This window comes from Agathobaculum butyriciproducens, assembly GCA_003096535.1.
Classification (GTDB): domain Bacteria; phylum Bacillota; class Clostridia; order Oscillospirales; family Butyricicoccaceae; genus Agathobaculum; species Agathobaculum butyriciproducens.
This window is the reverse complement of sequence record QEKJ01000001.1, coordinates 403,700-460,084: the sequence shown is the minus strand read 5'-3', so window position 1 is coordinate 460,084 and position 56,385 is coordinate 403,700. Positions and strand designations below refer to the sequence as shown.

Below are 56,385 nucleotides of genomic sequence, written 5' to 3'. Positions count from 1 at the left end.
CTACATTCACTTTATCATGCGTCCGGAGGACCTGATGCGGCTGCGCTACTCGACCGAAGCGAAAACGCCGTTTGCAGACTTCATGGACCGCTGGCTGACCCAGATGAAAACGCAGGTGCGCGAGAACACGATGGACGGCTACCGCTACGCATTTGAAAAGCACATCAAGCCGTTTTTCACCGCACGAGGAACAACGCTTGCTACGGCACGGCCGATGGATTTTCAGGATTTTGTCAACCTGAAATTCGATCAGGGGCTTTCACCGACTTCGATCGTCAAGTTCCATTCCATCATGCACAAGTGCCTGAAATACGCGGTAGCACTGCAGATTATCCCGACGAATCCGTCGGATAATGTCATGCTGCCCAAGCGGACGCGCTTTCGAGGACAGGTGTACGACCGGACGCAGATCAACATTTTTCTGGCAGCGGCGCTGCAGTCACCGGCAGAGGCAGCGTTTGTGCTGGCGGCAACCTATGGTCTGCGCCGCAGCGAGTGCGCCGGTCTGCGCTGGTGTGCCGTGGATTTTCGGGCACGGAGCATGGTCATCAATCATACGGCGGTGCTGTCCTCCGGGCGCGTGATCTACGCGGACAGCGTAAAGACCAAATCCAGCTATCGGACGCTGCCGCTGTCCGACTCGCTCCGGCGGTATCTGACCGATCTGCGCCGCAGACAGAACGCCAACCGCAAAAAGTATGGCAAAGCCTACTGCCAGAGCGATTACGTCTGCTGCCGTGAGGACGGTTCGCCGCTCCGGCCGGATTACATTTCGCGTGAGTTCGAGCGGGTGTGCCGCCGCGCGTGCCTGCCGCGTATCCGGTTTCATGATTTACGGCATTCGGTTGCAACGATTTTGCTGCAGCAGGGCTTTTCGCTCAAGCAGATTCAGGACTGGCTGGGGCATTCCGACATCTCCACCACAGCCAACGTTTACGCGCATGTGCCGTATGTGGAAAAGGTATCCATCGCCAAGAGCGCAACACCGATTATCGGAAACTGATGTGCATTCTGGGAATGTAACATAATCGTAACATTCCGGCGGGTTGTTTCACCATTGTTACACTTTGCCGCCTGACCTTGTATGAGCGTGCGTGATTGCTTATAATGTATATTGTATAAGAATAACAAGGATAGAGAACTTTACACAATATACAGGTGAAGCATATGTTCAAAAAAACACTTTCCGCGCTGGCGGTTGCGTGTGTGATGCTGGTGAGTGCGGCGGCGGCCGGCACCATTTTTCCGGCAGAGTACACCGACATTGACGGCGTGACACGCGCAGGCTATCTGGATGAGGACGGCATGACCGTGCTTCCGTTTGCTTACGCACAGGCAGGCGATTTCGCGGACTGCGGACTCGCTGCCGTAGAAAACGAGCAGTGGCAGACGGCGGTGATCGACCGCACGGGCAAGCTCGTCATTGCATACACGGATTCGCCGGTTTCGGTGGATTTTTCGGATACGATGGTTGCGTATCGTTACACTGACTACAGCGTGTATTATGCGACTGACGGCAAGCGCATTGGCTCATATCCGGGCGCGGTCGGCTTCTTTGAGGACGGACTGCTGCTGTGCAGAAATGCGGATACCGGGCTGTATTCCTATGTCAAGCAGGATGGTTCGACTGCCTTTTCGGGCAGCTACCGTAAGGCCGGTGCCTTCTCAAACGGCAGAACGCTTGTGCAGACGCAGGACGGCGATTATCAGGCGATCGACACCAAGGGCACGGTGCTGTACACTCTGCCGAATGACGTAACGCCTTCCTACATGACGATTTACGGCGAGAGCACGGTGGTCGTCACCAACGGCACCAATCAGGCACTGTATTCGCTCTCGGAGGGCAAACTGCTGACCGAGTTTCTGTACAACACCATTTCGGAGTTCCATGACGGCGAAGCAATGGTTCGTCAGATCAACCGCTGGGGCATTATGGATACCACCGGCAAGCTGCTGACGGCACCGACGTATTACTATCTGTCCTACATGGGCGAGGGTCTGTACGCGGCCCGCAGTGAGGACGGTTCGGTTTCCGCGGTGGATGCGGGCGGCAGCCTGTCTTACCGCACACTGAGCTACATCAGCGGCTTCTCCGAGCTGCGCTACGGTCTGTCGTGGCACAACACCGCAGACGGCACACTGATTTTCTTCCGCAAGAACGGCGGCTTTGCAGCATCCGTTAAAGAGGCGGAGAACCCGACCATTCTGACCGAAAACGTGGTCTGCGTCACGCAGGACGACACCCGTAAGTATATTGATCTGCGCAGCGGCAAAACGCTGTTCGAGCAGCCGAAGTCGTTCGACCTTGGCGGCGGCATCACTGCAAAGACCGTGCATTACGAAAAGTTCATGGGCTATCAGCAGGACGGCACGGAGCATGGATGGGATGTCGATTTTCCGGAGATCAGCGGCCTGAGCGACAAAAAGGTGCAGAACACCATCAACAGCGAAATCCGCTCGTTTTTCCTCAAGGGACCGTCCGTTACCGCCGAGTATGATGCGCTCGAGGGCAGCTACGGTGCGTCCGTGGAAGGCTCGGTGCTCGTTGTCTGGGCCAACTGCGAGAGCGGCAAAGGCGCCGGTTCGTCGGTATGGAATAACTGTCTGGCGTTTGATCTGCACACCGGCACGCAGTACACACTGAACGACCTGCTGACCGGTGACTACATCGAGACGGTCAAGAAGCTGCTGCCGGACGATCATGCGATTTATCTGTACAGCTATCCGCGCATCAGCACGAAAGGCGTAACCTATTTTTACAACGAATACGAGAGCGCTTCCCGCCGAGCTTATACAGAGGAATATCTGCTGACGTTTGAGCAGCTTTCCGATGTACTGAACCGGAACAGCGCGTGCTATAAGGCGTTGATGACGTCGTATTCGCCCAAAGTTTCGGCTGCTGCGACCGGCTACAGCGATGTAAGCAGTACCTGCTGGGCACTGCAGTATATCAATACAGTGACCGAACGCAAGCTGATGACCGGCGCGAACGGTAAATTCCGTCCGAACGATAAGATCACGGCGGCCGAAGTCTGCACGACCATCGCGCGTCAGCGCGGTCTGTCTGGCAGCGGCGCACTGCCCGCAGGCGTTCGCGCAGGCGAGTGGTACTCGGATGCGGTCAGCGCGGTGTATGCAAACGGTCTGCTCGAGGGCCTGAGCGATAACTTCCGGCCGACGGCTGCCATGACTCGCGAGGATGCGATGCAGCTTTTTGCAAATCTGCTGCAGGCGGACGGCACTGCGGCCATGAGTGATGCCGAAACCGCACAGACGCTGGCGTCTGTCAAGGACGCAGGCTCTATCTCGGCGGACCGCCGAAATGCGGTTGCACTGTGTATGCAGAAGGGTTTGGTGCAGGGCTTCAGCGACGGCACGATCAAGCCGCAGGGTACGTTCACCCGTGCGGAGTTCGCAAAGCTGCTGACGACGATCTGAAGATAAGAGAAAGACCGATGAACCTTGGTTCATCGGTCTTTTTACTTTACGGTGCATTTTGTCGAATCTTGTCGAATAAACGGCGGTATGGTATAATAAACTTGTTGCTTTACCGAGTCCCGGCAACGGGAAGGAGGTGCAGCCTGTGGATAACAATACGTTATCGTTTATCTACTCAATCTTGGCAAGTGTAGTCGCACACTACATCTGCAAGTGGTTCGATGAGTGGAGGTAAAGTGACTCCCAGAACCCCGGTTTAAGCCGCCGTATAATGGAATAGAAAACCCCGGAGGATGCACCCTCCGGGGTTTTCCACGCCTATGGATAATGTGTTATCGTTTAAATATAGTATAACACCGATCTTGCGATAATGCAAGCACTCCGCCGATTATTTTACCGGAATCGTAGTATCACCGATGGTGACGGACGCCACTTCATCAAGCGGGAGAATGGTATCGAACGTGCCCTGGCGGGTGCAGACGGTCTTGCCGTCATGCGGGTCCATGCTGCTGCCGTTGCCTGGCACGTCGATTACAGTGCCGTCCTTCTTATTGATAAGCAGTTTTGCGGAAAATGCGTCCCATGTATCGCGGTGGCTGGCGGGTTCCTGACCGCTTTCGGCATTCTCAAACGGTGCTTTGCCATCAACCGTGTAGACAAAGTTATAGCCGATAGGCGAGAGCAGGACTTTATTGATCGTTGCGGTTTTGCCACCTACTTGAATAGACTGACCGGCAGGCAGTTCAACCGCGCTGTTATCGGCCTCCAGCTTGAACTTGAGATGCCAGGTACCGTCGGCGATGGTTTTGGTTTCAGCGCCGTTATCAGTTACTGCTGTCAGGTCGCCGAGCATAATCTTTGCTGTACCACCGGTCGTAACTGCGTCAGTGTACGACATGGTTTCAACATACTGAATGGCATTATCATTCGGATTTTCGTCATAGAAATAGCTACTGCCGATTGCGCCTTGCGCATTCAGGCCGATATTGCTGTCTGCACGATTCCAGTACACATTCAGCAGACCGGTATCCGGGTTTTTCGTGCAGTCGAACGCCGAACCGTCCTCCTTTTCGAGCGTGTAGGAGATAAGGTAGTTGTAGCCATCAAACAGAATCGCATCCGCGGTGACGGTCACGCCGCCCGCCGTATCGCTCGCGCCGATTGGGCGGCCGATCTGGTCGATGATTTCGGTGTCTGCTGTTGGACCGAATACGCCGGCAAATGCGTCGCTCGCGGACTTGAATACGCCTGTTGCACCCGCACCGATGCTCAGCACCAGAGCGGCAGCCACGCCGACCGCCGCGATGCGCGGAAAACGGCGTACACGATGAATGGCAACCGGCTGCTCCGGCTGCTCGGCGGCGGCCATCAGGCGATCGACCATGCGGCTTTTCGCTTCTTCGGAGAAGCGCAGCTCGTCCAGTGCAGAATTATACATTTTGTTATCGTTATACTCTCTGTTCATAAAGATCCCCTCCCAAGGTGGTGCGCAGGCTTTTGCGCCCGCGGCTCAGGTGTGCGGAAACGGCAGACTCGCTCTGACCGAGCAGAGACGCGATTTCGCGCACGGAATAGCCCTCGTAGTAGTGCAGATAGACTGCTTCACGGTATTTGCGCGGCAGCGCCATCACCGCATCGAGCACATCGGAATCCGGTGCGGCAGGCGCGGGTGTCGCGGCAGCGGCTTCCAGACCGACATTGCGCCGGTGCGCGGCGCGCAGGCTGTCCTTGCAGGCGTTGGCGGTCGCGCGGATGATCCACGCTTTTTCGTGCGCCGGACTGTCAAAGGTTTGACCGCCGGTCAGCAGCTTGAGGAAGATATTCTGGCAGATGTCCTCAGCATCGTGGGTTGACTTCAAATAGGTGTAAGCCAGCCGCAGGATCAGGTCGGAGTACGTCTGCACCAGACGTTCGGCGTCTGCCCTGTCAAATTGTTTCATTGGTTTCAGCTCCTTTGGAAAGCAACGTTGCTTCACCTATAATACGATTGCGGACTGCGTATCCTGACAGAGAGGATAAATTTATTATAACATAAATGTGTTAGTGGGCACCGTTCCCGCGCGCCGCAGAGCGTACTTCTCGCTTTTCGTCAAGCGTAAAACCTTCGATTTTGCAAGGGATAGAAAGACACCTGTCCGTCTGCGCGTTGTTTTTCAACAGAATGCCCAAAAAACACAGGTAAAATTGTAACAAAGTAATTGTTAAAAAATCTACAAATACCCTTTGCAGAAAGCCCTGTTTATGGTATCCTGTTATAAGAACTCGTGCGCTCTGCCGGGAGCGCTCACAAGATAGTATGACAGGGACGACCCGATTTTCCGGGTCGATATGGATTAGGAGGATAAAACAAACTATGGCTATGAGAGGTGTAGAAACCCGTATTCAGGAGATCCGCCACCGCATTTTCACCGAGGTTGCCCGTATGGCGTACCATACGGAGTGGCCGACCGACCGCCGCATCGAAGCACTGCCGTTCGACATCATGCCGGGCGAAGTGGGCAATATCCGCAACGATATTTTCCTCGAGCGCGCTATCGTCGGCGAACGTCTGCGTCTGGCGATGGGTCTGCCGTGCCGCAGTGCTGCCGAGCACGCGCCGCTGTCCGACAACATCGAGGCTGCCACCCGCGAGGAAACCTACTACACGCCGCCGCTCATCAACGTCATCAAGTTCGCATGCCACGCCTGCAAGGAAAATGAGGTCATGGTTACGGACGCATGTCAGGGCTGCATGGCGCATCCGTGCGTTGAGGTATGTCCCAAGGGCGCAGTATCGCTCGACCGCTTCAACGGCCGTTCTGTTATCGATCAGGAGAAGTGCATCAAGTGCGGCCGCTGCATGGATGTCTGTCAGTATCACGCCATCATCCGTCAGGAGCGCCCGTGCGCGGCAGCCTGCGGCATGGATGCCATCCACAGCGACTGCAATGGCAGAGCCGATATTGATTATGAGAAGTGCGTTTCCTGCGGCCAGTGCCTTGTAAACTGCCCGTTCGGCGCGATTGCCGATAAATCGCAGATTTTCCAGATGATCCGCGCCATTCAGGCGGGCGAGCGTGTCTACGCCGCTGTCGCACCGGCGTTTGTCGGCCAGTTCGGCCCGAAGATGACACCGGGCAAGCTGCGTGCCGCGATGAAGCGCCTCGGCTTTGCCGATATTATCGAGGTTGCCATCGGCGCTGACCTGTGCGCCGCACAGGAGGCCGAGGACTTCGTAGAGGAAGTACCGGAGAAGCTGCCGTTCATGGCGACTTCCTGCTGTCCGGCGTGGTCGATGATGGCAAAGAAGCTGTTCCCGGAACAGGCCAACTGCATCTCGATGGCCCTCACGCCGATGACGCTGACCGCTCGACTGGTCAAGCACCATCAGCCGGGCGCAAAGGTTGCGTTTATCGGCCCGTGCGCGGCAAAGAAGCTCGAAGCAATGCGTTCGGATGTACGAAGCGAGGTCGATTTCGTGCTGACGTTCGAGGAGATGGCAGGCATTTTCGCCGCACGCCATATCGACGTGGAAACTCTCAAGGAGGACCCGCACGGCATCAACGATGCATCCACGGACGGCCGTAACTTTGCGGTATCCGGCGGCGTAGCCAAGGCCGTTGTCAACGTCATCAACGAGAAATACCCGGACCGCGAGATCAAGGTCGCCAACGCCGAGGGTCTGCGCGACTGCCGCAAGCTGCTGATGGCCGCCAAGGCCGGCAAGTACAACGGTTATCTGCTCGAAGGCATGGCATGCCCGGGCGGCTGTGTAGCCGGTGCAGGCACGATGCAGTCCATCAAGAAGTCCGCGACCGTGGTCGGTCTGTACGCCAAGCAGGCGGAGCACCAGACCGCGACCGGCACGCATCATGTTGCCGAGCTGGATAAGCTGGTTGATTAAAAATAATGCTATAAAAGCCACCGTATCGGATGATACGGTGGCTTTTCTGCTGTATTGGTGCGGAATGGAGAATGGTAAACCATGTGGCCCATTCTCCATTTTCAATCCTCAATTATTTTTCCGGCGGCGTAATTGCCACCTTCATGACCCCGTCGCGGCGCTTCTCAAACAGATCGTACGCCGCTTCGATCTCATTCAGCGGGAAAATATGCGTGATGAGCGGTGTGGTATCCAGCTGACCGCACTCGATCAGCCGCAGGATTTCTGCGGTGTCGCAGCCATCCACGCCGCCGGTCTTGAACGTGAGGTTCTTGCCGTACATATCGGGCAGCGGAAGCGTCTGCGGCTTGTCGTACAGTGCAACAATCGAGACGATCGCATTCGGTCGGGCGCACTCCCACGCGAGACGGAAGCTGTCGTCCGAGCCTGCCACTTCGCAGACCACATCCGCGCCACCGTGCGGGCTGTTGAGCTGCACAAACTCCTGCGCGTGCTCGGGCGTGATGGTCAGCACATCCGGATAGTGCTCGCGCACAAAGCGCAGCCGCGCCGGATCGGGGTCACAGATGATGATCCTGTGCGGGTGATGCAGCATGGCGCACAGCATGGTGCAGATGCCGGTGGGTCCGGCACCGAGGATAAGCACGGTGTCGCCCTGCCGGATCTCGGAAATCCTGGCTGCCCAGTAGCCGGTGGCGAGTACATCGCCGGCAAACAGCGCCTGCCGGTCGGAAACCCGGTCGGGAATGACAGTCAGACCCTGATCGGCATACGGCACGCGGACGTACTCCGCCTGACCGCCGTCAATCCGGCAGCCGAGTGCCCAGCCGCCGTTGGGATCAGTGCAGTTGTTGACAAAGCCGTGCTGACAGAAAAAGCAGTGTCCGCAGAACGTCTCCACGTTGACGGCTACACGGTCGCCGGGCTTGACGGTTTTGACTGCCGAACCGACCTGCTCGACTACGCCGACCATCTCATGGCCGACCGTAATACCGGGGACGGCACGCGGCACCGAGCCGTGCTTGATGTGCAGATCGCTCGTGCAGATGCTCGACATGGTAACGCGCACCACCGCGTCTCCTGCATGCGTGAGAACGGGTTCCGGCTTGTTCTGCAGGGCAAACTCACCCTGTTTTCGATAAGTGTAAGCGAGCATAGTTTACGGCTCCGTTTCGTTAAATGTTATATCCATTATACGGGAGGGCGAAAAGAAAGTCAAACTGTGTCGATTTTATAAGGTGCCGAGAGTCGGGAAAAACTGCGCCAGAAAGAAAAACAGCACCGGCAGGAAGATCGCAGGCAGCAGATTGCCGACGCGCAGCTTGCTGTTGAAGATGAGATTCAAGCTAATGGCAAAAATCAGCACGGAGCCGACACACGACATTTGACCGATCAAGACATCGGTCAGCCAGGGACGGATGAATCGTGCCATCAATGTAATGCCGCCTTGATAGAAGAAAATCGGCACAATAGACAGGTATACGCCCTTGCCGAGAGATGCGGCGAAGAGAATCGAGGCAACACCATCCAGAATAGCCTTGGCAATCAGCATGGTTGGGTCACCATTCAGACCATCGTTTAATGCACCGACAATTGACATTGCACCGACACAAAACAGAAGAGATGCGGTAACGAAGCCTTCAACAAATCGGCTGTCCCCTTTGGCAGCAAAGTGTGATTGACAGAATGCACCGAAATCCTCCAGTCGCTGCTCGATATTCAGCGCTTCACCGATGACAGCGCCGAGTGCCAGACAGAGTATAATCAGCATGGTATGCTGGGTGCCGATTTCGCCATCCTGTATGGTCAATACTTCGCTGAGTGTTCCGCCTATACCGATAAAGCAGGTGCTTAGTCCCAGTCCCTGCATGACCGTTTTTTCAAAGCGTTTCGGCAGACCGTTTTTTAACAGTATACCGATCGTAGTGCCTATAAGCACCGTGCCAACATTTACAATGGTTCCAAGACCAATCATAAAATCCCCTCGTTTCACTTTACAACGCTAAAGTTTATTGTAAAGCAAAATGAGAGGATTGTCAATTCAGCGCAGACAAAACGGCGTTTTGCGGAAATGTCCGCCGCCGATTCTCCGTTCGGGATCAGGAAGTGCAAGCGCAAACAGATCATCCGCGAACGTGTCGCGGCGCAAAGCGGGCTGTAGAGCGTCGGAAAGCCGTTTTTCCGTTGCCGGCTTGACGATAACGGGCAGGGCAGCCTGCTTGAGCGCCGCCCGTCCGCGCACACCGAGCGCCAGTACGCGCAGATAAGCCGGGGAGACAGGTGCGTCCGTCTCCACACCGAGCACAGACCGCAGGAGCGCACGGCGCACACGAGCCGCCGGAAACCGCCGCGTTCGAGCCTTTTCTACAGCATCCGAGAACGAATGTGCCGTATAGACCGCCTTGCACAGCCGCTCGTCAAAGCCGTCTGCCGAGCCGGTCCGCAGTCTGCCCTGATAGAGTGCCGTCCGCAGCAGCGCGAGCAGTGTGTCCTCCGGCAGAGCGACCGGCGCTTCACCGCAATCTGCGGCCTTCTTCCACACGGCGCGAGCCGCAGGCGGCAGGAACGGTGCGCAGAACGCGAAATCGCCATCTCGCAAATGCGCTCTCAGCAGACTCGCTGAGGCAAAGCCGCTGTGCGGCGCACGCGCATCGTGGGCCGCGCCCTGCCGGAGCACCGCAAGCGGGCGCATCCCGAGCGGGAGCAGGAAGCGGCAGTATTCCACGGCGAGCGTGTTGTTCGGGTTATCCAAAAGAACGGCAGCCTGTTTGTTGACTTTGCTGAGTTCTTCCTGCCGTCTGGCGGCGTAGGACAGGTGCGGAGAGCCGGATTCTCCCTTCATCGGCAGGCTGTTCAAGAGTTCTGCTGCCTGTAAAAGCAAATCCGTATCCGCAGTCTCCGCGCCGAACGACACCGTGCCGCACCCGAGTGCATGCAGCGTCTGCACCGCACCCTTGGCGAAGCCCTCCGCCGAGGACAGCGCCGCCGCAAGCGGCAGTTCAACCACGAGGTCAGCGCCGCAGCGCACGGCCATTTCGGCACGCGCATACTTATCCAGCACGGCAAAATCGCCGCGCTGGACGAAATTGCCGCTCATCACGCATACGATCACGGCGTTTTCGCCGAGGCTGCGCCGGGTTTCGGCAATGTGGTGCAGATGCCCCGTGTGAAACGGATTATACTCGGCGGTGATGCCGCATACGGTCATGACGGTGCTCCTTTCAGTGAGATGACAGCGGTCTGCAAGGTAAAAACCTCGAAAAAGGGGTTGTACATTTGCAAAGAATCGTGTAGAATAAAAATATAGCATTATTATATAGGCTTCCGCGGCTTTATGCAAGCCGCCAAATACGGCATAAGGGAGTTTTCGCAAATGAAAGTATTGGTAATCAACGCTGGCAGTTCTTCGCTGAAGTACCAGCTGCTCGACACCGAGTCGGGCGAGGTAATGGCGAAGGGCCTGTGCGAGCGCATCGGCATCGACGGTGTGCTGACCCACACCGGCAACAAGTCCGATGAGAAGTTCAAGTTTGACATCGCAATGCCCACCCACAAGGAAGCGATCCAGTCTGTTATCAACATTCTGCTCGATCCGGAAAAGGGTGTCATCTCCTCTATGAGCGAGATCGACGCAGTAGGTCACCGCGTTGTACACGGCGGCGAGTTCTTCTCGGACAGCGTTATCATCACCGAGAAGGTCATCAAGGCTATCGAGGACTGCGTACCGCTGGCACCGCTTCACAATCCGCCTAACCTGACCGGCATCGAGGCTTGCCGCGAGGTTATGGGCCCGGATGTTCCGATGGTTGCAGTATTCGATACCGCATTCCATCAGACCATGCCGCAGTCCCACTATATGTACGCAGTACCGTATGAGTATTACGAGAAGTACAAGATCCGCCGCTACGGCTTCCACGGCACCAGCCACAAGTACGTTTCTCAGCAGGCTGCTGAGATGCTCGGTCGTCCGCTCGAGGAGCTGCGCCTGATCACCTGCCACCTCGGCAATGGTTCTTCTATCTGCGCAATCAATGGCGGCAAGAGCTTCGATACCTCCATGGGCTTTACTCCGCTGGACGGTCTGCCGATGGGCACCCGTGCCGGCAACATCGACCCGGCTATCATCGAGTTCCTGGCTGAGCACGAGCACATGGACGCACACGAGGTCATCAATATCCTGAACAAGAAGTCCGGTATGCTGGGTATCTCCGGCGTATCCTCCGACTTCCGCGATCTGGATGCTGCTGTTGCTGACGGCAACGCGCGTGCTGCTCTGGCGAAGGATATGTTCAACCTGTCCGTTAAGAAGATCATCGGTTCCTACGTTGCTGAGATGGGCGGCGTAGACGCTATCATCTTCACCGCAGGCGTAGGCGAGAACGACCGTTCGGTTCGCTGGGATGTCTGCGAGCACCTCGAGTACCTCGGCATCAAGATCGACCCGGAGAAGAACAAGTACCGCGGCAAGCAGATGGATATCTCCATCGACTGGGCACGCGTTCGCGTTCTGGTTATTCCGACCAACGAGGAGCTTATGATCGCCAAGGATACCGAGCGTCTGGTAAACGAGGCCAAGGCTCAGTAAGTCTTTCGTCAATTAGACAAATATGGGGGCGGAGCATAGGCTCCGCCTCTGTTTTTGCCCGGAGAGGAAACTTTTATGGAGCAAATTGATATCCCGCAGGAGCGCCGCTACTGCTCGAAGCTGGGATTTTCCGTGCTGGCGATCATGCTGTGGTCGATCCTCTGGCAGTTCGGCCTGTACTGGCTGGACGGCTGGATCCTGCCGTTCCGCATGCCGGAAACGCTGTATTACCTGCTGCTGCTCGTCGGACATTATGCGGTATCGCTGCCGATCGTGTTCTGTATATGGCGCAAAACACCGCCGATGCCGTTCTGCAGGGAGCGGGCAGGCGCAAAGCGTATGGGCCGGTGGTTTGTCATCGGCTGTGCGCTGATGTGGCTCGGTTCGCTCATCGGCACGAATATCAACGACATGGTCTACGCTCTGACCGGACGTGATCCGGTCGGCATGGTGGACGAGAGCTTTTCGCAGATGCCGATGGCGGCCATCGTTCTCGGTGCCTGCATCATCGGTCCGCTGTGTGAGGAGCTGGTGTTCCGCGGTCTGCTGGCCGGCCGTCTTGCGCGGTACGGGCAGAAGCCGGGCGCCTTCATTTCTGCACTGCTGTTCGGCCTGTATCACGCCAATCTGGAGCAGTTTTTCTACGCCTTTGCGCTCGGTCTGCTGCTGTCCTACGCGTACTACCGCACCGGACTGCTGCGCACCTCGGTGTTGCTGCACATGCTGTTCAACATCATCGGCTCGGTGGTGCCCATGCTGCTGCCGGATACCATAGCCGCGCAGTCGGCGCTCGGCCTGTTCTGGATGGCGATGCTGGTGATCGGCATGATCCTGCTCGTTCGCGGCAGAAAACAGCAGGTCTGGCTGCACGGACCCTGTGCGCCGTCGCTTAAAGCCGTTTTGCAGAATGCAGGCATGTTTCTACTGATCGTCGCCTGCTTTGTACAGACCGTGTTCAATTATCTATAAGGAGGAACGTCCATGCGGGTAGACCTGCATATGCACACCGAATATTCGGCTGACGCCCAGTATCCGCAGTCCATCGACGATAAAATTCAGGCCTGCGAGCAGGCCGGACTGGATATCATCGGCATTACCGATCATCTGGATTTTCTGCGTTCGGGCGGCACGCGCGACAACCGTGACCCGGAAGCCTGTGCGCGCGAGGTATGGGAAAAGCGCCGTCCGGCAGGGAACGGCGGTATTGAGGTTCTGGCGGGTATGGAGATAGGCCAGATGCACGCCACACCGGACGCGGACGATTTTGTCCGCACGCATCCGTTCGATATGGTCATCGGCTCGCTGCATGCTATGCCGAACGATCTGGATATCTACTTTCACGACTTTCCGAATATGGACTGCGACAAGTTCCTGCACGAGTATTTCGATCAGCTGCTGCTGCTCGAGGAGCACGGCGGCTTTGATGTGCTGGCACATATTGACTATCCGCTGCGCGTGATGAAGCACGGCGACTATATCCCGTCGTTTGACAATTATATGGACCGCGTCCAGCAGGTGCTGCGCTCGTGCATCGACCATGGCTATGCGCTTGAGCTGAATGCTGCCGGCATTGCGGGCTGGCAGAAAAAAGTCGGTCCACCGCAGAATATTCTGTACGAATACAAGCGCATGGGCGGCGAGCGCATCTCGATCGGCTCGGATTCGCACACGCTGGACACCGTGGCGCGCGGCGTAGACGACTGCGTGAAGAATGCACTCGACGCAGGCTTTACCCACGTTACCGTGTTCCGAGAGCGCAAACCGGTGCAGATCGCACTGAAATAAATGTAGAGGCTGAAATAACATGTTTTTTGGAAGAAAGCAGGAAATTACACACGCGGATACGACCGTTCGTGCCCGTGCAAAGATCAACTTGACGCTCGACGTCACCGGACGGCGGGAGGACGGCTACCACACGGTGGAGATGGTCATGCAGTCGATCGCGCTGCACGATACCGTGCGCGTTACCACCATCCACGGCGAGAAAAAGCCGCGCGGCATCGTGCTGAGCTGCAGCCTGCCGTTTCTGCCGACCGATGAGCGCAATCTGGCGTACCGTGCGGCGGAGCTGTTCTACAAGGAGACCGGCGCACTACTCGAAACCTGCGAGATTCATATCGAAAAGCGCATTCCGGTTGCGGCAGGTCTGGCAGGCGGCTCGACGGACGCGGCGGCTGTACTGCGTGCGCTCAACGCATTGCATACAGCCGGTCTGACCGACGACGAGCTGTGCGAGATGGGACTTAAACTGGGTGCCGATGTGCCGTTCTGCTTGCGCGGCGGCACCATGCTGGCGCAGGGCATCGGCGAGGAGTTGAGCCTGCTGCCCGATATGCCGCACTGCTGGGTCGTGCTGTGCAAGCCGCCGTTTGCGGTGCCGACCAAGGAGGTCTATCAGGAGATCGACAGCGTGGATATCCTCGAGCATCCGGACAACAAGGGCATGATGGCTGCACTCGATCAGGGAGATTACGAGGGCGTGTGCGCGTACCTGTCCAACGTGATGGAGACCGTTACGGCGGCAAAACGCCGCCAGATCGGTGAAATCAAGTCGTTTCTCGCAGAAAACGGTGCGGACGGTACGCTGATGAGCGGCTCCGGCCCGACCGTGTACGGCCTGTTCTCGGATGAGAGCCGCGCCAAAACGGCAGCGAAAATGCTGCGTCGCCGTTTCGCAGATACATTCCTGACGGAAACCTGCAATTAAACGGGTATAGAAAGCCGCCTTTCGGGCATACTGGGTACACCGGATGCAGAAAGGCGGTTTTGTTATGCAGAAACAGGATAGAAAGGCACTCGCGGCAGTGCTGACAGCGGTTCTTGTGCTGTTCTGGTCGGCGTTTGCGCCGCAGAGTCCTCGTGCGGCATGGTGGTGTACGGCGTTTTCCATCACCTGCGAGGAGGCGGCAGGAAAGGATGCGGGAAACAGCGAGAAAATCGAGTTCCGCTCTTTCCTTGTTGATTTGTTTCGCCACAAAGATAACACTTAACTTTTAACGCTCTCTATGGTATAATGACACAGTGAAACACGAAATTCATTTGCCAACGGAGGAAATTTATGAAGATCATTAACGAAAAGGGCAAGCTGTTCGGCATCATCAATGTTGTCGATCTGCTGGTGCTGGTCGCTGCGATCGCTGTCGTAGCGGGTGTCGGCTACAAGCTGTTTGCTAAGCAGATCAAGGAGGTTGCGTCTCCGCAAGTCTCCCTGACGATGACCGTCCGCGTACGCGGTGCAACGCCGTTCCTGGTAAACGAGGTGCAGCGCAACAGTCAGGTAGGCAAGTCGCTGGTAAACGGCAACAGCTATGTCAATGCGCAGATCACTGATATGAAGATCGAGGATTACAATCAGCAGGTTACCACCGCTGACGGCCGCATTGTAACGGCAACCGATCCGGAGAAGAAGGATCTGGTATTCACCATCACGACCAAGGTTTCCAAGGGTACGCCTGCACCGGCCATCGGTACGCAGGAGGTGCGTGCAGGCCGTACATTCATTGTAAAGACCAACGATTTTGAGACGACCGGCAACATTGATTCGGTCGATATTGCGGATAATTAAAGCCTATGAAAGCGTTATTTGAAAACAGTCTGTTCGTGCGGCTGCTGATGTGTCTGCGCGCATGGTACCACGAGGGCGCTATCGCGGGATTCTTTAACCGTATCCGACAGGCGTACCCAGGCTCGGTATTCTGCCGTCTGTGGAATAAATTCTGCGCGGCACCGATATGTACAGCGGCGAACAGCACCTATGCGCGGATTCTGGCAGCGCTGCGCCGGTTTGTCGAAAAACTGGGCGGAATTGCGGCAAACAGCCTGATCTACCGCATCTGCCTTGCCGTCTGGCGGCCGATTGAGCGTGTCGCAGGCGGCGGCCTGATCGGCAGAGCCTGCAGGTTCGTCGGCATGCGCGGTCTGCTGCTGATTTGTCTGGCGATGTATCTGCCGCTCGATTCCGCTGTCCGCTGGGTGTCGGACGCCGGTTATCTGCCGTCGTTTGTGGCATCTGTGTGGGATGAGTGTCTGATGCTTGCTGCATTTGCGTACATCCTGTGGCACATGGCGATGAAGCGTGCGCCGCTCGGCTCGCGTGCTACGCCGGTGGATGCCTATCTGCTGCTGTTCATCGCGGTCGGCTTTTTCCTGATGTGTGCGGTTTCTCCGAATACGCATATCGCGGTAGCGGGCTACCGTGCGGTTGTGGAGTACCTGTTCTGGTTCTTCCTCGTCACCCGCCTGATTGAGAACGACCGTGATTTCGCGGTATTCTACGGTGCGCTCGTCGTGATGGCGCTTTGCATTGCGGCGCACGGTATTTATCAGTATATCGTAGCCGCGCCGATCCCGTCGAGCTGGGTCTCCCAGACTGAGGCCAGCGTGCGTACGCGTGTGTACTCGCTCACCGGCAGCCCGAATATCATGGGCAGTCTGCTGGTGCTGTTTGCCCCGATGGTGGCAGGCCTTGCATATTACAGCAGTAAAATGTGGGTCAAGGTGCTGGCTATCTGCGCGACCGGCATGATGTGCCTGAGCTGCATTTTCACCTTTTCCAAGGGTGCCTGGGGCGGTCTGGCAGTAGCTGTTGTAATCTTCGCCATCTTTCTGGACCGTCGTTTGATCGCTTTGATGGGCGTGGCCGGTGTCGGTGCACTGCTGGCAATCCCGTCTATTGCGAACCGCATCACCTATCTGTTTACCGCGGATTACCTTGCGGCAAGCCGCCGTGCAGGTCGTGTTATTCGCTGGTCCAAGGGTCTTAAGCTGCTGCAGGAGAGCAATCCGGTGCTCGGCTTCGGCCTCGGCCGCTTCGGCGGCGCGGTTGCCATGCAGAACAAGGTCATCGAGGAGACCAAGGATTTCTCCTACTTCTACATGGATAACTATTATCTGAAAACGCTGGTCGAGATGGGTTATCTCGGTCTGGCATTCTTTATCCTGCTGCTGTTCGGTCTGGTGCTGTGGAGCCTGCGCTCGATCGGTCGTACCGGCTACACCAAGGGCGACCGCACGCGCGTGCTGGCGGTTTCCATGTTCGCAGGCATGTGCGGCGTGCTGGTGCACTGCTACTTCGAGAATATCTTCGAGGTGCCGTATATGATGGCGTATTTCTGGAGCATGGCGGCAGCGGTTATGTACCTCGGGTACTTTCGAAAGCGAAAAAACTGATTTTTTAGAGAACCTTCGTGAGAGGGTTCTCTTTTTTTCTCGGCACTGACTCGGCGGGGCATACGAACTGCGTTAGCGTGTTCGCCCCTGACGGGCGGCTCCTTTTCTGCACCGACCCAGCGGGGTACTTGAACCGCACGGGCGGTTCACCCTGTCCGGGCGGCAGTCTTTTTTGCTGAACCTCAGCGGAGAGTTGCGCTCTGCGGAGCGCGGGGATTCGCCGCCCCCGCGGCGGGAGCGTGCCGCGCCCCGCGGCGGGGCAAGAGGGTAGACACCAAGGTTTCTACCCTCTTAACTCCCACTTCCTTTGGGGAGAGTCTGGCGCAGATTGCCGATATGTGACCGCTCAGAAATAGGGGAACGGCAGTCGGGATACTCTTGCGTTTGTTTCGTAAAATATTCGCAGTTCACAGATAGCGTACTGCTACACATACGGGCTACTCTGCGCAAGGCGCGGCATGACAGTGCCGCGCAATTTTTTTGCGCGTTATACCGGAAGGCACCTGCGAATTTAGGCGTTTGGTATAATTTATCTTCGTAGGTGCTGTCTATCATAACGCGCTAACGAATTGCGCGGCACTGCTATCCCCCAGGGGACCCTCTCTTGCCCTTCGGGCAATTCACCTTGTGCCGCGCCTGCTTAGATGAAATCACATGTGTAGCAGTAATGTATCTGACACTGCGAACAGGTTACGAAAAACACGGTAGAAAAAATCCGCTCCCGTTCCCCTATTTCAGAGCGGTCACATGTCGGCAATCTGCGCCAGACTATCCAAGGGAAAGGCAGGAGTTCAAAGAGGAAGGGAAAACGCAGGTGTCCCTTCCTTTTTGCCCCTGCGGCGGGCGCCGCACGTTCCTGCGCTCCGCAGAGCGCAACTCCCGCTGAATCGCAGGCGAAAATCCGTATTTAACAAAGATTTTACCAGAAAAAACACACTTTACTTAAACTTAACGAACTCTCGCTTTTGCATTTTACAAAACTTCCGTAAGATAATCTTGTAACAAAAAACGAAGACGAATGTAAAAGGAGAACTAATTATGAAAAAGAGCATTTCCATGCTTCTGGCAGCAATGATGCTGACCGGTGCACTGAGCGGCTGCGGCGGCAGCTCCTCTTCCGCTTCCTCGGATTCCCAGGCAAGCGGCAATGGCAGCGGCGTTTCCGGCGCGATCACCGTTATCTCCCGTGAGGATGGTTCCGGTACGCGCGGCGCGTTCATCGAGCTGACCGGCGTTGAGGAGAAGAACGACGCAGGCGAGAAGATCGACAATACCACCGCGGATGCCGAGATCGCCAACAAGACCGATGTTGTACTGACCAGCGTAGCAGGCAACGAGAAGGCTATCGGCTACATTTCCCTCGGTGCGCTGAATGACACCGTTAAGGCTGTCAAGGTAGACGGCGCAGAAGCTACCGTAGATAACGTAAAGGCAGGCACTTACAAGCTGTCCCGTCCGTTCAACATTGCAACCAAGGGCGAGCCGACCGGCGTAGCCAAGGATTTCATCAACTTCATCCTCTCCAAGGAAGGTCAGGCTGTTGTAACCGATAACAAGTACATCGCTGTTGACGACAATGCAGCAGCCTTTACTTCCGACGGTTCCTCCGGCCAGATCGCAGTTGGCGGTTCCTCCTCGGTATCCCCGGTTATGGAGAAGCTGATCGAGGCGTACAAGGCTGTAAACCCGAACGCAAGCATTGACCTGCAGACCTCTGACTCTACCTCCGGCATGACCGGCACGATGGACGGCACCTTTGCTATCGGCATGGCATCCCGCGAGCTGAAGGACGACGAGGCTGCACAGCTGACCGGCACCGCCATCGCGCTTGACGGCATCGCAGTAGTCGTAAACCCGGCGAACACCATTGACGACCTGTCTATGGATCAGATTAAGGGTATCTATGTCGGCGACATCACCGACTGGGGCGACCTCGCGTAAGCGAATTCACAGACTGATAAAACAGGGCGAAGTGATTCGCCCTGTGCCTGTATAGGAGAAAGATTTATGAAAAACTTTCGGGAAAACCTGATGCACATGGTATTTTTCCTCTGTGCACTGACCTCCATCTTCGCGGTGGTGCTCATCTGTATTTTCCTGTTTGCGAACGGTGTGCCTGCCATGAAGGAGATTGGCCTGCTGGACTTCCTCACCGGCGCAAAGTGGAAGCCGGGCAACGACATTTACGGCATCCTGCCGATGATCCTCGGCAGCCTGTACATCACCGCCGGTGCGATCGTTATCGGCGTGCCGATCGGTCTGCTGACGGCGGTATTCATGGCATTCTACTGTCCGAAAAAGCTGTACGGTCTGCTCAAGCCGTGCACCGAACTGCTGGCCGGTATTCCGTCCATCGTATACGGCTTCTTCGGCATGGTCATTATCGTACCGGCAGTTCGTGCGGTGGCAGGTGTGTTCGGAGCGGATATTTCCGGCTCGTCCATCCTGGCGGCGTCCATCCTGCTCGGCATTATGATTTTGCCGACCATTATCGGCGTGTCCGAAGCGGCGCTGCGTGCGGTTCCGATGAGCTACTACGAGGGCGCCGTCGCCATGGGCGCACGGCATGAGCGCGCGATATTCACGGTTATGGTACCGGCTGCCAAGTCCGGCGTGCTGGCCGGCATCGTGCTCGGCATCGGCCGCGCCATCGGCGAGACCATGGCGGTTATCATGGTAGCGGGCAACCAGCCGCGGCTGACCGGCAGCATGCTCAAGGGCATCCGCACCATGACGGCAAACATCGTGCTTGAGATGGGCTACGCCACCGGCCTGCACCGTGAGGCGCTTATTGCGACCGGCGTTGTGCTGTTCGTATTCATTCTGCTCATCAATCTGGCATTCTCGGTTCTCAAAAGGAGGAAGGAAGCATGACAAGAGAAGCTGTCTCTGCTGCAAAACCGGCAGTGCGCGTACAGGCAAAGACCGGAAAGGTGCACGGCGCCGCATCTGCGGCTGTGCTCAAGGGTCTGGTGTACGGCGCGGCTATGCTGACTTTTGCGGTACTGCTGTTCCTGCTCGGCTATATTCTGGTGACGGGCATTCCGCATCTCAAGCCGTCGCTGTTTCAGTGGAATTATACCTCTGAGAACGTCTCGATGATGCCTGCCATCCTCACTACGGTTGAAACGACCGCGCTGGCACTGTTGCTGGCTGTGCCGCTCGGCCTGTTCACCGCCGTGTACCTGAATGAGTACGCCAAGCGCGGCAACAAGCTGGTAAACGTCATCCGCATCACGACCGAGACGCTTTCCGGCATTCCATCCATTGTGTACGGCCTGTTCGGCATGCTGTTCTTCGTCACCAGGCTGCACTGGGGATACTCGCTGCTGGCCGGTGCGATGACGCTGGCGATCATGATCCTGCCGCTCATCATGCGTACCGCTGAGGAAGCGCTGATGGCGGTTCCGGATTCCTACCGCGAAGGCTCGTTCGGTCTGGGCGCTGGACGTCTGCGCACGATATTCCGCATCGTGCTGCCTGCTGCGGGTCCCGGCATTCTGTCCGGTGTTATCCTTGGTATCGGCCGCATCGTCGGTGAGACCGCGGCGCTCATCTTTACCGCAGGCACTATGGCCCAGATTCCCGGTCTGTTCCAGTCCGGCCGTACGCTGGCCATCCACATGTATGTGCTCTCGGGTGAGGCGCTGCACATGAACGAGGCAAATGCTACTGCAGTCGTTCTGCTGCTGGTGGTCCTGCTGATGAATACGCTTTCCGCTCTGGCAGCGAAAAAGCTGACCAAGAAGTAAATGGAGAATGAACATGGAAAATAAGATCGAAATTCATAATATGAATCTGCATTACGGTGATTTTCACGCCCTGCACGATATCAATCTGGATATCAAGGAGAATGAGATCACCGCATTCATTGGACCGTCCGGCTGCGGCAAGTCTACGCTGCTGCGTTCGCTCAACCGCATGAACGATCTGGTGGAAAACTGCCGTATCACGGGCGATATCATGCTTGACGGTCAGGATATCTACAAGAACTGTGACGTCAATCTGCTGCGCCGCCGTGTCGGCATGGTATTCCAGAAGCCGAATCCGTTCCCGATGTCGATTTATGATAACATCGCCTATGGTCCGCGCACGCACGGCATCAAGAGCCGTGTGCAGCTTGACGAGATCGTCGAGACTTCGCTCAAGCGTGCCGCTATCTGGGAGGAGACCAAGGATAACCTCAAAAAATCCGCGCTGTCCATGTCCGGCGGTCAGCAGCAGCGTATCTGCATCGCGCGTGCGCTTGCCGCAGACCCGGAGGTGCTGCTGATGGACGAGCCGACCTCTGCGCTTGATCCGATCTCCACCGCGAAGATCGAGGACCTTGTGCTCGAGCTCAAAAAGGATTATACTATCGTTATGGTAACGCATAATATGCAGCAGGCCACCCGTGTTTCGGATACGACCGCATTCTTCCTGCTTGGCGACATGATCGAAGTGGATGACACCGAAAAGCTGTTCTCCATGCCGTCGGACAAGCGCACGGAAGACTACATTACGGGGAGGTTCGGCTAATGAGAAACCGTTTTGACAATCAGCTTGCGGAGATGAACAATGAGCTGATCTCGATGGGAGCACTGTGCGAAAACGCAATCGCCAGTGCGGTAAAGGCTCTGCTTGAGGGCGATATCAAGCTGGCGGCGGCCGCCATCCGCATCGATCAGGAGATCGACCGCAAGGAACGCGAAATCGAGTCCATGTGCCTCAAGCTGCTGCTGCAGCAGCAGCCGGTGGCAAGCGATCTGCGTCTGATCTCCTCCGTGCTGAAAATGATCACGGATATCGAGCGTATCGGTGATCAGGCAAGCGATATTGCGGAGATTGTAACGTATCTGTCCGGTGCGTGCGGTCACAACACGCATATCGACCAGATGGCGCAGGCAACCATTAAAATGGTGACCGACAGCCTGGACGCGTTTGTCCGCCGTGACCTGACCCTTGCATGGAGCGTTATTGAATATGATGACGTGGTAGACCGCCTGTTTGACGAGTGCAAGAGCGACCTCATCGCGGAGATCGCGCAGAACCCGGAGGACGGCGAGCGCGTACTCGATGTGCTGATGATCGCCAAGTATCTGGAGCGTATCGGCGACCACGCGACCAATATTGCCGAATGGGTGGAGTTTTCCATCACCGGCTCGCATAAAAGTGCAATGCACGGCGCGGAAGCGGCGGCACGCTGACAGAAATCGGAGTGTAATATATGATATACTGTGTGGAAGATGATGCGGGTATCCGCGAACTGGTGGTGTATACACTGCGCAACACCGGTTTTGAGGCTGACGGCTTCGAGGACGGTGCGGCGTTGACGGCTGCTCTGAAAAAATGCAAACCGCAGCTGATTCTGCTGGATATCATGCTGCCCGGCGAGGACGGTATCACCATTCTGCGTCGTCTGCGCGCAGCACCGGATACGGCGAGGGTTCCGGTCATTCTGCTGACTGCGAAAAACACGGAGTACGACAAGGTAGTCGGTCTGGACACCGGTGCGGACGATTACATTCCCAAGCCGTTCGGCATGATGGAGCTGATCGCGCGCATTCGTGCGGTCCTGCGCCGCACCGAGGATATGCAGGGCAAGGATGAGCCGCGTCCGCTGGTAGCCGGCGGCATCTGTGTGGATGAGCGGGCCCACACCGTATTCGTTAACGAGCAGGAGGTGCAGCTGACGCTCAAGGAGTACCAGCTGCTGTGCCTGCTGATGAAAAAACGCGGTGCTGTGCTCACGCGCGATGTGCTGCTCGAGAATATCTGGGGCTATAATAATGAAAGTGAAACCCGCACGGTCGATGTGCATATCCGTACGCTGCGGCAAAAGCTGGGCGCGGACGGTGCGCTGATCGAGACTGTCCGCGGTGTCGGCTACCGTATGGGAGAGCACACATGAGAAAGCGCGTATTCGGCAGCATTTTTCTCACGTCGCTTGTCACGCTGCTGCTGACGACCGGGCTGCTGCTGCTGGCAGTTCACGCCGGTCTGACCAATGATATGCGGCAGCGGCTGATAACGGAGAGCAGCTACCTGTCTGCGGCGGATGACATTCGGGAGGAACTGGAGGAGTGCGGCTCGGTGTACGCCGACCGTTTGACGCTGGTCGCGCAGGATGGCACTGTGCTGTACGACAACCGCACGAATGCCTCCGAGATGGAGAACCACGCCGTCCGTCCGGAGATTGCGGCGGCAGAGAAGAACGGCACGGGCGAGGACAACCGTCTGTCCGAAACCTTCGCTGAGCAGACGTTTTATTACGCGGTCCGTCTGAAAAACGGCGATATTCTGCGCATTTCCGCAACTGCGGACAGCGTGTTCGGCGCACTGTCGAATGCGTCACCGTGGATTGTGCTGATCATCCTGCTGGCGCTGCTGGTTGCAGCTGTGCTGGCAGGCTGGCTGACCGGTCTGTTCCTCAAGCCGATCGAAGCGCTCGACCTGCATGAGCCGATGAAGGGCGAAGCCTATGACGAGCTGTCGCCGCTGCTGCACCGCATGGACAAGCAGAACCACAAAATTCAGGCGCAGATGGACGAGCTGCAGCGCCGTCAGGCTGAGTTTGACGACATTACGGCCCGTATGGATGAAGGTCTGGTACTGTTTTCCGGCAAGGGCATGATTCTGTTCGCCAATCACGCTGCGCGGGCGCTGTTCCCGCATGACAGTGCGGAAGGCAGCTATCTGACGCTGTGCCGCGATGCGAATTACATTCAGGTGGTCGAGCAGGCGCTCGACGGCAAAGGCGCGCACGGCAAACTTGAGCGGAACGGCCGCATTTATGAACTTACGGCAAGCTCGGTGGAGGAGAACAGCGCATGGCATGCTGCTGTGCTGCTGATCGTGGATATTACCGAGCGCGAGCGTGCCGAGCAGCAGCGGCAGGAATTTACAGCCAATGTGTCGCACGAACTGAAAACGCCGCTGACCAGCATCATGGGTTACGCGGAAATCATCGCGGGCGGCATTGCCAAGCCGGAGGACGTGGCGCCGTTTGCGGGCAAGATCCGCACGGAAGCGCAGCGGCTGCTGGCGCTCATCGAGGATATCATTCACCTGTCCCGGCTGGATGAAGGCGGAGAAACAGTGGCTTTTGAGCCGGTGGAGCTGTCCGCCCTTTGTGATACCGTGCGCGACCGTCTGCAGAGCAAGGCAGCAGGCAAGGGCATCGCGCTGCGCATCGAGGGAGAACCGGCTGCGGTTTCTGGTCAGCGCCGCACGCTCGAGCAGATGATCTTCAATCTGACGGATAACGCCATCAATTATAATAAGCCGCAGGGCAGCGTGACGCTTACGACCGGCACGGAGAGCGGGCGACCGTTCGTGCAGGTGGCGGATACCGGCATCGGTATCGCGCCGGCGGATCAGCAGCGCGTGTTTGAGCGGTTCTACCGCGTGGATAAAAGCCACAGCAAGATGACCGGCGGCACCGGACTGGGGCTTTCGATTGTCAAGCATGGTGCGGCACTGCATCATGCGGAGGTTGAGCTGAAGAGTGCGCTCGGCGAGGGGACTTGCATTACTTTGCGGTTTCCTAAAGAATGATGAATGGGTGCTAACCCTTAGCTGGGGTTCCAAAAGGATAGACACCAAGGTTTCTATCCTCTTGGGACTCCAGTTTCCTTTATTTCTTAACTCGGCGAAAATCGGAGAGCGGCGACCGCTTCGAAAATAAGAGTACGGCAGAGGATTTTTTCTTCCGTGTCTTTCTCAACCGATTCGCAGTGTCAGATAACGTACTGCTACACATACGGCTAAATCTACGCAGGCGCAACATGACCGTGTTGCGCAATTCGTTAATCTGGAGTTTACGCACGGCACCTACGGATTAGGCGTTTGGCACAATTTATCTTCGCAGGCCTTGTCTGTAACAACGCGCTAACGAATCGTGCGGCACGGTTATCCCCCAGGGGACCCTCTCTTGCCCTGCGGGCAATTCACCTTGTGCCGCGCCTGCGCAGACGAAACCGTCTGTGTAGCAGTACGCTATCTGTGAACTGCGAAAAGGCGGAGAAAGACACGCTGTGGTAACCCGACTGCCGTTTCCCATTTTCGCAGCGGTCACATGTCGGCAATCTGCGCCAGACCCTCTAAGGGAAAAGGGGAGATTTACAAGAGGGTGGAAAACCGCAGGTTGTCTACCCTCTTGTGCGCCCGCGCGGCGTCAGCGCAGTTCCGTTCGCCTCGCAGGCGAAATCCCCTCAAAAAAGAAAATCTCAAAAAATTAAGAAATTTTGAAAAAACACTTGCATGATACACCCGGTGTAGTGTATACTAATTACAGTTGCGCAAATGCGTAACCGAATTGCCGCGCAAAGGAGTTTCTCCTGCGCACGCCCATTGGCCATTAACCGGATTTTCCCGGCGTGGTCCCTGGTGCGGTCCAAAAACGGCCGACCTGCCGTTATACCGGGTAATCAAGCAATTTGACTGCAAAACAGGCTAAAACTGCGTAAAAATCAGCACTTTTTCCGATTGCAGCCATTGGTTTCTCGTGCTATAATTAACGCTGGTCTGGTTGAGTACTGGACCGGCGATTTTTTATCCCCGCCGCTGTCCGTGGAAGGGCCACGAACAGTGTAAAGAAAAGTGGAGGGCAAACAGACAAATCAGAACCGGATTAACCCACCGGCGCTCGATTGCTGCACTACCCCCAAACTTCTTATATTAAAGGAGAGCATTTTATGCAGATCACTGATCCTATCGCGGATATGCTGACTCGTATCCGCAACGCTGGCAATGCTCGTCATGCCAGTGTGGATGTACCCGCATCCAAGATGAAGAAGGCTATTGCCCAGATCCTGCTCGACGAAGGCTACATCAAGTCTTTCGAGGTTGTAGAGGGCAACACCCAGGGCATTATCCGCATCGCACTGAAGTACGTTGATAACCGCCAGAAGGCTATCACCGGCATCAAGCGTGTGTCCAAGCCGGGCCTGCGTGTATACGCTGGCGCACAGGAGCTGCCGAAGGTACTCCGCGGCCTTGGTATTGCCATCGTTTCCACTTCCAGAGGCGTCATGACCGACAAGAAGGCTCGCGAGCTGAACGTCGGCGGTGAAGTTCTCGCATTTGTATGGTAAGGGAGGTATAAACAATGTCTCGTATTGGTAGAATGCCGATTGCCATCCCGGCCGGCGTTGAAGTCAAGATTGACGGCAGCGTTGTTACCGTGAAGGGCGCTAAGGCAACCCTTACCCGCGAATTTCATCCGAACATGACCATCGCGGTAGAGGGCAACGAAATCCTCGTAACCCGTCCGAACGACGACAAGCACAACCGCGCACTGCACGGCCTCACCCGCAGCCTGGTTCACAACATGGTTGTTGGTGTTACCGAAGGCTTCAAGAAGGAGCTGAGCGTTCAGGGCGTTGGTTACCGTGTCGCTAAGCAGGGCAAGGATCTGGTTATGAACCTCGGCTACTCGCATCAGGTTACCATGAGCGAGGTAGAGGGCATCACGATCGACGTTCCGAACCCGAACACGATCATCATCTCCGGTCCTGACAAGCAGAAGGTTGGCCAGTTTGCAGCGGAAGTCCGCGAGAAGCGTCCGCCGGAACCCTATAAGGGCAAGGGCATTCGCTACGCTGATGAGTATGTCCGCCGCAAGGAAGGCAAGACCGGCGCTAAGAAGAAGTAAGGAAAGGAGAGGCGAAAATAAATGGTTTCGAAGAAGGATTCCAACAAGGCGCGCCTTCAGCGCCACAAGCGCGTACGCGCTAAGATCAGCGGCACCGCTGAGCGTCCCCGTCTGGACGTATTCCGTTCTGCAAAGAACATCTATGCACAGGTTATTGACGATGTAGCCGGTGTAACCCTCGTATCCGCCTCGACTGCAGAGAAGAGCTTTACCGAGTACGGCGGCAACAAGGAAGCAGCCAAGAAGATTGGTCAGATCGTTGCCGAGCGCTGCAAGGCTAAGGGCATTGAGACTGTCGTGTTTGACCGCGGCGGCTATGTGTTCCACGGCCGCGTGAAGGAGCTCGCAGATGGCGCCCGTGAGGGCGGCCTGCAGTTTTAATCGGGAGGAGGTAAAACATGGCTCAGTTTAACAGAAACGATAAGCGTGAGGACGAGTTCTCCGAGAACGTTGTAGCGCTCAACCGCGTTGCCAAGACCGTTAAGGGCGGCCGAATCTTCAAGTTCGCAGCTCTGGTCGTTGTAGGCGACGGCAAGGGTACTGTTGGTTTCGGCCTCGGTAAGGCTTCCGAGGTTCCGGACGCTATCCGCAAGGGCATCGAGGACGCCAAGAAGAACCTCGTTAAGATTTCTCTGAAGGGCACCACCATCCCGCACGAGGTTATCGGCGAGTTCGGTGCAGGCCGCGTTCTGCTCAAGCCTGCTGCTCCCGGTACCGGCGTTATCGCCGGCGGCGCTGTTCGTGCAGTAGTTGAGGCTGCCGGCATCAAGGACATCCGTACCAAGTGCCTGCGTTCCAACAACCCGCAGAACGTTGTTACCGCAACGATGGAAGGCCTGAAGAGCCTGCGCGACGCAGCTCAGGTAGCTGCTGTACGCGGCAAAGCCGTAGAAGAACTGTAAGAAAGGGGTAACTGACAATGGCTAACATGAAGATTACCCTGAAAAAGAGCCTGGCTGGTCGCTTGGAGAAGCACATCGCAACGGCTCATTCTTTGGGGCTTAAGAAGATCAATGACGTAACCGTTCAGCCGGACAACGCGCAGACGCGCGGCAAGGTAAAGCAGATCGGTTACCTGCTCGAAATCGTAGAGGAGGCGTAACCCATGAAGCTGCATGAATTGACGCCTGCCGCAGGCGCTACCAAGCCGGCATACCGTAAGGGCCGCGGCGCTGGTTCCGGCAATGGCAAGACCGCAGGTCGCGGTCACAAGGGCCAGTGGGCCCGTTCCGGCGGCGGTGTCCGTCCGGGCTTTGAAGGCGGCCAGATGCCTCTGGCACGTCGTCTGCCGAAGCGTGGTTTCCACAACATTTTCGGCACCACTTACGCACCGGTCAATGTTTCCGCACTGGAGAAGTTTGAAGACGGCGCTGAGGTAACTGCAGAGATCCTCTGCAATGCCGGCATCGTTAAGAATGCTCTCGACGGCATCAAGATCCTCGGCACCGGCACGCTGACCAAGAAGCTGACCGTTAAGGCAGCTGCTTTCTCGGCTTCCGCAAAGGAGAAGATCGAAGCCGCAGGCGGAAAGGCCGAGGTGGTTTAAGGTGTTTCAAACCCTTAAAAACGCCTGGTCTATGCCCGAACTGCGCAAGAAGATGCTGTACACTCTGTTCATCATCCTGATCTTCCGCTTTGGTTCGTGCATTCCGGTTCCGTTTATTGATACCACGCTCCTGTCTCAGTACTTTGAGCAGGCATCGGTAAACGGTTCGATGCTTGGTTATCTGGATATGTTCACCGGCGGTGGTCTGTCTCGTGCGACCATCTTCGCAATGTCCATCACCCCGTATATCAACGCATCCATCATCCTTCAGCTGCTGACTGTTGCCATCCCCGCTCTTGAGCGCATGGTAAAGGACGGCGGCGAGGAAGGCCGTGAGAAGATTGCAAGCTGGACCCGTTACCTCGGCGTTCTGCTCGGTCTGCTTCAGGGTCTGTCGTACTACGCACTGCTCCGCAACGGTTTCGGCGGCAAGACTATGCTGTCCAACACCGGCGCGCTTGCAGCCGTAACCATTATTGTAACTTTCACCGCAGGCACCGCGCTGATCATGTGGATGGGTGAGCACATCACCCAGAAGGGTATCGGCAACGGCATTTCGATCATCCTGTTCGCAGGTATCGTTTCCCGCGGTCCGTCGCTCATGCGTACGCTGGCTAACCTGTTCCAGACCGGCACGAGCGGCATCGTTTCCGGCATTGTAATGATTATCGTCGGTCTTGCGATCGTTGTATTCATCGTTTATATGTCGAACGCAGAGCGCCGCATCCCGGTTCAGTACGCAAAGCGCGTAGTTGGCCGCAAGATGTACGGCGGTCAGTCCACCCACCTGCCGATCAAGGTCAATGCGTCCGGCGTTATGCCGATCATCTTCGCATCGTCCATCCTGTCCCTGCCGCAGACCATTTCGATGTTCTGGCAGCCGGAGAGCGGCTCGGTTGGTGCGCACATTCTTAACCTGTTCTCTCAGACCAGCGTGTTCTACATTGTACTGTACGCACTGCTGATCCTCGCATTTGCATACTTCTATGCATCCATCCAGTTCAACCCGATCGAGATCGCCAACAACCTGAAGAAGAACGGCGGCTTCATCCCGGGCTTCCGTCCCGGCAAGCCGACCAGCGACTTCATCACCAAGGCACTCGGCAAGGTCACCTTCGTTGGTGCGCTGTTCCTCGCTGTTGTAGCACTGCTCCCGCTGATCGTAGGCGCAGTAAACTCCAGCCTGAGAAACGTAGCACTGGGCGGCACCTCGGTTATCATCGTAGTAGGCGTTGCGCTTGATACGGTGAAGCAGATGGAAGCACAGATGCTGATGCGTCATCATAAGGGATTCCTGGAATAATTCTGGAGGCTGTGTTCAAATGAATTTAATTCTGCTGGGCGCTCCGGGCGCCGGTAAGGGCACGCTTGCTTCTTACCTGATCGAGCAGATGGGTGTACCGAGCATTTCCACCGGTAACATCCTGCGCGAAGCGATTAAGAACAATACTCCGCTCGGCCAGTCCGCTAAGGAGTATATGGATGCCGGCAAGCTGGTACCTGATGAAGTGGTTATCGGCATGCTGAAGGAGCGTATCGCTAAGCGCGACTGCAAGAGCGGTTTCATCCTCGACGGTTTTCCGCGTACGATTCCGCAGGCGGAAGCACTCGACGAGATTGCTCACATCGACTGCGCTCTGTCCCTTGAAGTTGCAGACGACGTCATCGAAAAGCGCATGACCGGCCGCCGTGTCTGCCTGCGCTGCGGTGCAACCTATCACGTTGAGGCAAATCCGCCGCGCGTGAAGGACGTTTGCGACATCTGCGGCGATAAGCTGGTCATCCGCAGCGATGATCAGGCTGAGGTCGTTCGTCATCGTCTTGAAACCTACCATGAGCAGACTGAGCCGCTCAAGGGCTACTATGAAGCCCAGGGCAAGCTCAAGAGCATCGATGGTGCGCAGGGCATCACCGCTACCGAAAAGTTTGCAGTAGAGGCGCTAGGTCTGTAATATGATTCATATCAAGACGGAAAAAGAGCTTGAAAAAATGCGTGTTGCCGGACGCCTTACCGCTATTGCGCGTAAGGCGGCGGCAGACGCCGTAAAGCCGGGTGTTACCACCTGGGAGATCGACCGCATCGTCCGCAAGACGATTGAGGATGCTGGCGCCAAGCCGTCCTTCCTCGGCTACGGCGGCTTCCCGGGCAGCGCCTGCGTATCGCTGAATGACCAGGTCATCCACGGTATTCCTTCCAAGCATGCAGTTGTCAAGGAAGGCGATATCGTTAAGGTTGATGTTGGTGCATACATCGGCGGTTTCCACGGCGACTGCGCCTGCACGGTTCCGTGCGGTGAGGTAAGCGAAGAGGCAAAAAAGCTGATCGCTGTAACACGTCAGAGCTTCTTTGAAGGCATTAAATTTGCCCGTGAGGGCTACCGCGTATCGGATATCGGCGCAGCCGTTCAGGCTTACGTCGAGGCCAACGGCTTTTCTGTCGTGCGCGACTACGTCGGTCACGGCGTAGGCGCTGCGCTGCACGAGAGCCCGGAGGTTCCGAACTACGGCAAACCGGGCCACGGCATTCGCCTGCAGCGCGGTATGGTCATCGCGGTAGAGCCGATGGTCAATGTGGGTGTTTACACGGTCAAGGTCCTGCCGGATGGCTGGACGGTTAAGACCAGGGACGGCAAGCTGTCCGCTCACTACGAAAACACCATCGCTATTACGGATGGAGAGCCGGAGATTCTTACGAATATCGACGGCGAAGTGCTGTAATGGCAGAGATTCGTACCGCCGACATTGTGCTGTCGCTGACCGGAAGGGACAGAGGACAGCTGATGCTGGTCGTCGCAGAAGAGGGGGATTTTCTTCTGCTGGCGAACGGACGTGCGCGCCGGGCCGAAAACCCGAAGCGCAAGCGCCGCAAGCATGTGAGCCTGCAGGGCCCATGCGACGAGCGCACACGGCTTAAGCTGCAAAGCGAAAGCCGGCTGACAAACAGCGAGATCCGCAAGGCGCTCGCCCTCTGGACAGGGGACGAGAACGCAAATTGACCGAGGAGGATAAACCACAATGGCAAAAGATGATGTGATTGAGCTCGAGGGTACCGTCGTAGAGGCGCTGCCCAATGCAATGTTTCAGGTAGAGCTTCCCAACGGCCATAAGATTCTGGCGCATATCTCGGGCAAGCTCCGCATGAACTTTATCCGCATTCTTCCCGGCGACAAGGTCACCGTTCAGATGTCGCCTTACGACCTGACCCGCGGTCGTATCACTTGGCGTTCCAAGTAAGATAAAAAGCGGGCGGAGGTACGCATGTGACCTGCGCGCCAGTGGTCGCCGGAGAGGTTTCCGGTGTCCCATCCCACCAAAAAATTTGATGGAGGTAAAATAACATGAAGGTAAGACCGTCTGTAAAGCCGATCTGCGAGAAGTGCAAGATCATTCGCCGTAAGGGCAAGGTTATGGTTATCTGCCAGAACCCGAAGCACAAGCAGAAGCAGGGCTAAGAAGCGCCTGTGGCGCTTTATAGGGACTTCAAAAGTCCCCTATATACAAAAACAAGTTCCTGACGAAACTTGTTTTTGATACCCGAACGACGTGATCCAAGATCGCTGAGTCAAGGTATAAAAACCCACGCACATGTCGCGGGTTTTTATGATGACTGCAAGCAGTCATCAATAAATGCGCGCCGAGGGGCGCGGATCATGGTTTACGCGAGCACGACAAGCACGCACGGCGAGTGCGGCGCTGCAGGAGCGGAGGCGGCTCCTATACTGTGTTTGCAAACACGCCTCAGTGTGTAACTATGGAGGTTATAATAGTATGGCACGTATTGCCGGTGTTGACCTTCCCCGCGAGAAGCGCGTGGAGATCGGCCTGACCTACGTTTTCGGCATTGGCCGCAAAACGTCCAACGAGATCCTTGCTAAGACCGGTATCAATCCGGATACCCGCGTTAAGGACCTGACCGAAGAAGAGGCTGCTAAGCTGCGTGAAGTCATCGAGCGCGACTACAACGTCGAGGGTGACCTGCGCCGTGAGATCGGCCTGAATATCAAGCGTCTGGTTGAGATTGGCTGCTACCGCGGCCTGCGCCATCGCCGCGGCCTGCCGGTTCGCGGTCAGCGCACCAAGACCAATGCTCGTACCCGCAAGGGCCCGAAGAAGACCATTGCGAACAAGAAGAAGTAAGGAGGGGAACGTATAAATGGCTAAGGTACAGAAGAAGGGCGCTGCGACCCGTACTCGTCGTCGTGAGCGCAAGAACATTGAAAAGGGCGCGGCACATATCCGTTCCTCTTTCAACAACACGATCGTTACCATTACCGACCTGAACGGTAACGCTATTTCCTGGGCTTCCTCCGGCGAAATGGGCTTCCGCGGTTCGCGTAAGTCCACTCCGTTCGCTGCTCAGACTGCGGCTGAAACCGCTGCTGCTGCTGCAATGGAGCACGGTCTGAAGACTGTTGAAGTATACGTTAAGGGCCCGGGTTCCGGCCGTGAGGCTGCAATCCGTGCACTGCAGGCCGCTGGCCTCGAGGTTACCATGATCAAGGACGTAACCCCGATCCCGCACAACGGCTGCCGTCCGCCCAAGCGTCGTCGAGTTTAATAGAGGAGGAACCAATAAATGGCTAAGAATACCCAGCCCGTTCTCAAGCGCTGCAAGACGCTTGGTCTTTCCCCTGCGGTACTTGGTTACTCCAAGTCCACGAAGCGTCAGCCCAAGCAGAGCCGCCGCAAGCAGTCCGAGTACGGCATGCAGCTGAACGAAAAGCAGAAGGTAAAATTCATCTACGGCGTACTCGAGAAGCAGTTCCATGCTTACTACGAGAAGGCTGAGCGCAAGCAGGGCATCACCGGTGAGATCCTGCTGCAGGAGCTCGAGCGCCGTCTGGACAACGTAGTTTTCCGCATGGGCTTTGCTAACACCCGCCGTGAGGCTCGTCAGCTGGTTAACCATGCACACTTCACCGTAAACGGCAAGCGCGTTAACATTCCGTCTTACCAGGTTAAGCCGGGCGACGTAGTTGCAGTTTCCGAGAAGTCCCGTTCTACCACCAAGTTCAAGTCTCTGCTGGAAGAGAACGGCAAGAAGGCTTGCCCGAAGTGGATCGAGAAGGCTAACGATTCCTTCGAGGGCAAGATCGTTGCGATGCCTGCACGCGACGACATCGACTATGATGTTGCCGAGCACCTCATCGTCGAGCTGTACTCGAAATAATAGACCCTCGCTTTTGGAACAGGCGCGGCGTCTGCTTCGCCTGTTCTATCTTAAGTTTCCAACCAACGTGAAGGAGGGTACCACATGATCGAAATCGAAAAACCGCGTATTGACTGTGAACAGCTCGCGGAGGACGGTTCCTACGGCAAGTTTGTCGTAGAGCCTCTTGAGCGCGGCTACGGCACCACGCTGGGCAACTCTCTGCGCCGCATCCTGCTGTCGTCTCTGCCTGGCACGGCAGCGTCCAGCATCAAGATCGCTGGTGTGCAGCACGAGTTTTCTACGATTCCGGGCGTTAAGGAAGACGTTACCGAAATCGTGCTGAATGTTAAGGGCATTATTGCCAAGCTGCATTGTGATGGTCCCAAGACGGTCTACATCGAGGCCGCCGGCGAGGGCGAGGTCAAGGCTGGCGATATCCACGCAGACGGCGAGGTTGAGATCCTCAACCCGGATCTGCACATCGCTACCCTGATGAGCGACGCGCGTCTGTCCATGGAGATCACGATGACTTCCGGCCGCGGCTATGTTCCGGCTGAGAAGAACAAGCAGCATCAGACCTCCATCGGCGTCATTCCGGTGGATTCGATCTACACGCCGGTTTATAAGGTAAACTACACGGTTGAAAACACCCGTGTACGCGACCTGACCGACTATGACAAGCTGACGCTCGAGGTATGGACCGATGCAACCATCAACGCACGCGACGCGGTTTCGCTCGGTGCAAAGGTTCTGCGCGACCACCTCGATCTGTTCGTAGACCTGTCCGAGGAAATCGGCTCCAAGTCCACCGTTGTTGAAAAGGCTGAAGCGCAGCACGATAAGGTGCTTGAAATGACCATTGAGGAGCTTGACTTCTCCGTGCGTTCGTTCAACTGCCTCAAGCGCGCAGGCATCAACACGGTTGAGGACCTCATCAACACCTCCGAGGAGGACATGATGAAGGTTCGTAACCTGGGCCGCAAGTCCCTGGAAGAGGTTATCGGCAAGCTGGAGGCTATGGGTCTCCACTTGGCGAAGTCGGAAGAGTAATCTTCGGACACTGTAACTTGAACTGCTGCGGCGGTACGATTACCGCGCCGCCGCTTTACTTTAATTTGGAGGTAAACTCACATGGCTAACAATCGCAAGCTCGGCCGTGCTACGGATCACCGTATGGCTATGCTGCGTGCGCTGGTAACCTACCTGCTGGAGAACGGCAAGGTTGAGACCACGCTCGCTCGTGCCAAGGAAGTAGGCCCGCTGACTGAGAAGATGATCACCCTGGGCAAGAAGAACACCCTGGCATCCCGCCGTCAGGCTATGGCTTTCGTAACCAAGGAAGCTGTTGTTGCTAAGCTGTTCTCTGAGATCGCTCCGGAGTACGCTAACCGCAACGGTGGCTACACCCGCATCATCAAGACCGGCCCGCGTCGTGGCGACGCAGCTGAAATGGCGATCATCGAGCTGGTTAAGTAAGTTAAATTTTAACTTCTGACGACTCGATCTGTTCCAAAACAGAAAAATGATCCTAAAAAGGTTATCCAGTAGCGTGCTTATTGGATAACCTTTTTCTTTTTGCCTTTTTGGGATACCTATGATACTATGTAGGTAGAACGTAAATTGTCTGATCGAAAATTGGAACGTTGAAGGAGGGCTGAAAGATGTTTGCAATGTTTGATATATTGAGTTTCATCGTCCCCATCATGTTTATTGTCGTATTTGGCATCATCATTTTTTCCATCATACAGGGGATAAGCACATGGCATAAGAACAATAATTCGCCCAGATTGACCGTACCGGCGGTGATCGTTGCAAAGCGGACAGATGTCTCGCATCACCAGCATGCCAATGCAGGCGACATGAGCGGAGCGCATGGCTTCTACACAACGTCGAGCACGACCTATTATGTCACGTTTCAGGTGGAAAGCGGAGACCGGATGGAATTCCATGTTTCAGGCTTGGAATACGGTATGCTCGCAGAGGGCGACGCCGGCAGACTGACCTTCCAGGGGACGCGGTATCTGTCGTTTGAGCGATAGCTTTTATTCGGAAGGGGCTTGCGTACGCCAGAAAATATTCAAATGATCTGTCTGGTGCGGCTGATCGTTGTGGAGCGGCAGACACGCATGAAAGGCGCCGGTCCGCGTACACATGATGGTTTCGCTCGGTGCGGCACTGATGACGCTGGTCTCCTCGTAGGGTTTTCTGCCTATCGTGGGAGCAGCCGGTATTACGGCATCTGCCCTCATGCTGAACTGCTGCGCGGTGTCGAGCGGCGTGAAAAAATGCAGGTTACCGAGCTTGCGGTCGGTCTGACAGACGGCAAAGGCGATCTTGTGCGTCTGTACGACTGGCTGGCACAGAGGAAAATCACTGTGCGAGAGATCGATCTCAAGCGGCAGGAAGGCAATTCGGTAAAATCGTGCTGTACATTGCCATGCCGCGGCATTTCGATAAAGCGGATTTCTGCGGCTGAAGGAGGATATCCCGGGTGTGCAGTCGGTTGAGATATAAACGGAATAGCAAAGCCGTTCGGCAGAAATGCTGGACGGCTTTTGTGCTTATTCGATAATAAGGCGTTGAAATATCAGGATTTGTTTGGTATACTGTAACAAACAAATAAAGGGAGGTCCTGCTATGAAAAAGAGAATCCCCGCAATCATCCTGATGTTTGCCCTGTTTCTGACCACATCCTATGCGGCAAACACCTATCGCAAGACGATCACCGTCACGTCCGGCGTCAATGTGGAATTCAACAACGAAGCAATCGACATGACAGACGCCAACGGTAAAGCGGTCGAGGCGTTTATCTACAACGGCACGACCTATGTGCCGATTCGTGCGGTGTCGAATGCGTTCGGCGCGGATATCGGCTATGACCGCAATACGCAGACGATTTCAGTTTATGACGATTTCACAGAAATTGTTACAGCAGCGTATAAGTTGGAGCGTACAATTACCATATGCAGAGGAGAACTTGATCTTTATAATGAATCAATCAACGCGAATTTATTTACAATAAATCCAGCAACAAGAAATCCGGATAGTGAAGCTCTTATTAGCCGGAACGAGAAAATGTTACAGACATTGCAAAAGGAAAATATCAACTATTCGCTTTTGGAAGAAGAACTATTGCCGCTTTATAATGAGTTTATTCCGGCATATAGAAATGCAGTAAAGAATTATATAGCAATGTATAATCAAAAGAGTTATTCTAATATGAATTTGTGGAGTGCTTTTTCTCGTAGTGAAAGCGAAGCAAATGTAAATGGTATTAGTTATAGTGTTGAGTTGGAATCTTTTTATGATTCGTTTAACTGGCGTGAATTTAAGTAATTGACAGTTGGAATAAATAAAAGGAGATAGAGATTATGTACCTGAAAGCAACCTTAGTCACCATTGCAGGCTGGTTTATTGGAATGGTGTTAGATGCAAACATCGATTTCGGAGACCCGATGGGCTTCCTCAGTCTGCGCATCCTGTTTCCTATCTTGGCCATGGGACTGTGCATCCTGCACGAGCTGAGACGCGGCAGCAGCCGCTAACCCGCAAAATTTGCGGCTCACACGCCTAAATTTGTGCATTTTCACGGTAAAAATGGATATTTTTATTGCAAAAACGCTTGCAATGTACGGCAATGCGTGATATACTATCAATGTAAGATGATAAGTAACCGTAAGGAGTGGCCAAGTGCCACTCCTTACGCTTTGCTCGGAGAAAATTTTTCAGTAAGGAGGGACGGCTTTGCAGGCAAAGCAGATCGTAGCCCGCGTAGAGGAACTGGTAAAGCCTTTGTGTGAACAGGCTGGTGTTTCCCTGTGGGATGTGGAGTTTGAAAAAGAGGGCGGACAGTACATGCTGACCGTCACCGTGGATCGACCGGAGGGCGTCAACATTGACCAGTGCGAGCAGGTTTCGCGCGCGCTTGATCCTATGCTGGATGAAAAGGAATTTGACGATATGCCGTCCTATACGCTGTGCGTTTCCTCGGCCGGTATGTCGCGCCGCCTCAAGCGTCCGGAGCATTTCCAGGCGTTCATGGGTCAGACCGTCGAAGTAGGCTTCTACAAGCCGATGAACGGCATGAAGCAGATCGAGGGCACACTCGCCGGCTATGACAACGGTGCCGTAACGCTGGAAGTGAACGGCGAGCAGACCGTATACGAACCCAAAGACATTGCCGCAGTTCGACTGGCGGTAGAGATATAAGAAGGAGCTGAATAGGAAAAAATGGTTAACGCAGAATTTTTTGACGCGCTGGAACAGCTGGAAAAGGAAAAAGGCATTCCGGTAGACTATATGCTCGACCGTGTAGGTCAGGCGCTGATCACCGCCTACAAGCGCGATAACGACGGCATGACCGACAATGTTTACGTTGAGCCGGACCGCGACAAGAAGACCATTCACATGTTTGTCCGCAAGACGGTTGTTAAGGCGGAGGATCTGTACGAGCCGTACGAGGAGATTACTCTCGAGGAGGCTGCCGAGTACAAGAACAACCCGATGGTAGGCGATATCATTGATATCGACATCCCGACCAAGTCCTTCGGCCGCATTGCTGCCCAGACTGCAAAGCAGGTTATCATTCAGGGCATCCGCGAGGCAGAGCGCGGCATGGTCATCTCCGAGTTCGAGAGCAAGGAGCACGAGATCTTGAACGGCGTGGTTGCCCGCATCGATCCGCGCTCCGGCACCGCTTATCTGGATGTTGTTTCCGGCGGCGAGAAGAGCGAGGCTGTTCTGGCCGCTTCCGAGCAGGTGCGCGGTGAGGTCCTGACCGAGGGTCAGCGCCTGAAGGTTTACCTCATCGAGGTTCGCCGCGGCACCCGCGGCCCGCAGGTCGTTGTTTCCCGCACCCACCCGGGTCTGGTTAAGCGACTGTTTGAGCTGGAGGTACCGGAGATTCACTCCGGTATCGTCGAGGTTAAGTCCATCGCGCGTGAGGCAGGCAACCGCACCAAGATCGCTGTTGTTTCTCACGATGAGAACGTCGATCCGATCGGTGCATGCGTTGGTACCCGCGGTGCGCGTGTTGCCAACATCACCGGCGAGCTGAACGGCGAGAAGATCGATATCATCAAGTGGAACGAGGATATGGCGCAGTTCGTTTCTGCGGCACTCGCTCCGGCTGATGTTATCAATGCTACCATGCAGGCGGATAACAAGTCCTGCCGTGTCATCGTTCCGGACGATCAGCTGTCGCTTGCTATCGGCAAGGAAGGCCAGAACGCGCGTCTGGCTGCCAAGCTGACCGGCTGCAAGATCGATATCGCTCCTGAGTCTCAGGGCGAATAAGCAAGCGGAGGTGCGGCAGAATATGGTACAGAAGAAGATTCCCATGCGGCAGTGCCTCGGCTGCCGTGAAATGTTCCCGAAGCGGGAGCTGATCCGCGTAGTGCGTTCGCCGGAGGGCGAGCTTTCGCTGGATTTCAAGGGCAAGGCACCCGGCCGCGGCGCATATCTGTGCGGCAAGCCGGAATGTCTGAAAAAGGCCCGCAAGAGCCGCGCGATCGAGCGTGCGCTCAGTGTAGAAGTGCCCGATGCGGTTTACGAGCAGCTCGAGCAGCAGATGGAACAGGAGGGTGCAAATGGCAACTGATCCGGTTCTGAGAATGCTCGGTCTGGCACGCCGTGCCGGCAAGCTGGCCTACGGCGACGAGCTGGTGCGCGAGGCGTGCTTCGACCACAAGACCCGCTGTGTGTTCATTGCGGGTGACGCAGGTGCAAATGCAGCGAAAAAAGCCGCATTTTACGCCGATAAGGCGAATGTTCCGTGCGTGACGTTGCCGCACGGCAAGCTGGAACTCGGCAGCGCGATCGGCAAGGCAGGCTGCGCGATGTGCGCGGTAGCGGACATCGGCATGGCGGCAGCAGCCGTAAATAAGCTGGCGGAGCAGGATCCTGCATACGCCGAAGTGGCGCAGCAGCTTAGCGAAAAGAACGTAAAGATCCAGTCCCGCAGGGGCGTCAAAAAGCATAAGGATAAGGCGGAAAAGACCGAGGAAGCGCCGGTCAAGACCGAAAAATCGGCAGAGGAGAAGCCGAAGCGCACCTACCGTAAGCCGTCCGGCGAGAAGCGTCCCTATCGGAAGAACGATGAGAATAAGCGTCCTTACCGTAAAGCCGACGGCGAGAAGCGTCCGTTCCGCAAGGACAGCGAATCCCGTCCGTATCGCAAGAACGGCGAATATCGTCCGTATCGTAAGAATGACGGCGAGAAGCGCCCGTTCCGCAAAGACGGCGAATCCCGTTCGTATCGCAAGAACGACGGCGATAAGCGTCCGTACCGTAAAAGCGGTGTCGGCAAGCCGAGCTTCAACGGCGGCAAGCGCAGCTTCCGCAATAAAACGTAATTTCCCGCGCCGCAGCGCGCATTCCAATAGTGAAGCATAGCTTTGCATCAAATGTGCGAGCTTTGCCCGTGCATTTGATACCAGAGCGGAGAAAAGTTTCGACGCAGGAGGAACTTTTCGCAGCTTTGGACGTATCCGAACATTGTTCGGTACGTCCTCTCTCGTTCAAAACCGTGGTTTTGAACGAAGTGTGTAAGGAGGTTATTGCCCATGGCATTAGACAATAAATATCGGGTACACGAGGTCGCAAAGGACTTCGGCGTATCCACCAAGGAGATCACTGAAATTCTGGCGAAGTATCGCTCTGCACCGAAGAATCACATGCAGGTGCTTGACGATACCGACCTGTCGGTCATTTTCGAGTATCTCACCCAGCATAATCAAGTAAGCGACATGGAAGGTACGCTGAACGCACAGGGTGCATCCCGCAAGAAGCCGGAGCAGTCCAAGGCGGAAACCAAACAGCAGACCGAGTCCAAGAGAGAGGAGCCTATCGTGCAGCAGCAGCCGACACAGAGCAAGGTAAAGCAGGTTCACCGCATTGATACCCGCGGCACCGGCGACGTAAACCTTGCAAAATATGATGATCATGTAGATAAGCTGGTTGACGCAAAGGCCGAGCGAATGGAGTCCAAGGGCAGCAAGAAGCAGAAGCTGACCAAGAAGTCCGACCAGCGCTCCAAGCCGTTCGGCAACAAGCGCCGTCAGGAGGAGCAGGAGAAGATGCGCCGCCTGCAGCGTCAGCAGCAGATGGCAGCACTTAAGAAGATTCCGGTAAAGGTAATGATTCCGGAGGAGATTTCCGTCGGTGAGCTGGCTTCCCGTATGAAGCGCACCGCAGCGGATGTTATCAAGGGTCTCATCAAGCTGGGCGTTATGGCGTCCATCTCCGAGGTGATCGACTACGATACCGCAGCCATCGTTGCAGAGGAAATGGGCTGCAAGGTTGAGAAGGAAGTACACGTTACCATCGAGGAGCAGCTGTTCGATGAGCACGAGGACAAGGAAGAAGAGCTGCAGCCGCGCGATCCGGTCGTTGTTGTTATGGGTCACGTTGACCACGGCAAGACCTCTCTGCTCGACGCGATCCGCAAGACCAAGGTCATCGAGGGCGAGGCCGGCGGCATTACCCAGCACATCGGCGCATACCGCGTTAAGATTGGCGGCAAGCCGATCACCTTCCTCGATACCCCGGGTCACGCTGCGTTTACCTCTATGCGTGCACGCGGTGCGCAGGTAACCGATATCGCCATTCTGGTCGTAGCAGCCGATGACGGCGTTATGCCGCAGACCATCGAGGCCATCAACCACGCCAAGGCAGCAAACGTGCCGATCATCGTTGCCGTAAATAAGATCGACAAGCAGGGTGCAAACCCGGATCGTGTGCTCCAGCAGCTCACCGAGTACGAGCTGGTACCGGAGGAATGGGGCGGTCAGACCATCGTCTGCAACATCTCCGCAAAGTTCGGTCAGGGCATTGACAACCTGCTCGAAATGGTACTGCTGACCGCTGAAATGGCTGACCTCAAGGCAAACCCGAACCGCAAGGCGCACGGTACCGTCATCGAGGCAAAGCTGGATAAGGGCCGCGGTCCGGTTGCAACCCTTCTGGTACAGAACGGCACCCTGCATGCAGGCGATACCGTTATCGCGGGTACCTCTGTCGGCCGCGTTCGCGCAATGACCAACGACGACGGCAAGAAGATTGAGTCCGCAGGCCCGTCCGTTCCGGTCGAGATCATCGGTCTGGCTGAGGTTCCGGGTGCAGGCGACATCTTTGACGCCGTAGACGACGAGAAGATGGCTCGTGAGCTGGTTGAGCAGCGCAAGGACAAGGAGAAGGAAGAGCGCAACAAGCTGTTCCACAAGGTAACACTCGATAACCTGTTCGATTCCATCCAGCAGGGCGAGATGAAGGAGCTGAATATCATCGTCAAGGCAGACGTTCAGGGCTCTGTCGAGGCGGTTCGTTCCTCTCTCGAGAAGCTGACCAACGACGAGGTTCGCGTGCGCGTTATCCACGGTGCTGTTGGCGCCATCAACGAGTCCGACGTTATGCTGGCTGCCGCTTCCGGCGCGATCATTGTTGGCTTTAACGTTCGTCCGGACCGCACCGCTACCGACTCCGCTGCACAGCAGGGCGTTGATATGCGTATGTACCGCGTTATTTATGATGCCATCGAGGAGATGGAGCAGGCCATGAAGGGCATGCTCGAGCCGAAGTTCAAGGAAGTTGTTCTCGGCCACGCAGAGGTTCGTCAGGTGTTCAAGATCACCGGCGCAGGCGCGGTTGCAGGCTGCTATGTACAGGACGGCAAGATTCAGCGTAACGCTGAGGTTCGCGTAGTCCGTGACGGCATCGTATTCCATGAGGGCCACCTGAATACCCTCAAGCGCTTCAAGGACGATGTGAAGGAAGTTGCAACCTCTTATGAGTGCGGCATGAGCATCGAGAACTACAATGATATCAAGGAAGGCGATATCATTGAGTGCTTTGTTATGGAAGAAGTGAAGCAGTAAAACTGCTTTTCTAAGGGGGACTCCGTCCCCCTTAGATACCGAAAAAGTTCCAAAGAAACTTTTTCGGATAACCCCCTCTCGTCCGCACGGCGGACGAGGCCGCGCCGCCGCGGCGCGGGCAGTGGTATAAAAGTCCGGCGGAGCTGGACTTTTATGGGGAATTGAATCACGCACTGCGGTGCGTGTGAAAATGCGCGATAGCGCATTTTCCTATACGACCGGAGGGAATGTGCAGAGTGGAAATAGAGAATCATTCTCCATTTTCCATTCTCAATTCTCCATTATTTAACCAATCCTCACGAAGGAGGTTTGATTTGTAAAATGTCTACTCGAATTGATCGTATTTCCGAAGAAGTGATGAAGGCTTTGGCGGAGGCGATGCGCTCTGTCAAGGACCCGCGTGTACAGGAGGCTATGGTTTCCGTGGTACACTGTGATGTTACCAACGATCTGCGTTATGCGAAGTGCTATATTTCCGTACTCGGCAGCGAGCAGCAGACCAAGGACGTGATGAAGGGCCTGAAGTCTGCGGCAGGCTGGCTGCGCCGCGAGGTTGGCCACAAGGTACAGCTGCGCTACGCGCCGGAGCTGGTATTTGAGCTGGATCAGTCCATCACCCACGGTGCACACATCTCCGAGGTGCTGCACGAGCTGAAAAATGAAGGCAAGCTGGGAGAGGAGGACGCAGAATGATCGTTGACGTTGCTGGCGCTGCTGCTGCGCTGCAGGCAGCGGACGACATTCTCATCCTGACTCACCGCAGACCGGACGGCGACACGGCAGGCTGTGCCGGTGCGCTCTGCCGCGGTCTGCAGCAGATTGGCAAGCGCGCATATATTCTGGAAAATCCGGAGATCACCAGGCGTTATGCGCCGCTGATCGTGCCGTATTATCCGCCGGAGGATTTCGTTCCGGCGTATGTAGTTTCGACCGATATCGCTGAGGAGAAGCTGTTTCCGGACACGGCAGAGCCGTACAAGGGCAAGGTCGATTTGGTCATTGACCATCACGGCTCGAACGACGGCTTCGGCAAAAAAAACCTCATCCGGCCGGATGCAGGCGGCTGTGCCGAGGTGCTGTACGATGTGCTGACGGCGCTCGGTGTTAAGTTCACGGCCGACATTGCAGAGTGCATTTATATCGGTGTTTCGACCGATACGGGCTGCTTTAAGTTCTCGAATACGACCGCGCATTCGCATGCGGTAGCGGCGGCCTGCCTGACTGCCGGTATCGACGGCGGTGAGATCAACCGCGTGCTGTTTGAGACCAAATCGCGTCCGCGTTTTGAGATGGAGCGCATTGTATTTGATACGATGGAGTTCCACGAGAACGGCGCGATCGCGGTTGCTGTGCTCTGGCGCAGGGATATCGACCATGCAGGCGCGGATATGGACGATCTGGACTCGATTGCATCGCTTACGCGTCAGATTGAGGGCGTACAGATCGGCATCACGCTGACCGAGAAGCCGGACGGCACGGTTCGCGTTTCCGTCCGCACCACCAAGGAGATGGACGCGGCCGCTATCTGCAAGAAGGTCGGCGGCGGCGGTCATGTCCGTGCGGCAGGTGCGAGCTTCACCTGCGGCATGGCGGAGGCCAAGGCTGCTATGCTGAAGGCGGCAGAGGAGCAGTTTCATGCAGCAAAGTGACCTGAACGGCATTCTGCTGATGAACAAGCCGCAGGGCTTTACCTCGCACGATGTGGTTGCCAAGCTGCGCGGTATTCTGCACACGCGCAGGATCGGTCACGGCGGCACACTCGACCCGATGGCGACCGGTGTTCTGCCGGTATTCGTCGGCGGTGCGACCAAGGCGGCAGATTTTGCCGCAGCGCAGGATAAGGAATACGTTGCCGGGTTCACGCTCGGCTACTGCACGGATACGCAGGATGTCACCGGCGAAATGCTCCAGACCAGCGAACGCTATGCCGCGGAATACGCGGTAAAGCAGATGGTGCGGCGCTTTATCGGTCCGCAGCAGCAGGTGCCGCCCATGTACTCGGCGGTCAAGGTGAATGGTCAGAAGCTGTACGACCTCGCCCGCAAGGGCAGGGAAGTGGAGCGTCCGGCGCGCGATATCATTGTGCACGAAATGGAGCTGCTGGACTTCGACGAGAATGCCCAGAAGGGCACGCTGCGGTGCAAGGTCAGCAAGGGCACCTATGTCCGCACACTGGTCAATGACCTTGGCGAAAAGCTGGGCACGCTGGCCGTGCTGCACAGTCTGGAGCGCACCCGTTCGGGCGCGTATGAGCTGGCGCAGTGCCATACCTTTGCCGAGTGTGAGCAGGCAATGGCAGAGGGCACCATGCAGCAGCTTCTGCTGCCGACCGACAGCCTGTTTACCGATAGACCCGCCGTTTCGCTCACCGATGAGGGCGCAGAGCGCATTGCGAGAGGCGCAGTCGTATTTCCGCGCCAGACCGACAGCCTGCCGGAAACCGCAGATACCATCTGCCGTGTGTACCATCAGGATAAATTCCTCATGCTCGGTCAGGTGAGAGAGCTGGATAAGGGCGGTTGGGGTCTGTTTGTATACAAAAACTTCCGATAAGTTTTTTCATACAAACAGAAATGGAGAATTGAAAATGGAAAATGGATAATGAAGGTATCGCGCCTTGCGCGATGATTTAATAAGCGCGAAGCGCCGCATTCATTCTCAATTCTCAATTTTCAATTATCAATTTTTTCAGGGGGATTCCCTTATGATAGAAGTTACAAAGCCGCGTGCTATCGCGCTCGGCTACTTTGACGGCGTGCATCTGGGCCATCGGGCGCTCATGCAGCGTGCGGTCGAGCGTGCCAAGCAAATCGGCGGCACGAGTGCGGTTTTCACGTTTGATGTGCATCCGGATTCGGTTGTCATGGGCCGTCAGGTGCCACTGCTGACCGCAAATGCATATCGCACCGAGGAGATCAAAAAGCTCGGCGGTGTGGACGAGGTTATTTTCGGCCACTTTGACCATGAAATGCAGCACATGGACTGGCGCGATTTTATCCACAAGCTGCTCATCGGTCGCTTCAATGCGGGCTGGATTATCTCGGGACGCAATAACCGTTTCGGCTATAAGGGGCAGGGCAACGCAGAAGGCATGGCTATCGAGTGCGAAAAGGCCGGCATCGGCTATGACTGCATCGAGGATGTCAAGATTGACGGCATTGTGGTGTCCTCCACCTATATTCGTCAGCTGATTTCGCAGGGCGATATGGAAGGTGCGGCTAAGTTTCTCGGTCATCCGTATACGGTTTCCGGTATTGTGGAGCACGGACGACGTGTCGGCACAAGCGTGCTGCAGGTGCCGACGGTCAATCTGCGTCTGCCGACCGAAATGGCGATGCCGCCGTACGGCGTGTACGCAACCCGCGTTCTGGTGGACGGACAGAGCTATATCGCAGCGACCAATATCGGTGTAAAGCCGACATTTTTAGACGGCGGTGCACCGACCATCGAGCCGCATCTGCTCGACTTTGCGGGCGATCTGTACGGCAAGATGATCCATGTGGAGCTGCATAAGTTCCTGCGTCCGGAAATGCAGTTTGAATCGGTGGAGGCGCTCAAGACCGCCATCGAGGAAAATGTGCAGCAGACCAGAGAATTTTTCAAAGAGAAATAAGAAAAGGCGGTATCGCTGCATAGCGGTACCGCCTTTCTGTATCTCAGGGAACAATTTGGTTGACAATCAAGGGATCGTTCGGTATCATCAAGGTACAAGAATAAGGATAGAGAATCGGGAGGAAGACAATATGAAGAAATCGGTCAAATGTGCAGTGACAGCGGCGCTGCTCCTTCTGCTTTGTGCGGTGGGGATCTATGGCATATTCTTTGCACCACGGAAGATCGGCTGTGCAGTCGATGATTCGTTTTCGTGGAAGGCGTACAGCTATACGCCGGTGACGAGCAAAACGATTTATAACTATGCGTTCCCGTCCGAAGAAATTACACTTTCTGCGGAAAATCGGGAGACGATCGTGCAGCTGCTTGCAGACAGTAAGGGCAAGCGGCGCTTTCCGGGCAGATGGACACCGTACGGCACGAATACCAGGATTCCGTGCGTCGTTGCAGTGCAAATAGACAGCGCGGAAGCAGATTATATGCTCTTTCTGTGCAGGAATGATTCGGAAGAGTTGCTGCTGCTGAAAACAGAACTACATGGCAAGGACAGATGGTATACGCTGGAGAGTCCGGCGCTTGCGGCGGCTCTGAATACCCTGTATCCGTATGATACCACAGGCAGCACTGTAACGCATACTGTCGGAACAAACTAAAAAAGCTGCGGTTAAACCGCAGCTTTCAGTCTGTCGATAAAGTCAATCTATCGTTTTTACTTTTCGTGCGGCAGCACGCATAAAATAGAATTTGCACAGCAAATTCATAATTCCCGGGGGCGTGTACCTCGGGAATTATACAAGGGACGAAAAATTGTGCCCGTAGGGCGCGGCTTTTCGTCAAGATTCGATTGAAAGCGTGGTTTCAATCGAGAGGCTGCTCGCAAAACGGAGTTTTTCGACAGCCTCAAAGCTGCGGTTAAACCGCAGCTTTTTTGCCGCAAGGCGGAAAAAAGCCGCCTGATGAATCAGACGGCGATTTTCCCTCAAAGAGCAGGTAAAGAGTAAAGAAAGAAAAAAGAAAAAAAGAGAGCAAATAAAATATAAAAACCAATGTGGTTGTTGGTTATTGTCGATTTGTTGTGTTCCTTAGAACAATTATTATTATAGTCGTTTTAGATAAAAATGCAATAGATTTTTTGTTTAATGTTCCAGAGAAAATGCGAAAGTTTTTGTGCATATATTACAAGAATAACCTCTGTAAATTGTAGGTAAACACAAAGCAAAGGGAAAATAAGCCGAAATCTCAAAAAATCCGGCGGCAGTGGGAACGATTTGCCGCTGCAAAACGTGTTGGTGGTGAAAGGAGGAGAGAGCAATGCAGACAACACTCAGGTCGGACGCATTTCTGCAGCAGGCGATGGACACCTGCGGCGACGCGGTCTACCGCTTAGCTTTGTGCAGACTGAACAGCCGTGCGGACGCAGAGGACGTCTATCAGGAAGTCTTTCTCCGGCTGCTGCGGGACGACACCGATTTCCGCGACACCGAGCATCTGAAAGCATGGCTGCTGCGCGTAACGCTCAGCCGATGCGCCGATCTTCGTCGGTCGGCGTGGTTTAAGCGCACCGCACCGATGGAAGCCGCCGCGGATGCTGCCGCTCCGGAACCGGAAAGCAGCAGCGAGCTGTGGCAGGCGGTACACGCGCTGCCGGACGATCAGCGAATCGCGGTGTGGCTGCACTATGTGGAGGGCTACCGCACAGAGGAAATCGCGGAAATGGTCGGATGCCGTCCGGCAACGGTACGCACGCGGCTGCATCGCGCAAGAAAGCAATTAAAGCTGGATTTGGAGGGATCTTACGATGAAGAACAACTGGAACGAACTGAAGGACATCAAGGCTCCGCAGGAGCTCAAGGAGCGCACACTGGCAGCAGCTCGTGAAGCGCGTAAGCTGACGAACGAACCGCTGCATGCGGTGCCGCGCCATCCGTGGGGAATGGCAAAGCGCCTTCTGGCGGCAGCCTGCGCGTTCGGTATTGTGCTGGGCGGTACGGCGGTTTATCGCACGCATAATGGCACCGCGCAGACCGGCAGTGCAGTCGTAGCGGATGCCATCAGTCACACATTCGGCTTTGCAGCCTATGCCGCCGACACCGGCGAGCTGCGTCAGCCGAAGGACAGCAAAATCGTGTTCGATACCGGCAGCGGCGCAGACGATCCGGAAAAGGGTTTCTACTCCGGCTGTCTGTTCAAGGTGACCGGCGAGAATATCAAAACCATATCCGCGACCATCGACAAGGGCGCGGTCTACCGCACGAAAACCGTCAAGGATACATCCACCGACCGCGACGAGTGGGTGCGCTCGATGCATCAGGGCACGAACCCCGAACTCGACGGCGCAGACCGGATCATGGTCTGGGGCAGTGACGAGATGCATATGTACGCCGACCTGTGCTGGAAGCTGGACAACGGCTTCACCGACGCGTACGACCCGGACACCAGCTACGGTCTGTGGCTGCCCAGCCAGCCGGAAACTACGGACGATGATCTGCAGGATTCGTGGCACGCGGCCGTGGACGGCTTTGAGGGCGCAAAGCTGACCGTTACCATCACCTTTACTGACGGCTCGGAGCAGACCCGCTCGATGACGCTGCACACCGGCAAGCTGGGCGTGGAATACAAGGACGATACGTCCGGTCCGAGCCTTACCGGCGAAGTGCTGACCGATGAGCAGGCCGCAGCGGAAGGCTATATCTATGGCGTCTATGCGGATATTGAGTAATTGAAGATATGTGCCGTTCATCCAAAATCATCAGAAAATTAGCATAGTGCATGAAAATTTCCTCTGAATCTTGTGTTCAGAGGAAACTTTTTTGCGAAAAAAATGGGAATATACCTTGAAAAATACGGTGTTATCGCATAAAATAGAAGAAGTTTAGTTCGTAAATGAGGCGAAAGTATGCTCAACATTGTTTTGGTCGAGCCGGAGATCCCGCAGAACACCGGCAACATTGCCCGCACCTGTGCGGCGACAGGCTGTGTGCTGCATCTGGTCGAGCCGCTCGGCTTTGCTATCGACGATAAGCGCATGAAGCGGGCCGGTCTGGATTACTGGCACCTGCTCGATGTGCGTATGTATAAAAATCTGGATGAATTTTTTGAGAAAAATCCGGACGGCCGCTACTTCTATGCGACAACAAAGGCACCGCACGCCTATCATGAGGTGGAATACTGCGACGGCGACTACCTGATGTTCGGCAAAGAGACCCGCGGTCTGCCGGAAGCGCTGCTCATCGAGCACCCGGAACGCTGCGTCCGCATTCCCATGAGAGAGGGCGCGCGCAGCCTTAATCTGTCTAACTCGGTCGCTGTTATTGTGTTTGAGGCACTGCGGCAGACCGGCTTTGAAAATCTGAGACTTGCGGGACCGTTTCCGCAGGCATAAAGGAGTAAAGAATGGAAAAGATTCATATTTTGACCGATTCCTCATCGGATATTCCGCACGATCTGGTAGAGGCGCACGGCATTGAGATCGTTCCGATCATGCTGACGCATGAGGGACGCAGCTTCCGCGAATATTACGACATCACATCTGAGGACTACTGCAGGCTGCTCGAGACCAGCAGCGAGATTCCCGGCACGGCCATGACTACGCCGACCGTATTCCTCGAGTCCTACAACCGTGCATTTGAGCGCGGCTGCACGCATCTGCTGGCAGTGCTCATCAACGGCGGCGGCTCGGGTACCTATCAGGCGGCCTGCCTTGCAAAATCCATGTTCGAGGAGGAGCAGGGTGAGGGCAAAATGACCATCGAGGTCATCGACTCCAAGACATACACCTATATTTACGGACACATTGTTGTCAAGGCTGCCGAAATGCGTGAGCAGGGCGAGAGCTTTGACGCGATCGTCAGCGTGGTAAAAAGCCGTCTTAACCGCGTGGAAGCCTACCTCGGTGTGTACAGCCTCAAGTTCCTCAAGAAGTCCGGCCGTATTTCGGGCGGCGCGGCCTTCGTGGGTGAGGCGCTCGGTCTCAAGCCCATCAGCCATGTGTATGACGGTGCGGTAAAGGTGTGTGACAAGGTGCGCGGTGAGAAGGCACTCGTTGCCGGAATGAGCAAAAAAGTCTCCGCCCGTGTGGTGCAGCCGGATAAGCAGACGGCTATCCTGCTCTACGGCGACGTACCCGCCGAGCGTCTGGATGAAATGGAAAAGCGTCTGCGTACCGAAATTGGATTCCGCGATGTGGAACGCGTAGCGATCGGTCCTTCGGTTCTGACAAATACTGGTCCGCTGGCGATGGCTGTAGCGTATTATGGAACGCCGCGGGATTGATGCAAAAATTGTGAATGTTGTTTAATATTTCGCAACTTTTTGGCGAAAAACGCAAAAATCCTCTAAAAGCGAGTTGGAATGTGATGATTTTCACAATTTTGCTTGCGAATGACACGAATTACGAGTATAATTCTGTATTGGAAACGGAATTATTGTAGTAATAACAACCGTGCTTTTGTTCCTTATCGTAACTTTATAATACATCTTAAAGGAGAGGGATATTTATGCAGTATAACAAGAAGAGCGTTGAGGATATCGACGTATCCGGCAAGAAGGTAATTGCCCGCTGCGATTTTAACGTACCGCAGGACGAGAACGGCAACATCACCGACGACAAGCGCATCCGTGCTTCGCTGGAGACCATCAACTACCTGCTGGATCACAACGCTGCTGTAATCCTGTGCTCGCACCTCGGCCGTCCGAAGGGCGAAGTAAACATGAAGTATTCGCTGGCTCCGGTCGCTAAGCGCCTGAGCGAGCTGCTTGGCAAGGAAGTCAAGCTGGCAAAGGACGTTGTAGGCGAGGACGCTAAGAAGCTGGCCGCTGAGGTTAAGCCGGGCGAGGTCGTTCTGCTTGAGAATGTTCGCTTTGAAAAGGGCGAGACCAAGAACGACGCTGCGCTGGCAAAGGCTATGGCTGACATGGCTGACATTTACGTCAACGACGCATTCGGCACCGCACACCGTGCACACGCTTCCACCGCAGGCATCGCAGATTACCTGCCGGCTGTATGCGGTTTCCTGATCAAGAAGGAAATCTCCATCATGGGCAAGGCTCTGAGCGACCCGGCCCGTCCGTTCGTTGCAATCCTGGGCGGCGCTAAGGTTTCCGACAAGATCGGCGTTATCGAGAACCTGATCGACAAGTGCGACACCATCATCATCGGCGGCGGCATGGCCTACACCTTCTCCAAGGCACAGGGCGGCGAGATCGGCACCTCCCTCTGCGAGGAAGACAAGATCGAGCTGGCACTCGGCCTGCTCAAGAAGGCTGCTGACAAGGGCGTTAAGCTGCTCCTGCCGGTTGACACCGTTTGTGCAGATCACTTCGGCGCAGACGCTGCTCCGGTCGTATACGAGGCCGGCAAGATCCCGGCTGACATGATGGGCATGGACATCGGCCCGAAGACCGTAGAGCTGTTCTCCGAGGCTGTCAAGGACGCAGGCACCGTTGTTTGGAACGGTCCGATGGGCGTATTCGAGTTTGACACCTTCGCAGTCGGCACCAAGGCTGTTGCCAAGGCAATCGCTGAGAGCAAGGCTGTTTCCATCATCGGCGGCGGCGACTCCGCAGCTGCTGTTGAGAAGCTGGGCTTTGCTGATAAGATGACCCACATCTCCACCGGCGGCGGCGCTTCTCTGGAGTTCCTCGAGGGTCTGGAGCTGCCGGGCATCGCATGCCTGCAGGACAAGTAAGTCCATTAGGAACGCTTTATATCGGAGCGCGTTCTGTTGAGCGCTCCGTATAAATACATAAAGATTTAAGACGGAAAAGTCCGTCCGAATGTTTGAAAGGGGTAAAACCAACATGAATCGCAGATATCGTAAGACCATTATCGCCGGTAACTGGAAGATGAACAAGACTCCGGCAGAGGCAAAGGCTCTGATCGAAGAGATGAAGCCGCTCCTGTCCAAGACCAAGTGGTGCGAGATGGTTCTTTGCGTACCGTTCACCGATATTCAGGCTGCTGTAAAGGCTGCTAAGGGCTCCAAGATTGCAATCGGCGCTGAGAACATGCACTTCGAGAAGTCCGGCGCGTTCACCGGCGAGATCTCCGCTGACATGCTCAAGGAGCTGGGCGTTAAGTACGTTATCATCGGCCACTCTGAGCGCCGTCAGTACTTCAACGAGACCGACGAGGCTTGCGGCAAGAAGGTTCAGGTCGCTCTCGAGAACGGTCTGCGCCCGATCCTGTGCGTAGGCGAGTCTCTGACCGAGCGCGAGCAGGACGTTACCATGGAAGTTATCCGCAAGCAGATCAAGATCGCTCTGCAGAACGTAGCTGTTGAGGACATTAAGAAGGTTGTCATCGCTTACGAGCCGATCTGGGCAATCGGTACCGGCAAGACCGCTACCGCAGAGCAGGCTAACGAGGTTTGCTCCGCTATCCGTGACTGCCTGCGCGAGAAGTACGGCGCACGCGCTGCACGCGGCATCACCATCCAGTACGGCGGCTCTATGAACGCAAAGAACGCTTCCGAGCTGCTGGCTCAGCCGGACGTTGACGGCGGCCTGATCGGCGGTGCCTCCCTGAAGAGCGCTGACTTCGCTACCATCGTAGAAGCAGCTAACCAGTAAGATAAGGATACGGGAAAGGGAAACGCTCCCTCACCGTTTTGCGGAGGGGGACATGGTGATATCGTGTCCCCTTTTATTCTCTTATCGTTCGCTTCTGTAAAGGAGTTTTATCAGTATGAAAAAAACCACTATGCCGGGCATGCCGGAGGTAGAGGTAGTCGAGATCAAGACTTCCGCACCGGTTAATGTTCTGGCAGATCCGGCTCCTGCAAAAAAGCCGGCGGCAAAGCGTACCCGCAAGACCGCTGCGGCAAAGACAACTGCAGCCAAGACTGAGGCGAAAAAGCCGGCAGCCAAGCGCGGCCGCAAGCCCAAGGCAGCCACCGCTGCTGCCAAGAAGGCAGAGGGCCCGAAGAAGCCGACCGCTCTGATCATCATGGACGGCTTTGGCCACCGCGAGGAGACCAAGGGCAACGCCATTGAGGCTGCTAAAAAGCCGAATCTCGATAAGATTTTCGCAGAGAACCCGCTCACCTATATCGGTGCATCCGGTCTGGACGTTGGTCTGCCGGACGGCCAGATGGGCAACTCCGAGGTTGGCCACACCAACATCGGTGCAGGCCGCATTGTATATCAGGAGCTGACCCGCATCACCAAGGCCATCCAGGACGGCGATTTCTTCGAGAATCCGGCTCTTATGAGCGCGATCAACCAGTGCAAGTGGTTTGGTTCCACCCTGCACATTTTCGGTCTGCTGTCTGACGGCGGTGTGCATTCCCACATTGACCACATGTTTGCGCTGCTCGAGCTGGCACGCCGCAATGGTCTGCGCAAGGTTTGCTTCCACTGCTTCATGGACGGCCGCGACACGCCGCCGCAGTCCGGTATCGAGTATATCGACCGCCTGCAGGCCAAGATCGACGCTGTCGAGGTCGGCTGCATCGCAACCGTATCCGGCCGTTACTACGCAATGGATCGTGATAACCGCTGGGATCGCGTACAGAAGGCGTACAACGCTATCGCACTCGGCGAAGGCGAGCACGCTGCTACCGCACACGAGGCTATGGAGCAGTCCTACGCAAACGGCGTAACCGACGAGTTCGTTGTTCCGGTTATCGTTACCGAGGGCGCGACCGTCAAGGACGACGACGCGATCATCTTCGCAAACTTCCGTCCCGACCGTGCGCGTGAGATCACCCGTGCATTCGTTGATCCGGAATTCACCGGCTTTGAGCGCGTACAGCCTAAGATCCACTACGTCTGCATGACGCAGTATGATGCTACTATTCCGGGCGTGGAAATCGCCTTCAAGCCGCAGAGCCTGAAGAACACGTTCGGCGAATATATCTCCGATCTGGGTATGACCCAGCTCCGCATTGCCGAGACCGAGAAGTACGCACACGTTACGTTCTTCTTCAACGGCGGCGTTGAGAAGGAGTATCCGGGCGAGGATCGTGCTCTGATCCCGTCCCCGAAGGTTGCAACCTATGATCTCCAGCCGGAGATGAGCGAGCCTGCCGTTACCGAGGAGTGCGTAAAGCGCATCCTGTCCGGCAAGTACGACGTTGTTATCCTCAACTTCGCAAACTGCGATATGGTAGGTCACACTGGCGTATTCGAGGCTGCAGTCAAGGCTATCGAGGCTACCGATGACGGCGTAGGCAAGGTCGTTGACGCCATCCTCAAGATGGGCGGTCAGTGCCTGATCACCGCCGACCACGGCAACGTCGATCAGATGCTCGACGCTGACGGCGTGACTCCGTTCACCGCACACTCCACTAACCCGGTGCCGCTCGTAATGGTCGGTCACGAGGGCAAGCTGGCAGAAGGCGGCGTACTGGCTGATCTGGCTCCCACCATGCTGGACATGATGGGCATTCCGCAGCCTGCAGAGATGACTGGTCACAGTCTGCTTGTTAAGTAAGCAGAGTGAAGAGTTGAGAGTGTAGAGTGAAGAGAAATCTTCATTTAACGCTCGGCAATTCGGATATTCTTATTGATAATAATAGAGTGAAGCAGAAAGAGTGAAAAGGCGGAGTAATCTCCACTCTCCACTCTTCACTCTCCACTCTTTTATAAGCTAATCTATTCTTATGTAAGAAGGAGAAAGAATTATGAAGGGCTACATTGAAATTGTTGATGTAATCGGCCGCGAAGTTATGGACTCCCGCGGCAACCCGACCGTTGAGGTTGAGGTTTACGTTGAGGGCGACACCGGCGCATACATGGGCCGCGCTGCTGTTCCGTCCGGTGCTTCTACCGGTATCTTCGAGGCTTGCGAGCTGCGTGACGGCGACAAGTCCCGCTACAACGGCAAGGGCGTACTCAAGGCTGTTGACGCTGTAAACGGCGAGATCGCTGAAGTTGTTATCGGCATGAACGCTCTCGACCAGCAGGCAATCGACAAGGCTATGATCGAGGCTGACGGCACCCCGAACAAGACCAAGTTCGGCGCAAACGCTATCCTCGGCGTATCCCTGGCTGTTGCCAAGGCTGCTGCAGAGGCTCTGAGCCTGCCGCTGTACAACTACATCGGCGGCTGCAACGCTAAGACCCTGCCGATGCCGATGATGAACATCCTCAACGGCGGCGCACACGCTACCAACAACGTTGAGATTCAGGAATTCATGATCATGCCGGTTTCCGCTCCGTCCTTCCGCGAGGCTCTGCGCCGCTGTGCAGAGGTATTCCATCAGCTGAAGACCACCCTGAAGGAGAACGGCACTCCGGCAGCAGGTGTAGGCGATGAGGGCGGCTACGCTCCGAACCTGAAGAAGGACGAGGACGCTCTGAAGGTTATCGTTCAGGCAATCGAAGAAGCTGGCTACAAGCCGGGCGAGGACTTCATGATCGCGATCGACGCTGCTTCCTCCGAGTGGTGGAACGACGAGGAGAAGTGCTATATCCAGCCGAAGTCCGGCAAGAAGCTGACTCAGCAGCAGCTGGTTAAGATGTGGAAGAACTTCGCTGAGAAGTACCCGATCATCTCCCTCGAGGACGGCATGGCAGAGGAAGACTGGGAAGGCTGGGCTATGCTGACCAAGGCTCTGGGCGACAAGATCCAGCTGGTTGGCGATGACCTGTTCGTTACCAACACCTCTCGTCTGTCCAAGGGCATCGAGCTGGGCGTTGCTAACTCCATCCTGATCAAGGTTAACCAGATCGGCTCCCTGACCGAGACCCTGGATGCTATCCAGATGGCTAACCGCGCAGGCTACACCGCAGTTGTATCCCACCGTTCCGGCGAGACCGAGGACGCAACCATCGCTGATATCGCTGTTGCACTGAACGCTGGCCAGATCAAGACCGGTGCTCCGTCTCGTACCGACCGCGTTGCAAAGTACAACCAGCTGCTCCGCATCGAGGAAGAGCTGGGCGAGGACGTTGCACAGTTCCTGGGCAAGAAGGCTTTCTTCAACCTGAAGAACAAGTAAGTCTCTGTCCTTACCGATACTGCAATATGAGAAAACCGCACGCTTTTGCGTGCGGTTTTTTTTATAGCAATTTCTTGCGAACATATAGTAAATTCTTGCGCTTGAGTTGACGAACGGACAAATCTGTGCTATCATGATTGCAGTAATGTAGCGAATTCTCTGTGCTGAAACAGAGAATCTGGCTTTTTTGGATAAAATTGCTCACATTTTCATTTCTTTATCATAAATCACCTCTGTGCCTTGTGCGCAGAGGTGATTTATTTTTTCGGACAGACGCGGCTTGAAAAAAATCAGCCGCCGTAGCCGTTCTTCCATCGCTGCAGCGCGAGCGCTGCGTTCTTGTAGCTGACATCGGCGGTCGGCGTTCCGGCGGGCACACCGAGGATAGCTGCGTCACTCTGACGAACGTATCCGCTGGTTTTCCAGCGCTCAAGCGCCTGCTCGTAGGCACGGGTCTGTGCATTCGCGGCCGCACTGCTGACATTCAGCTGATAATTGCGCCAGTTCAGCGTCGGCGTGCCGTTCAGGAAGCCGGTCAGACCGGCTACG

General features: G+C 55.7%; 62 protein-coding genes (2 of these 62 only partly in view). 56 read left to right on the top strand and 6 right to left on the bottom strand.

The window, feature by feature from the left end:
* Together C7386_RS02155 and C7386_RS02150 are read left to right on the top strand one after the other, a co-directional pair.
* Positions 1-1,003, top strand: partial view of a tyrosine-type recombinase/integrase gene (locus tag C7386_RS02155; protein ID WP_158557246.1) — the 3' portion only. The gene continues 32 nt to the left of window position 1, outside the view; 1,003 of the gene's 1,035 nt are visible here — the last part of the coding sequence; its start codon lies off the left edge, out of view; it ends in the stop codon at positions 1,001-1,003.
* A 164-nt stretch (positions 1,004-1,167) separates the two neighbouring features.
* A complete protein-coding gene (locus C7386_RS02150) occupies positions 1,168-3,438 on the top strand; it encodes an S-layer homology domain-containing protein (protein ID WP_110435416.1) in 2,271 nt (756 codons plus the stop codon).
* A 388-nt stretch (positions 3,439-3,826) separates the two neighbouring features.
* Here the strand turns inward: C7386_RS02150 and C7386_RS02145 are convergent, their stop codons facing one another.
* Both C7386_RS02145 and C7386_RS02140 read right to left on the bottom strand, forming a co-directional pair.
* Positions 3,827-4,903, bottom strand: coding sequence for a DUF4179 domain-containing protein (locus C7386_RS02145; protein ID WP_110435415.1), 1,077 nt, complete (start codon positions 4,901-4,903; stop codon positions 3,827-3,829).
* A complete protein-coding gene (locus tag C7386_RS02140) occupies positions 4,887-5,378 on the bottom strand; it encodes an RNA polymerase sigma factor (RefSeq protein WP_110435414.1) in 492 nt (163 codons plus the stop codon). The genes C7386_RS02145 and C7386_RS02140 overlap by 17 nt, the downstream gene beginning before the upstream one ends.
* Before the next feature lie 419 nt (positions 5,379-5,797).
* Here C7386_RS02140 and C7386_RS02135 point away from each other — a divergent pair, with 419 nt between their 5' ends.
* Positions 5,798-7,321: a 4Fe-4S dicluster domain-containing protein gene (locus tag C7386_RS02135; protein WP_110437149.1), complete on the top strand. Its 1,524-nt coding sequence runs from the start codon at positions 5,798-5,800 to the stop codon at positions 7,319-7,321.
* Positions 7,322-7,433: 112 nt separating this feature from the next.
* Here the strand turns inward: C7386_RS02135 and C7386_RS02130 are convergent, their stop codons facing one another.
* From C7386_RS02130 to C7386_RS02120, 3 genes are all read right to left on the bottom strand, one after another.
* Positions 7,434-8,477: an alcohol dehydrogenase gene (locus C7386_RS02130; RefSeq protein WP_110435413.1), complete on the bottom strand. Its 1,044-nt coding sequence runs from the start codon at positions 8,475-8,477 to the stop codon at positions 7,434-7,436.
* Between the two features lie 75 nt (positions 8,478-8,552).
* Positions 8,553-9,296, bottom strand: coding sequence for a DUF554 domain-containing protein (locus C7386_RS02125; RefSeq protein WP_110435412.1), 744 nt, complete (start codon positions 9,294-9,296; stop codon positions 8,553-8,555).
* Between the two features lie 66 nt (positions 9,297-9,362).
* On the bottom strand, positions 9,363-10,529 hold the full coding sequence (locus C7386_RS02120) for a nucleotidyltransferase family protein (RefSeq protein ID WP_165815430.1): 1,167 nt from the start codon (positions 10,527-10,529) through the stop codon (positions 9,363-9,365).
* A 165-nt stretch (positions 10,530-10,694) separates the two neighbouring features.
* Between C7386_RS02120 and C7386_RS02115 the strand changes: the two genes are divergently transcribed.
* The 53 genes from C7386_RS02115 (at position 10,695) to eno (ending at position 55,836) form a co-directional block, all read left to right on the top strand.
* Positions 10,695-11,906 (top strand): acetate/propionate family kinase, encoded by a 1,212-nt coding sequence (locus tag C7386_RS02115; protein WP_110435410.1) that lies wholly within the window; start codon positions 10,695-10,697, stop codon positions 11,904-11,906.
* Between the two features lie 75 nt (positions 11,907-11,981).
* A complete protein-coding gene (locus tag C7386_RS02110; RefSeq protein WP_116704741.1) occupies positions 11,982-12,875 on the top strand; it encodes a CPBP family intramembrane glutamic endopeptidase in 894 nt (297 codons plus the stop codon).
* Between the two features lie 12 nt (positions 12,876-12,887).
* Positions 12,888-13,691 carry a PHP domain-containing protein gene (locus C7386_RS02105; RefSeq protein ID WP_116704740.1) on the top strand — a complete coding sequence of 268 codons (804 nt, stop codon included), beginning with the start codon at positions 12,888-12,890 and terminating at the stop codon, positions 13,689-13,691.
* Positions 13,692-13,710: 19 nt separating this feature from the next.
* Complete coding sequence (gene ispE, locus C7386_RS02100) at positions 13,711-14,613, top strand: 4-(cytidine 5'-diphospho)-2-C-methyl-D-erythritol kinase (protein WP_116704739.1); 903 nt, start codon at positions 13,711-13,713, stop codon at positions 14,611-14,613.
* Positions 14,614-14,677: 64 nt separating this feature from the next.
* Entirely contained in the window at positions 14,678-14,896 is a 219-nt protein-coding gene (locus C7386_RS02095; RefSeq protein WP_116704738.1) for a hypothetical protein, read from the top strand.
* 68 nt (positions 14,897-14,964) lie between these two features.
* Positions 14,965-15,471 carry a DUF4330 domain-containing protein gene (locus C7386_RS02090; protein ID WP_116704737.1) on the top strand — a complete coding sequence of 169 codons (507 nt, stop codon included), beginning with the start codon at positions 14,965-14,967 and terminating at the stop codon, positions 15,469-15,471.
* Between the two features lie 5 nt (positions 15,472-15,476).
* Complete coding sequence (locus C7386_RS02085) at positions 15,477-17,075, top strand: O-antigen ligase family protein (RefSeq protein ID WP_116704736.1); 1,599 nt, start codon at positions 15,477-15,479, stop codon at positions 17,073-17,075.
* Positions 17,076-18,113: 1,038 nt separating this feature from the next.
* Entirely contained in the window at positions 18,114-19,016 is a 903-nt protein-coding gene (locus C7386_RS02080) for a substrate-binding domain-containing protein (protein WP_110435403.1), read from the top strand.
* 66 nt (positions 19,017-19,082) lie between these two features.
* Entirely contained in the window at positions 19,083-19,949 is an 867-nt protein-coding gene (gene pstC, locus C7386_RS02075) for a phosphate ABC transporter permease subunit PstC (protein ID WP_110435402.1), read from the top strand.
* Positions 19,946-20,827: a phosphate ABC transporter permease PstA gene (pstA, locus tag C7386_RS02070; RefSeq protein ID WP_116704735.1), complete on the top strand. Its 882-nt coding sequence runs from the start codon at positions 19,946-19,948 to the stop codon at positions 20,825-20,827. The genes pstC and pstA overlap by 4 nt, the downstream gene beginning before the upstream one ends.
* Positions 20,828-20,840: 13 nt before the next feature.
* Positions 20,841-21,593 (top strand): phosphate ABC transporter ATP-binding protein PstB, encoded by a 753-nt coding sequence (gene pstB, locus C7386_RS02065; RefSeq protein WP_116704777.1) that lies wholly within the window; start codon positions 20,841-20,843, stop codon positions 21,591-21,593.
* A complete protein-coding gene (gene phoU / locus C7386_RS02060) occupies positions 21,593-22,261 on the top strand; it encodes a phosphate signaling complex protein PhoU (protein WP_116704734.1) in 669 nt (222 codons plus the stop codon). Before pstB ends, phoU begins: the two co-directional genes overlap by 1 nt.
* A 20-nt stretch (positions 22,262-22,281) precedes the next feature.
* Positions 22,282-22,965, top strand: coding sequence for a winged helix-turn-helix domain-containing protein (locus C7386_RS02055; protein WP_116704733.1), 684 nt, complete (start codon positions 22,282-22,284; stop codon positions 22,963-22,965).
* Positions 22,962-24,611: a sensor histidine kinase gene (locus C7386_RS02050; protein ID WP_116704732.1), complete on the top strand. Its 1,650-nt coding sequence runs from the start codon at positions 22,962-22,964 to the stop codon at positions 24,609-24,611. The genes C7386_RS02055 and C7386_RS02050 overlap by 4 nt, the downstream gene beginning before the upstream one ends.
* A gap of 1,139 nt (positions 24,612-25,750) precedes the next feature.
* Positions 25,751-26,149, top strand: coding sequence for a 30S ribosomal protein S8 (gene rpsH, locus C7386_RS02045; RefSeq protein ID WP_110435396.1), 399 nt, complete (start codon positions 25,751-25,753; stop codon positions 26,147-26,149).
* A 14-nt stretch (positions 26,150-26,163) separates the two neighbouring features.
* The gene (rplF, locus tag C7386_RS02040) at positions 26,164-26,709 is read left to right on the top strand and encodes a 50S ribosomal protein L6 (RefSeq protein WP_110435395.1); all 546 of its coding nucleotides are present in this window, start codon (positions 26,164-26,166) and stop codon (positions 26,707-26,709) included.
* Positions 26,710-26,730: 21 nt separating this feature from the next.
* Complete coding sequence (gene rplR, locus C7386_RS02035) at positions 26,731-27,090, top strand: 50S ribosomal protein L18 (protein WP_110435394.1); 360 nt, start codon at positions 26,731-26,733, stop codon at positions 27,088-27,090.
* Positions 27,091-27,107: 17 nt separating this feature from the next.
* Positions 27,108-27,611, top strand: coding sequence for a 30S ribosomal protein S5 (gene rpsE / locus C7386_RS02030; RefSeq protein WP_054326956.1), 504 nt, complete (start codon positions 27,108-27,110; stop codon positions 27,609-27,611).
* A 17-nt stretch (positions 27,612-27,628) separates the two neighbouring features.
* Entirely contained in the window at positions 27,629-27,811 is a 183-nt protein-coding gene (gene rpmD, locus C7386_RS02025) for a 50S ribosomal protein L30 (RefSeq protein WP_110435393.1), read from the top strand.
* Positions 27,812-27,814: 3 nt separating this feature from the next.
* Complete coding sequence (rplO, locus tag C7386_RS02020; protein WP_110435392.1) at positions 27,815-28,255, top strand: 50S ribosomal protein L15; 441 nt, start codon at positions 27,815-27,817, stop codon at positions 28,253-28,255.
* A 1-nt stretch (position 28,256) separates the two neighbouring features.
* A complete protein-coding gene (gene secY / locus C7386_RS02015) occupies positions 28,257-29,558 on the top strand; it encodes a preprotein translocase subunit SecY (protein ID WP_110435391.1) in 1,302 nt (433 codons plus the stop codon).
* 19 nt (positions 29,559-29,577) lie between these two features.
* Positions 29,578-30,207 (top strand): adenylate kinase, encoded by a 630-nt coding sequence (locus C7386_RS02010; RefSeq protein ID WP_110435390.1) that lies wholly within the window; start codon positions 29,578-29,580, stop codon positions 30,205-30,207.
* A 1-nt stretch (position 30,208) separates the two neighbouring features.
* Positions 30,209-30,973: a type I methionyl aminopeptidase gene (map, locus tag C7386_RS02005; protein ID WP_110435389.1), complete on the top strand. Its 765-nt coding sequence runs from the start codon at positions 30,209-30,211 to the stop codon at positions 30,971-30,973.
* Positions 30,973-31,251: a KOW domain-containing RNA-binding protein gene (locus C7386_RS02000; protein ID WP_110435388.1), complete on the top strand. Its 279-nt coding sequence runs from the start codon at positions 30,973-30,975 to the stop codon at positions 31,249-31,251. Before map ends, C7386_RS02000 begins: the two co-directional genes overlap by 1 nt.
* Positions 31,252-31,270: 19 nt before the next feature.
* On the top strand, positions 31,271-31,489 hold the full coding sequence (gene infA / locus C7386_RS01995; RefSeq protein ID WP_110435387.1) for a translation initiation factor IF-1: 219 nt from the start codon (positions 31,271-31,273) through the stop codon (positions 31,487-31,489).
* A gap of 104 nt (positions 31,490-31,593) precedes the next feature.
* On the top strand, positions 31,594-31,707 hold the full coding sequence (rpmJ, locus tag C7386_RS01990) for a 50S ribosomal protein L36 (protein ID WP_031472205.1): 114 nt from the start codon (positions 31,594-31,596) through the stop codon (positions 31,705-31,707).
* Between the two features lie 316 nt (positions 31,708-32,023).
* A complete protein-coding gene (gene rpsM / locus C7386_RS01985) occupies positions 32,024-32,392 on the top strand; it encodes a 30S ribosomal protein S13 (protein ID WP_031472203.1) in 369 nt (122 codons plus the stop codon).
* 16 nt (positions 32,393-32,408) lie between these two features.
* Positions 32,409-32,813, top strand: a complete 405-nt coding sequence (gene rpsK / locus C7386_RS01980) for a 30S ribosomal protein S11 (RefSeq protein ID WP_031472201.1) — start codon at positions 32,409-32,411, stop codon at positions 32,811-32,813.
* Between the two features lie 18 nt (positions 32,814-32,831).
* The gene (gene rpsD / locus C7386_RS01975) at positions 32,832-33,425 is read left to right on the top strand and encodes a 30S ribosomal protein S4 (RefSeq protein ID WP_110435386.1); all 594 of its coding nucleotides are present in this window, start codon (positions 32,832-32,834) and stop codon (positions 33,423-33,425) included.
* Between the two features lie 84 nt (positions 33,426-33,509).
* Positions 33,510-34,457, top strand: a complete 948-nt coding sequence (locus C7386_RS01970; protein WP_110435385.1) for a DNA-directed RNA polymerase subunit alpha — start codon at positions 33,510-33,512, stop codon at positions 34,455-34,457.
* Between the two features lie 81 nt (positions 34,458-34,538).
* On the top strand, positions 34,539-34,883 hold the full coding sequence (gene rplQ / locus C7386_RS01965) for a 50S ribosomal protein L17 (RefSeq protein ID WP_110435384.1): 345 nt from the start codon (positions 34,539-34,541) through the stop codon (positions 34,881-34,883).
* Between the two features lie 185 nt (positions 34,884-35,068).
* On the top strand, positions 35,069-35,446 hold the full coding sequence (locus C7386_RS01960) for a DUF2500 domain-containing protein (RefSeq protein ID WP_437124089.1): 378 nt from the start codon (positions 35,069-35,071) through the stop codon (positions 35,444-35,446).
* Positions 35,447-35,488: 42 nt separating this feature from the next.
* On the top strand, positions 35,489-35,914 hold the full coding sequence (locus C7386_RS01955; protein ID WP_110435383.1) for a hypothetical protein: 426 nt from the start codon (positions 35,489-35,491) through the stop codon (positions 35,912-35,914).
* Between the two features lie 130 nt (positions 35,915-36,044).
* Entirely contained in the window at positions 36,045-36,743 is a 699-nt protein-coding gene (locus C7386_RS01950; protein ID WP_110435382.1) for a stalk domain-containing protein, read from the top strand.
* A 35-nt stretch (positions 36,744-36,778) separates the two neighbouring features.
* Entirely contained in the window at positions 36,779-36,952 is a 174-nt protein-coding gene (locus C7386_RS13350; RefSeq protein ID WP_165815429.1) for a hypothetical protein, read from the top strand.
* A 199-nt stretch (positions 36,953-37,151) separates the two neighbouring features.
* Positions 37,152-37,616 carry a ribosome maturation factor RimP gene (rimP, locus tag C7386_RS01945; protein WP_192924391.1) on the top strand — a complete coding sequence of 155 codons (465 nt, stop codon included), beginning with the start codon at positions 37,152-37,154 and terminating at the stop codon, positions 37,614-37,616.
* Between the two features lie 21 nt (positions 37,617-37,637).
* Positions 37,638-38,702 (top strand): transcription termination factor NusA, encoded by a 1,065-nt coding sequence (gene nusA / locus C7386_RS01940; RefSeq protein ID WP_110435381.1) that lies wholly within the window; start codon positions 37,638-37,640, stop codon positions 38,700-38,702.
* A 22-nt stretch (positions 38,703-38,724) separates the two neighbouring features.
* Positions 38,725-39,006, top strand: coding sequence for an RNase P modulator RnpM (rnpM, locus tag C7386_RS01935; RefSeq protein ID WP_110435380.1), 282 nt, complete (start codon positions 38,725-38,727; stop codon positions 39,004-39,006).
* Positions 38,996-39,760 carry a L7Ae/L30e/S12e/Gadd45 family ribosomal protein gene (locus C7386_RS01930; RefSeq protein WP_165815428.1) on the top strand — a complete coding sequence of 255 codons (765 nt, stop codon included), beginning with the start codon at positions 38,996-38,998 and terminating at the stop codon, positions 39,758-39,760. The genes rnpM and C7386_RS01930 overlap by 11 nt, the downstream gene beginning before the upstream one ends.
* A 210-nt stretch (positions 39,761-39,970) precedes the next feature.
* Positions 39,971-42,280, top strand: a complete 2,310-nt coding sequence (gene infB, locus C7386_RS01920) for a translation initiation factor IF-2 (protein ID WP_110435378.1) — start codon at positions 39,971-39,973, stop codon at positions 42,278-42,280.
* Between the two features lie 321 nt (positions 42,281-42,601).
* The gene (gene rbfA / locus C7386_RS01915; protein WP_110435377.1) at positions 42,602-42,973 is read left to right on the top strand and encodes a 30S ribosome-binding factor RbfA; all 372 of its coding nucleotides are present in this window, start codon (positions 42,602-42,604) and stop codon (positions 42,971-42,973) included.
* Positions 42,970-43,929: a DHH family phosphoesterase gene (locus tag C7386_RS01910; RefSeq protein ID WP_110435376.1), complete on the top strand. Its 960-nt coding sequence runs from the start codon at positions 42,970-42,972 to the stop codon at positions 43,927-43,929. The genes rbfA and C7386_RS01910 overlap by 4 nt, the downstream gene beginning before the upstream one ends.
* Positions 43,916-44,833: a tRNA pseudouridine(55) synthase TruB gene (gene truB, locus C7386_RS01905; protein WP_110435375.1), complete on the top strand. Its 918-nt coding sequence runs from the start codon at positions 43,916-43,918 to the stop codon at positions 44,831-44,833. The genes C7386_RS01910 and truB overlap by 14 nt, the downstream gene beginning before the upstream one ends.
* Before the next feature lie 151 nt (positions 44,834-44,984).
* Entirely contained in the window at positions 44,985-45,893 is a 909-nt protein-coding gene (gene ribF, locus C7386_RS01900; protein ID WP_110435374.1) for a riboflavin biosynthesis protein RibF, read from the top strand.
* Positions 45,894-46,023: 130 nt separating this feature from the next.
* Positions 46,024-46,545 (top strand): hypothetical protein, encoded by a 522-nt coding sequence (locus C7386_RS01895; protein ID WP_110435373.1) that lies wholly within the window; start codon positions 46,024-46,026, stop codon positions 46,543-46,545.
* Positions 46,546-47,203: 658 nt separating this feature from the next.
* Positions 47,204-47,770 (top strand): RNA polymerase sigma factor, encoded by a 567-nt coding sequence (locus tag C7386_RS01890; protein ID WP_116704731.1) that lies wholly within the window; start codon positions 47,204-47,206, stop codon positions 47,768-47,770.
* A complete protein-coding gene (locus tag C7386_RS01885) occupies positions 47,691-48,611 on the top strand; it encodes a hypothetical protein (RefSeq protein WP_116704730.1) in 921 nt (306 codons plus the stop codon). The genes C7386_RS01890 and C7386_RS01885 overlap by 80 nt, the downstream gene beginning before the upstream one ends.
* 177 nt (positions 48,612-48,788) lie before the next feature.
* Positions 48,789-49,274 carry a tRNA (uridine(34)/cytosine(34)/5-carboxymethylaminomethyluridine(34)-2'-O)-methyltransferase TrmL gene (gene trmL, locus C7386_RS01880; protein WP_116704729.1) on the top strand — a complete coding sequence of 162 codons (486 nt, stop codon included), beginning with the start codon at positions 48,789-48,791 and terminating at the stop codon, positions 49,272-49,274.
* A gap of 11 nt (positions 49,275-49,285) precedes the next feature.
* The gene (locus C7386_RS01875; RefSeq protein WP_116704728.1) at positions 49,286-50,164 is read left to right on the top strand and encodes a DegV family protein; all 879 of its coding nucleotides are present in this window, start codon (positions 49,286-49,288) and stop codon (positions 50,162-50,164) included.
* Between the two features lie 224 nt (positions 50,165-50,388).
* Positions 50,389-51,579 carry a phosphoglycerate kinase gene (locus tag C7386_RS01870; RefSeq protein ID WP_110435368.1) on the top strand — a complete coding sequence of 397 codons (1,191 nt, stop codon included), beginning with the start codon at positions 50,389-50,391 and terminating at the stop codon, positions 51,577-51,579.
* Between the two features lie 112 nt (positions 51,580-51,691).
* Positions 51,692-52,462: a triose-phosphate isomerase gene (gene tpiA / locus C7386_RS01865; RefSeq protein ID WP_110435367.1), complete on the top strand. Its 771-nt coding sequence runs from the start codon at positions 51,692-51,694 to the stop codon at positions 52,460-52,462.
* Positions 52,463-52,577: 115 nt separating this feature from the next.
* On the top strand, positions 52,578-54,326 hold the full coding sequence (gene gpmI, locus C7386_RS01860; RefSeq protein ID WP_227600941.1) for a 2,3-bisphosphoglycerate-independent phosphoglycerate mutase: 1,749 nt from the start codon (positions 52,578-52,580) through the stop codon (positions 54,324-54,326).
* A gap of 190 nt (positions 54,327-54,516) precedes the next feature.
* The gene (eno, locus tag C7386_RS01855; RefSeq protein WP_116704727.1) at positions 54,517-55,836 is read left to right on the top strand and encodes a phosphopyruvate hydratase; all 1,320 of its coding nucleotides are present in this window, start codon (positions 54,517-54,519) and stop codon (positions 55,834-55,836) included.
* Between the two features lie 290 nt (positions 55,837-56,126).
* Here the strand turns inward: eno and C7386_RS01850 are convergent, their stop codons facing one another.
* Positions 56,127-56,385, bottom strand: partial view of a hypothetical protein gene (locus C7386_RS01850; RefSeq protein WP_116704726.1) — the 3' portion only. The gene runs 788 nt beyond the window's last position; only the last 259 of its 1,047 coding nucleotides appear in the window; the start codon falls outside the window, past its right edge; its stop codon occupies positions 56,127-56,129.

Bases quoted from the DNA above. Each gene is read 5' to 3' on its own strand.
- C7386_RS02150 (WP_110435416.1), top strand. From the start codon at position 1,168: ATGTTCAAAAAAACACTTTCCGCGCTGGCGGTTGCGTGTGTGATGCTG.
- C7386_RS02145 (WP_110435415.1), bottom strand. From the start codon at position 4,903: ATGAACAGAGAGTATAACGATAACAAAATGTATAATTCTGCACTGGAC.
- C7386_RS02140 (WP_110435414.1), bottom strand. From the start codon at position 5,378: ATGAAACAATTTGACAGGGCAGACGCCGAACGTCTGGTGCAGACGTAC.
- C7386_RS02135 (WP_110437149.1), top strand. From the start codon at position 5,798: ATGAGAGGTGTAGAAACCCGTATTCAGGAGATCCGCCACCGCATTTTC.
- C7386_RS02130 (WP_110435413.1), bottom strand. From the start codon at position 8,477: ATGCTCGCTTACACTTATCGAAAACAGGGTGAGTTTGCCCTGCAGAAC.
- C7386_RS02125 (WP_110435412.1), bottom strand. From the start codon at position 9,296: ATGATTGGTCTTGGAACCATTGTAAATGTTGGCACGGTGCTTATAGGC.
- C7386_RS02120 (WP_165815430.1), bottom strand. From the start codon at position 10,529: ATGACCGTATGCGGCATCACCGCCGAGTATAATCCGTTTCACACGGGG.
- C7386_RS02115 (WP_110435410.1), top strand. From the start codon at position 10,695: ATGAAAGTATTGGTAATCAACGCTGGCAGTTCTTCGCTGAAGTACCAG.
- C7386_RS02110 (WP_116704741.1), top strand. From the start codon at position 11,982: ATGGAGCAAATTGATATCCCGCAGGAGCGCCGCTACTGCTCGAAGCTG.
- C7386_RS02105 (WP_116704740.1), top strand. From the start codon at position 12,888: ATGCGGGTAGACCTGCATATGCACACCGAATATTCGGCTGACGCCCAG.
- ispE (WP_116704739.1), top strand. From the start codon at position 13,711: ATGTTTTTTGGAAGAAAGCAGGAAATTACACACGCGGATACGACCGTT.
- C7386_RS02095 (WP_116704738.1), top strand. From the start codon at position 14,678: ATGCAGAAACAGGATAGAAAGGCACTCGCGGCAGTGCTGACAGCGGTT.
- C7386_RS02090 (WP_116704737.1), top strand. From the start codon at position 14,965: ATGAAGATCATTAACGAAAAGGGCAAGCTGTTCGGCATCATCAATGTT.
- C7386_RS02085 (WP_116704736.1), top strand. From the start codon at position 15,477: ATGAAAGCGTTATTTGAAAACAGTCTGTTCGTGCGGCTGCTGATGTGT.
- C7386_RS02080 (WP_110435403.1), top strand. From the start codon at position 18,114: ATGAAAAAGAGCATTTCCATGCTTCTGGCAGCAATGATGCTGACCGGT.
- pstC (WP_110435402.1), top strand. From the start codon at position 19,083: ATGAAAAACTTTCGGGAAAACCTGATGCACATGGTATTTTTCCTCTGT.
- pstA (WP_116704735.1), top strand. From the start codon at position 19,946: ATGACAAGAGAAGCTGTCTCTGCTGCAAAACCGGCAGTGCGCGTACAG.
- pstB (WP_116704777.1), top strand. From the start codon at position 20,841: ATGGAAAATAAGATCGAAATTCATAATATGAATCTGCATTACGGTGAT.
- phoU (WP_116704734.1), top strand. From the start codon at position 21,593: ATGAGAAACCGTTTTGACAATCAGCTTGCGGAGATGAACAATGAGCTG.
- C7386_RS02055 (WP_116704733.1), top strand. From the start codon at position 22,282: ATGATATACTGTGTGGAAGATGATGCGGGTATCCGCGAACTGGTGGTG.
- C7386_RS02050 (WP_116704732.1), top strand. From the start codon at position 22,962: ATGAGAAAGCGCGTATTCGGCAGCATTTTTCTCACGTCGCTTGTCACG.
- rpsH (WP_110435396.1), top strand. From the start codon at position 25,751: ATGCAGATCACTGATCCTATCGCGGATATGCTGACTCGTATCCGCAAC.
- rplF (WP_110435395.1), top strand. From the start codon at position 26,164: ATGTCTCGTATTGGTAGAATGCCGATTGCCATCCCGGCCGGCGTTGAA.
- rplR (WP_110435394.1), top strand. From the start codon at position 26,731: ATGGTTTCGAAGAAGGATTCCAACAAGGCGCGCCTTCAGCGCCACAAG.
- rpsE (WP_054326956.1), top strand. From the start codon at position 27,108: ATGGCTCAGTTTAACAGAAACGATAAGCGTGAGGACGAGTTCTCCGAG.
- rpmD (WP_110435393.1), top strand. From the start codon at position 27,629: ATGGCTAACATGAAGATTACCCTGAAAAAGAGCCTGGCTGGTCGCTTG.
- rplO (WP_110435392.1), top strand. From the start codon at position 27,815: ATGAAGCTGCATGAATTGACGCCTGCCGCAGGCGCTACCAAGCCGGCA.
- C7386_RS02010 (WP_110435390.1), top strand. From the start codon at position 29,578: ATGAATTTAATTCTGCTGGGCGCTCCGGGCGCCGGTAAGGGCACGCTT.
- map (WP_110435389.1), top strand. From the start codon at position 30,209: ATGATTCATATCAAGACGGAAAAAGAGCTTGAAAAAATGCGTGTTGCC.
- C7386_RS02000 (WP_110435388.1), top strand. From the start codon at position 30,973: ATGGCAGAGATTCGTACCGCCGACATTGTGCTGTCGCTGACCGGAAGG.
- infA (WP_110435387.1), top strand. From the start codon at position 31,271: ATGGCAAAAGATGATGTGATTGAGCTCGAGGGTACCGTCGTAGAGGCG.
- rpmJ (WP_031472205.1), top strand. From the start codon at position 31,594: ATGAAGGTAAGACCGTCTGTAAAGCCGATCTGCGAGAAGTGCAAGATC.
- rpsM (WP_031472203.1), top strand. From the start codon at position 32,024: ATGGCACGTATTGCCGGTGTTGACCTTCCCCGCGAGAAGCGCGTGGAG.
- rpsK (WP_031472201.1), top strand. From the start codon at position 32,409: ATGGCTAAGGTACAGAAGAAGGGCGCTGCGACCCGTACTCGTCGTCGT.
- rpsD (WP_110435386.1), top strand. From the start codon at position 32,832: ATGGCTAAGAATACCCAGCCCGTTCTCAAGCGCTGCAAGACGCTTGGT.
- C7386_RS01970 (WP_110435385.1), top strand. From the start codon at position 33,510: ATGATCGAAATCGAAAAACCGCGTATTGACTGTGAACAGCTCGCGGAG.
- rplQ (WP_110435384.1), top strand. From the start codon at position 34,539: ATGGCTAACAATCGCAAGCTCGGCCGTGCTACGGATCACCGTATGGCT.
- C7386_RS01960 (WP_437124089.1), top strand. From the start codon at position 35,069: ATGTTTGCAATGTTTGATATATTGAGTTTCATCGTCCCCATCATGTTT.
- C7386_RS01955 (WP_110435383.1), top strand. From the start codon at position 35,489: ATGATCTGTCTGGTGCGGCTGATCGTTGTGGAGCGGCAGACACGCATG.
- C7386_RS01950 (WP_110435382.1), top strand. From the start codon at position 36,045: ATGAAAAAGAGAATCCCCGCAATCATCCTGATGTTTGCCCTGTTTCTG.
- C7386_RS13350 (WP_165815429.1), top strand. From the start codon at position 36,779: ATGTACCTGAAAGCAACCTTAGTCACCATTGCAGGCTGGTTTATTGGA.
- nusA (WP_110435381.1), top strand. From the start codon at position 37,638: ATGGTTAACGCAGAATTTTTTGACGCGCTGGAACAGCTGGAAAAGGAA.
- rnpM (WP_110435380.1), top strand. From the start codon at position 38,725: ATGGTACAGAAGAAGATTCCCATGCGGCAGTGCCTCGGCTGCCGTGAA.
- C7386_RS01930 (WP_165815428.1), top strand. From the start codon at position 38,996: ATGGCAACTGATCCGGTTCTGAGAATGCTCGGTCTGGCACGCCGTGCC.
- infB (WP_110435378.1), top strand. From the start codon at position 39,971: ATGGCATTAGACAATAAATATCGGGTACACGAGGTCGCAAAGGACTTC.
- rbfA (WP_110435377.1), top strand. From the start codon at position 42,602: ATGTCTACTCGAATTGATCGTATTTCCGAAGAAGTGATGAAGGCTTTG.
- C7386_RS01910 (WP_110435376.1), top strand. From the start codon at position 42,970: ATGATCGTTGACGTTGCTGGCGCTGCTGCTGCGCTGCAGGCAGCGGAC.
- truB (WP_110435375.1), top strand. From the start codon at position 43,916: ATGCAGCAAAGTGACCTGAACGGCATTCTGCTGATGAACAAGCCGCAG.
- ribF (WP_110435374.1), top strand. From the start codon at position 44,985: ATGATAGAAGTTACAAAGCCGCGTGCTATCGCGCTCGGCTACTTTGAC.
- C7386_RS01895 (WP_110435373.1), top strand. From the start codon at position 46,024: ATGAAGAAATCGGTCAAATGTGCAGTGACAGCGGCGCTGCTCCTTCTG.
- C7386_RS01890 (WP_116704731.1), top strand. From the start codon at position 47,204: ATGCAGACAACACTCAGGTCGGACGCATTTCTGCAGCAGGCGATGGAC.
- C7386_RS01885 (WP_116704730.1), top strand. From the start codon at position 47,691: ATGAAGAACAACTGGAACGAACTGAAGGACATCAAGGCTCCGCAGGAG.
- trmL (WP_116704729.1), top strand. From the start codon at position 48,789: ATGCTCAACATTGTTTTGGTCGAGCCGGAGATCCCGCAGAACACCGGC.
- C7386_RS01875 (WP_116704728.1), top strand. From the start codon at position 49,286: ATGGAAAAGATTCATATTTTGACCGATTCCTCATCGGATATTCCGCAC.
- C7386_RS01870 (WP_110435368.1), top strand. From the start codon at position 50,389: ATGCAGTATAACAAGAAGAGCGTTGAGGATATCGACGTATCCGGCAAG.
- tpiA (WP_110435367.1), top strand. From the start codon at position 51,692: ATGAATCGCAGATATCGTAAGACCATTATCGCCGGTAACTGGAAGATG.
- gpmI (WP_227600941.1), top strand. From the start codon at position 52,578: ATGAAAAAAACCACTATGCCGGGCATGCCGGAGGTAGAGGTAGTCGAG.
- eno (WP_116704727.1), top strand. From the start codon at position 54,517: ATGAAGGGCTACATTGAAATTGTTGATGTAATCGGCCGCGAAGTTATG.